59 protein-coding genes, 7 tRNA genes and 1 pseudogene (2 of these 67 cut by a window edge) are annotated in these 56,174 nt (G+C 41.6%); 37 read left to right on the top strand and 30 right to left on the bottom strand.

What is annotated here, in order from left to right:
- Positions 1-15, top strand: partial view of a hypothetical protein gene (locus OFN98_RS06130; protein ID WP_270874403.1) — the 3' portion only. It extends 273 nt beyond the left edge of the window; 15 of the gene's 288 nt are visible here — the last part of the coding sequence; the start codon falls outside the window, past its left edge; it ends in the stop codon at positions 13-15.
- Positions 16-202: 187 nt separating this feature from the next.
- On the opposite strand, the gene OFN98_RS06125 is transcribed toward OFN98_RS06130, so the two are convergent.
- Together OFN98_RS06125 and OFN98_RS06120 are read right to left on the bottom strand one after the other, a co-directional pair.
- The gene (locus OFN98_RS06125) at positions 203-700 is read right to left on the bottom strand and encodes a DUF805 domain-containing protein (protein WP_270874402.1); all 498 of its coding nucleotides are present in this window, start codon (positions 698-700) and stop codon (positions 203-205) included.
- A gap of 9 nt (positions 701-709) precedes the next feature.
- Positions 710-1,756, bottom strand: coding sequence for a TM2 domain-containing protein (locus tag OFN98_RS06120; RefSeq protein WP_270874401.1), 1,047 nt, complete (start codon positions 1,754-1,756; stop codon positions 710-712).
- 117 nt (positions 1,757-1,873) lie between these two features.
- On the opposite strand from OFN98_RS06120, the gene tpx reads away from it, so the two are divergent.
- A complete protein-coding gene (gene tpx / locus OFN98_RS06115; RefSeq protein ID WP_270862651.1) occupies positions 1,874-2,371 on the top strand; it encodes a thiol peroxidase in 498 nt (165 codons plus the stop codon).
- Positions 2,372-2,426: 55 nt separating this feature from the next.
- Here tpx and OFN98_RS06110 read toward each other — a convergent pair whose 3' ends face one another.
- From OFN98_RS06110 to OFN98_RS06075, 8 genes are read right to left on the bottom strand one after another with little or no spacing between them, the layout of a single operon-like run.
- On the bottom strand, positions 2,427-3,950 hold the full coding sequence (locus tag OFN98_RS06110; RefSeq protein WP_270874400.1) for a hypothetical protein: 1,524 nt from the start codon (positions 3,948-3,950) through the stop codon (positions 2,427-2,429).
- Positions 3,938-5,752, bottom strand: coding sequence for a hypothetical protein (locus tag OFN98_RS06105; RefSeq protein WP_270874399.1), 1,815 nt, complete (start codon positions 5,750-5,752; stop codon positions 3,938-3,940). Before OFN98_RS06105 ends, OFN98_RS06110 begins: the two co-directional genes overlap by 13 nt.
- Positions 5,752-6,084 carry a hypothetical protein gene (locus tag OFN98_RS06100; protein WP_270874398.1) on the bottom strand — a complete coding sequence of 111 codons (333 nt, stop codon included), beginning with the start codon at positions 6,082-6,084 and terminating at the stop codon, positions 5,752-5,754. The genes OFN98_RS06105 and OFN98_RS06100 overlap by 1 nt, the downstream gene beginning before the upstream one ends.
- 9 nt (positions 6,085-6,093) lie before the next feature.
- Positions 6,094-6,690: a 4Fe-4S dicluster domain-containing protein gene (locus OFN98_RS06095; protein ID WP_270871322.1), complete on the bottom strand. Its 597-nt coding sequence runs from the start codon at positions 6,688-6,690 to the stop codon at positions 6,094-6,096.
- A gap of 1 nt (position 6,691) precedes the next feature.
- Positions 6,692-8,950, bottom strand: a complete 2,259-nt coding sequence (locus OFN98_RS06090; protein ID WP_270876638.1) for a molybdopterin-containing oxidoreductase family protein — start codon at positions 8,948-8,950, stop codon at positions 6,692-6,694.
- Complete coding sequence (nrfD, locus tag OFN98_RS06085) at positions 8,947-10,077, bottom strand: NrfD/PsrC family molybdoenzyme membrane anchor subunit (protein ID WP_270876637.1); 1,131 nt, start codon at positions 10,075-10,077, stop codon at positions 8,947-8,949. Before nrfD ends, OFN98_RS06090 begins: the two co-directional genes overlap by 4 nt.
- A complete protein-coding gene (locus OFN98_RS06080) occupies positions 10,074-10,619 on the bottom strand; it encodes a molecular chaperone TorD family protein (protein ID WP_270876636.1) in 546 nt (181 codons plus the stop codon). The genes nrfD and OFN98_RS06080 overlap by 4 nt, the downstream gene beginning before the upstream one ends.
- Complete coding sequence (locus tag OFN98_RS06075; protein ID WP_270862659.1) at positions 10,609-11,523, bottom strand: sulfurtransferase; 915 nt, start codon at positions 11,521-11,523, stop codon at positions 10,609-10,611. Before OFN98_RS06075 ends, OFN98_RS06080 begins: the two co-directional genes overlap by 11 nt.
- 247 nt (positions 11,524-11,770) lie before the next feature.
- On the opposite strand from OFN98_RS06075, the gene OFN98_RS06070 reads away from it, so the two are divergent.
- The 9 genes from OFN98_RS06070 to OFN98_RS06030 all read left to right on the top strand — a co-directional run bounded on the left by OFN98_RS06070 (position 11,771) and on the right by OFN98_RS06030 (position 21,076).
- Positions 11,771-12,871 carry an efflux RND transporter periplasmic adaptor subunit gene (locus tag OFN98_RS06070; RefSeq protein WP_270874395.1) on the top strand — a complete coding sequence of 367 codons (1,101 nt, stop codon included), beginning with the start codon at positions 11,771-11,773 and terminating at the stop codon, positions 12,869-12,871.
- A 6-nt stretch (positions 12,872-12,877) separates the two neighbouring features.
- Positions 12,878-16,024 carry an efflux RND transporter permease subunit gene (locus OFN98_RS06065; RefSeq protein ID WP_270858617.1) on the top strand — a complete coding sequence of 1,049 codons (3,147 nt, stop codon included), beginning with the start codon at positions 12,878-12,880 and terminating at the stop codon, positions 16,022-16,024.
- Positions 16,014-17,465 carry an efflux transporter outer membrane subunit gene (locus OFN98_RS06060; protein WP_270874394.1) on the top strand — a complete coding sequence of 484 codons (1,452 nt, stop codon included), beginning with the start codon at positions 16,014-16,016 and terminating at the stop codon, positions 17,463-17,465. The genes OFN98_RS06065 and OFN98_RS06060 overlap by 11 nt, the downstream gene beginning before the upstream one ends.
- 81 nt (positions 17,466-17,546) lie before the next feature.
- Positions 17,547-17,634, top strand: a tRNA-Ser gene (locus OFN98_RS06055).
- An 81-nt stretch (positions 17,635-17,715) separates the two neighbouring features.
- Positions 17,716-19,137, top strand: a complete 1,422-nt coding sequence (locus tag OFN98_RS06050; RefSeq protein ID WP_270874393.1) for an SPFH domain-containing protein — start codon at positions 17,716-17,718, stop codon at positions 19,135-19,137.
- A gap of 95 nt (positions 19,138-19,232) precedes the next feature.
- A complete protein-coding gene (locus tag OFN98_RS06045) occupies positions 19,233-19,670 on the top strand; it encodes a MarR family winged helix-turn-helix transcriptional regulator (protein WP_270874392.1) in 438 nt (145 codons plus the stop codon).
- A 21-nt stretch (positions 19,671-19,691) separates the two neighbouring features.
- Entirely contained in the window at positions 19,692-20,213 is a 522-nt protein-coding gene (locus OFN98_RS06040) for an ester cyclase (protein ID WP_270874391.1), read from the top strand.
- A 20-nt stretch (positions 20,214-20,233) separates the two neighbouring features.
- Complete coding sequence (locus tag OFN98_RS06035; RefSeq protein WP_270864667.1) at positions 20,234-20,620, top strand: cupin domain-containing protein; 387 nt, start codon at positions 20,234-20,236, stop codon at positions 20,618-20,620.
- Between the two features lie 111 nt (positions 20,621-20,731).
- Positions 20,732-21,076 (top strand): phenylpyruvate tautomerase MIF-related protein, encoded by a 345-nt coding sequence (locus tag OFN98_RS06030; protein WP_270874390.1) that lies wholly within the window; start codon positions 20,732-20,734, stop codon positions 21,074-21,076.
- A gap of 80 nt (positions 21,077-21,156) precedes the next feature.
- Here OFN98_RS06030 and OFN98_RS06025 read toward each other — a convergent pair whose 3' ends face one another.
- The 6 genes from OFN98_RS06025 to OFN98_RS06000 form a co-directional block, all read right to left on the bottom strand.
- On the bottom strand, positions 21,157-21,696 hold the full coding sequence (locus OFN98_RS06025; RefSeq protein WP_270874389.1) for a hypothetical protein: 540 nt from the start codon (positions 21,694-21,696) through the stop codon (positions 21,157-21,159).
- Positions 21,697-21,816: 120 nt separating this feature from the next.
- Positions 21,817-21,904, bottom strand: a tRNA-Ser gene (locus OFN98_RS06020).
- A 6-nt stretch (positions 21,905-21,910) separates the two neighbouring features.
- Complete coding sequence (locus OFN98_RS06015) at positions 21,911-22,063, bottom strand: hypothetical protein (protein ID WP_270858610.1); 153 nt, start codon at positions 22,061-22,063, stop codon at positions 21,911-21,913.
- Positions 22,064-22,081: 18 nt separating this feature from the next.
- A tRNA-Cys gene (locus tag OFN98_RS06010) sits at positions 22,082-22,155 on the bottom strand.
- Between the two features lie 18 nt (positions 22,156-22,173).
- Positions 22,174-22,263: transfer RNA gene (locus tag OFN98_RS06005), tRNA-Leu, on the bottom strand.
- A gap of 24 nt (positions 22,264-22,287) precedes the next feature.
- A tRNA-Gly gene (locus OFN98_RS06000) sits at positions 22,288-22,362 on the bottom strand.
- A gap of 115 nt (positions 22,363-22,477) precedes the next feature.
- Between OFN98_RS06000 and OFN98_RS05995 the strand changes: the two genes are divergently transcribed.
- Together OFN98_RS05995 and OFN98_RS05990 are read left to right on the top strand one after the other, a co-directional pair.
- Positions 22,478-22,553, top strand: a tRNA-Ala gene (locus tag OFN98_RS05995).
- 236 nt (positions 22,554-22,789) lie between these two features.
- Positions 22,790-23,242: a type II secretion system protein gene (locus OFN98_RS05990; RefSeq protein ID WP_270874388.1), complete on the top strand. Its 453-nt coding sequence runs from the start codon at positions 22,790-22,792 to the stop codon at positions 23,240-23,242.
- Positions 23,243-23,300: 58 nt separating this feature from the next.
- Here OFN98_RS05990 and OFN98_RS05985 read toward each other — a convergent pair whose 3' ends face one another.
- Positions 23,301-24,107 (bottom strand): transporter substrate-binding domain-containing protein, encoded by an 807-nt coding sequence (locus OFN98_RS05985; protein WP_270874387.1) that lies wholly within the window; start codon positions 24,105-24,107, stop codon positions 23,301-23,303.
- Positions 24,108-24,333: 226 nt separating this feature from the next.
- Between OFN98_RS05985 and OFN98_RS05980 the strand changes: the two genes are divergently transcribed.
- Both OFN98_RS05980 and OFN98_RS05975 read left to right on the top strand, forming a co-directional pair.
- Positions 24,334-25,332: a putative transporter gene (locus OFN98_RS05980; RefSeq protein WP_270874386.1), complete on the top strand. Its 999-nt coding sequence runs from the start codon at positions 24,334-24,336 to the stop codon at positions 25,330-25,332.
- 1 nt (position 25,333) lies between these two features.
- Complete coding sequence (locus tag OFN98_RS05975; protein ID WP_270874385.1) at positions 25,334-26,470, top strand: Mbeg1-like protein; 1,137 nt, start codon at positions 25,334-25,336, stop codon at positions 26,468-26,470.
- A 53-nt stretch (positions 26,471-26,523) separates the two neighbouring features.
- On the opposite strand, the gene OFN98_RS05970 is transcribed toward OFN98_RS05975, so the two are convergent.
- A complete protein-coding gene (locus tag OFN98_RS05970) occupies positions 26,524-28,899 on the bottom strand; it encodes a ribonucleoside-diphosphate reductase subunit alpha (RefSeq protein WP_270874384.1) in 2,376 nt (791 codons plus the stop codon).
- Between the two features lie 423 nt (positions 28,900-29,322).
- Positions 29,323-30,651 carry an adenylosuccinate lyase gene (gene purB, locus OFN98_RS05965; protein ID WP_270874383.1) on the bottom strand — a complete coding sequence of 443 codons (1,329 nt, stop codon included), beginning with the start codon at positions 30,649-30,651 and terminating at the stop codon, positions 29,323-29,325.
- 148 nt (positions 30,652-30,799) lie between these two features.
- Here purB and OFN98_RS05960 point away from each other — a divergent pair, with 148 nt between their 5' ends.
- Complete coding sequence (locus OFN98_RS05960) at positions 30,800-31,627, top strand: RluA family pseudouridine synthase (RefSeq protein ID WP_270874382.1); 828 nt, start codon at positions 30,800-30,802, stop codon at positions 31,625-31,627.
- A 49-nt stretch (positions 31,628-31,676) separates the two neighbouring features.
- On the opposite strand, the gene OFN98_RS05955 is transcribed toward OFN98_RS05960, so the two are convergent.
- The 4 genes from OFN98_RS05955 to hisF form a co-directional block, all read right to left on the bottom strand.
- Positions 31,677-32,183, bottom strand: a complete 507-nt coding sequence (locus tag OFN98_RS05955) for a hypothetical protein (protein WP_270874381.1) — start codon at positions 32,181-32,183, stop codon at positions 31,677-31,679.
- Positions 32,184-32,440: 257 nt separating this feature from the next.
- Complete coding sequence (gene rlmN, locus OFN98_RS05950; protein ID WP_270874380.1) at positions 32,441-33,508, bottom strand: 23S rRNA (adenine(2503)-C(2))-methyltransferase RlmN; 1,068 nt, start codon at positions 33,506-33,508, stop codon at positions 32,441-32,443.
- Complete coding sequence (locus tag OFN98_RS05945; RefSeq protein WP_333720406.1) at positions 33,505-34,014, bottom strand: purine-nucleoside phosphorylase; 510 nt, start codon at positions 34,012-34,014, stop codon at positions 33,505-33,507. Before OFN98_RS05945 ends, rlmN begins: the two co-directional genes overlap by 4 nt.
- Before the next feature lie 2 nt (positions 34,015-34,016).
- Positions 34,017-34,775 (bottom strand): imidazole glycerol phosphate synthase subunit HisF, encoded by a 759-nt coding sequence (gene hisF, locus OFN98_RS05940; protein ID WP_270874378.1) that lies wholly within the window; start codon positions 34,773-34,775, stop codon positions 34,017-34,019.
- A gap of 87 nt (positions 34,776-34,862) precedes the next feature.
- Here hisF and rsmA point away from each other — a divergent pair, with 87 nt between their 5' ends.
- The 6 genes from rsmA (at position 34,863) to ybaK (ending at position 41,076) form a co-directional block, all read left to right on the top strand.
- Positions 34,863-35,666 carry a 16S rRNA (adenine(1518)-N(6)/adenine(1519)-N(6))-dimethyltransferase RsmA gene (gene rsmA / locus OFN98_RS05935; protein ID WP_270874377.1) on the top strand — a complete coding sequence of 268 codons (804 nt, stop codon included), beginning with the start codon at positions 34,863-34,865 and terminating at the stop codon, positions 35,664-35,666.
- Positions 35,647-37,701 (top strand): ribonuclease J, encoded by a 2,055-nt coding sequence (locus OFN98_RS05930; RefSeq protein ID WP_270874376.1) that lies wholly within the window; start codon positions 35,647-35,649, stop codon positions 37,699-37,701. Before rsmA ends, OFN98_RS05930 begins: the two co-directional genes overlap by 20 nt.
- Positions 37,702-37,711: 10 nt before the next feature.
- Positions 37,712-38,671: a KpsF/GutQ family sugar-phosphate isomerase gene (locus tag OFN98_RS05925; RefSeq protein WP_270874375.1), complete on the top strand. Its 960-nt coding sequence runs from the start codon at positions 37,712-37,714 to the stop codon at positions 38,669-38,671.
- 1 nt (position 38,672) lies between these two features.
- Positions 38,673-39,443, top strand: coding sequence for a pseudouridine synthase (locus OFN98_RS05920; RefSeq protein ID WP_270874374.1), 771 nt, complete (start codon positions 38,673-38,675; stop codon positions 39,441-39,443).
- Between the two features lie 211 nt (positions 39,444-39,654).
- Positions 39,655-40,569, top strand: coding sequence for a restriction endonuclease (locus OFN98_RS05915; RefSeq protein ID WP_270874373.1), 915 nt, complete (start codon positions 39,655-39,657; stop codon positions 40,567-40,569).
- A 15-nt stretch (positions 40,570-40,584) separates the two neighbouring features.
- The gene (gene ybaK / locus OFN98_RS05910; protein ID WP_270874372.1) at positions 40,585-41,076 is read left to right on the top strand and encodes a Cys-tRNA(Pro) deacylase; all 492 of its coding nucleotides are present in this window, start codon (positions 40,585-40,587) and stop codon (positions 41,074-41,076) included.
- Between the two features lie 44 nt (positions 41,077-41,120).
- On the opposite strand, the gene OFN98_RS05905 is transcribed toward ybaK, so the two are convergent.
- Genes OFN98_RS05905 through OFN98_RS05895 form a run of 3 tightly spaced genes read right to left on the bottom strand, consistent with a single transcriptional unit; the run spans position 41,121 to position 43,554 of the window.
- Entirely contained in the window at positions 41,121-42,074 is a 954-nt protein-coding gene (locus OFN98_RS05905) for a hypothetical protein (RefSeq protein WP_270874371.1), read from the bottom strand.
- Entirely contained in the window at positions 42,071-42,994 is a 924-nt protein-coding gene (locus OFN98_RS05900) for a DUF3137 domain-containing protein (protein WP_270874370.1), read from the bottom strand. The genes OFN98_RS05905 and OFN98_RS05900 overlap by 4 nt, the downstream gene beginning before the upstream one ends.
- Positions 42,994-43,554: a LemA family protein gene (locus OFN98_RS05895; RefSeq protein ID WP_270871349.1), complete on the bottom strand. Its 561-nt coding sequence runs from the start codon at positions 43,552-43,554 to the stop codon at positions 42,994-42,996. The genes OFN98_RS05900 and OFN98_RS05895 overlap by 1 nt, the downstream gene beginning before the upstream one ends.
- A gap of 115 nt (positions 43,555-43,669) precedes the next feature.
- Here OFN98_RS05895 and OFN98_RS05890 point away from each other — a divergent pair.
- A tRNA-Met gene (locus tag OFN98_RS05890) sits at positions 43,670-43,746 on the top strand.
- A gap of 31 nt (positions 43,747-43,777) precedes the next feature.
- On the opposite strand, the gene OFN98_RS05885 is transcribed toward OFN98_RS05890, so the two are convergent.
- Complete coding sequence (locus OFN98_RS05885; RefSeq protein WP_270874369.1) at positions 43,778-44,674, bottom strand: AraC family transcriptional regulator; 897 nt, start codon at positions 44,672-44,674, stop codon at positions 43,778-43,780.
- A 138-nt stretch (positions 44,675-44,812) separates the two neighbouring features.
- Between OFN98_RS05885 and OFN98_RS05880 the strand changes: the two genes are divergently transcribed.
- On the top strand, positions 44,813-45,955 hold the full coding sequence (locus OFN98_RS05880; protein WP_270874368.1) for an iron-containing alcohol dehydrogenase: 1,143 nt from the start codon (positions 44,813-44,815) through the stop codon (positions 45,953-45,955).
- Between the two features lie 42 nt (positions 45,956-45,997).
- Here the strand turns inward: OFN98_RS05880 and OFN98_RS05875 are convergent, their stop codons facing one another.
- Positions 45,998-46,423, bottom strand: coding sequence for a hypothetical protein (locus OFN98_RS05875; RefSeq protein WP_270874367.1), 426 nt, complete (start codon positions 46,421-46,423; stop codon positions 45,998-46,000).
- Positions 46,424-46,469: 46 nt separating this feature from the next.
- Positions 46,470-47,453, bottom strand: a complete 984-nt coding sequence (gene purM / locus OFN98_RS05870; protein WP_270874366.1) for a phosphoribosylformylglycinamidine cyclo-ligase — start codon at positions 47,451-47,453, stop codon at positions 46,470-46,472.
- 81 nt (positions 47,454-47,534) lie between these two features.
- Between purM and coaE the strand changes: the two genes are divergently transcribed.
- The 5 genes from coaE (at position 47,535) to OFN98_RS05845 (ending at position 50,918) form a co-directional block, all read left to right on the top strand.
- A complete protein-coding gene (gene coaE / locus OFN98_RS05865; RefSeq protein ID WP_270874365.1) occupies positions 47,535-48,131 on the top strand; it encodes a dephospho-CoA kinase in 597 nt (198 codons plus the stop codon).
- A complete protein-coding gene (locus OFN98_RS05860) occupies positions 48,128-48,979 on the top strand; it encodes a diaminopimelate epimerase (RefSeq protein WP_270874364.1) in 852 nt (283 codons plus the stop codon). The genes coaE and OFN98_RS05860 overlap by 4 nt, the downstream gene beginning before the upstream one ends.
- 9 nt (positions 48,980-48,988) lie before the next feature.
- Positions 48,989-49,363 carry a VOC family protein gene (locus tag OFN98_RS05855; RefSeq protein ID WP_270874363.1) on the top strand — a complete coding sequence of 125 codons (375 nt, stop codon included), beginning with the start codon at positions 48,989-48,991 and terminating at the stop codon, positions 49,361-49,363.
- A gap of 91 nt (positions 49,364-49,454) precedes the next feature.
- Positions 49,455-49,976: a hypothetical protein gene (locus tag OFN98_RS05850; protein WP_270874362.1), complete on the top strand. Its 522-nt coding sequence runs from the start codon at positions 49,455-49,457 to the stop codon at positions 49,974-49,976.
- A 606-nt stretch (positions 49,977-50,582) separates the two neighbouring features.
- Positions 50,583-50,918, top strand: coding sequence for a hypothetical protein (locus tag OFN98_RS05845; protein ID WP_270864699.1), 336 nt, complete (start codon positions 50,583-50,585; stop codon positions 50,916-50,918).
- Here the strand turns inward: OFN98_RS05845 and OFN98_RS05840 are convergent, their stop codons facing one another.
- Entirely contained in the window at positions 50,919-52,043 is a 1,125-nt protein-coding gene (locus OFN98_RS05840) for an AAA family ATPase (RefSeq protein ID WP_270874361.1), read from the bottom strand.
- A 237-nt stretch (positions 52,044-52,280) separates the two neighbouring features.
- Here OFN98_RS05840 and rpsJ point away from each other — a divergent pair, with 237 nt between their 5' ends.
- From rpsJ to rpsC, 8 genes and pseudogenes are all read left to right on the top strand, one after another.
- Positions 52,281-52,592, top strand: a complete 312-nt coding sequence (rpsJ, locus tag OFN98_RS05835) for a 30S ribosomal protein S10 (RefSeq protein WP_270858578.1) — start codon at positions 52,281-52,283, stop codon at positions 52,590-52,592.
- Between the two features lie 11 nt (positions 52,593-52,603).
- Positions 52,604-53,182 (top strand): 50S ribosomal protein L3, encoded by a 579-nt coding sequence (gene rplC, locus OFN98_RS05830; protein WP_270858577.1) that lies wholly within the window; start codon positions 52,604-52,606, stop codon positions 53,180-53,182.
- On the top strand, positions 53,179-53,793 hold the full coding sequence (rplD, locus tag OFN98_RS05825) for a 50S ribosomal protein L4 (RefSeq protein WP_270858576.1): 615 nt from the start codon (positions 53,179-53,181) through the stop codon (positions 53,791-53,793). Before rplC ends, rplD begins: the two co-directional genes overlap by 4 nt.
- Before the next feature lies 1 nt (position 53,794).
- Complete coding sequence (locus OFN98_RS05820) at positions 53,795-54,076, top strand: 50S ribosomal protein L23 (RefSeq protein ID WP_270858575.1); 282 nt, start codon at positions 53,795-53,797, stop codon at positions 54,074-54,076.
- A gap of 1 nt (position 54,077) precedes the next feature.
- Positions 54,078-54,908 carry a 50S ribosomal protein L2 gene (rplB, locus tag OFN98_RS05815; RefSeq protein WP_270858574.1) on the top strand — a complete coding sequence of 277 codons (831 nt, stop codon included), beginning with the start codon at positions 54,078-54,080 and terminating at the stop codon, positions 54,906-54,908.
- Between the two features lie 2 nt (positions 54,909-54,910).
- The gene (gene rpsS, locus OFN98_RS05810) at positions 54,911-55,192 is read left to right on the top strand and encodes a 30S ribosomal protein S19 (RefSeq protein WP_270858573.1); all 282 of its coding nucleotides are present in this window, start codon (positions 54,911-54,913) and stop codon (positions 55,190-55,192) included.
- A gap of 10 nt (positions 55,193-55,202) precedes the next feature.
- Positions 55,203-55,514, top strand: a pseudogene (gene rplV, locus OFN98_RS05805) (50S ribosomal protein L22); the annotation flags it as partial.
- Between the two features lie 19 nt (positions 55,515-55,533).
- Positions 55,534-56,174 carry the 5' portion of a 30S ribosomal protein S3 gene (gene rpsC, locus OFN98_RS05800; RefSeq protein WP_270858572.1) on the top strand. It continues 55 nt past the right edge of the window, so the window shows 641 of its 696 coding nt (coding positions 1-641); the start codon lies at positions 55,534-55,536; its stop codon lies beyond the right edge, outside the window.

Raw genomic sequence — 56,174 nt, 5'->3', positions numbered from 1 at the left:
CGAGAATTTCGTTAATTCTATTGTTTATTTGTAGGTATCCAAACCTACAAATAATCGTTGCCCACCCTAAATTAAAATTTTGCCCATATCTTAAAATTTGAAATTTCAGACGCAGTATCTACAAAGTAAAATTTAACGAGAGTAAAATTTAAAGAAAAGCAAAATTTGGAAAAATCCAAATTTTGCTAGGAATTTAAAAGGATTACGGAACGAAAATATTCCCGCCGGCGCGTGGATTTAGCGGATCGTCGCCGTATTTGTTAGCTCCGTCGGTGCCCTTTAAAATCGTAGAGATAAAAATATAAATTATAAGCCCCACAGCAACAAATAAAAACAGCATAGCTAAAATTTTAATTCCATCAGCAAACATTATCCCAAGCACGCAAAAAAGAAAAATTGCGCCAAAATACCACCCGCTGATATCTCTATCGTGCAGTCTTCTCCACAAAACCGCAAATGATGGCACAAGCAAGCCCAGAGCAACCACGCTAGCTACGATACCGATGACTTGTGGGGTGCCGTTTTTGTCAAAGCCCAAAACGATATTTGTGCCAAGCACGGCGTCGATTACGGCAGTGGCGATATTGACCAAAACGCTAAAAAGGTAAAACCACCAATATTCGCTTCTGCTAGCCCTGCCAGAAAATGTGGCGTATTTTTGTTTGAGGCAAACGCTAATCGCCTCGCCAAAACTCATCATTTTTTCTCCTTATGATTCGATTTTGTTAAATTCGCTAATGTGAAATTTAAAATTCGAAAAATAATAGTTGTTTTTCGAAATTTCGAAATTTCGGCTATCTTTGGCACAAGCAATGATAAAAAGCGAATTTATAATCGAGCAAATTTGCACCGCGATTATCGCTAAAATCGGATTAAAATAGACTAAAACTAGCCCAATCACGCACGAGAGCGCATATACAAAAAACGCCTTAACGAAAATTTCGCACCCGCTTGTCTGGAAAAGCTCTTTGTAAATCAGAAGCGCAAAGCATGCGCCAAGCCCCGTAAATACTGCGCCGAAAACAAATACAACCATGCTTTTATCCCCAAACATCATCATCAAAAACGGGATTAGCGCAAGGCCGTCAAATACGACAAAAAGGGTTAAATTTCGCAAAAGCGTCTTTGAGCAAATTGTGCTAGCGATGAAATACGCGCTCATTGCTAAGCACACTTGCCCCGCTGTTGAGGCGAGTTCGGCGCCGTTAATCTTGGTGCCAAAAATGTTTAAAACTGCCATTAAAATCAAAAGTCCGCACCCAATGTAAGCTAGCTGTCTAGCCGAGGCTAAATTTGCGCTTTTTTCTTCGAAATTTAGGCTTTGGCTCGGATTTTCGCTGATACTTTCGCCATGATTTTCGATTTCGCACCCTGCGCTTAAATTTGCGCCATTAACCATTTTTTCTAAATTAAAAAAATCATAAATAATCCACGCCAAATAGGCTAAATTTGGCAGCGCAAAGACCATAATCGGTTTTATTAAATTTTCCCTAGCCCTAAGTGTATCTTGGTCGTCAAATTCGAGGCTCGGCCTTATTGAGCGCAAAATTTCGAGCGCGCTATCGTTTGATATCAAAGCATACGCCACCAAAAAGCAGACAAAGATGATAAACCCAAATCCGCCAAGAAGCTGGAAAATCGCGCTTACATTTCTTTTCAGATAAAATCTGTGCGCGCTAAAAACCCCTAGCGTCAAATATAGCGTGTATGCGGTGTTGAGGTGAAATTTAGGCGCGTTTTGCGGGAGGGTTTGCATGGATTTCCTTTTTTTAAATTTGGGCGAAATTATAGCCAAATTTTAAAATTTTGCGCCAAAAAATAATCTGTTAAATTTTATGAGATAAAATGTGTTTTATTTTTACAAGGAGAAAAAATGCAAGTAAAATTTTTAGGAAACCCCGTAAATTTGGGCGGAAATGAAGTAAAAGTCGGCGAGGCTGCGCCAGAAGTCGTAGTCGCTGGGAAAGATTTAGAAGATATCGTAATCGGCAAAAGCGAGAAAAAGCAAATCATTGTAGCCGTTCCGTCGTTAGATACGCCAGTTTGCGCTAGCGAGGCTCGCAAATTCAACGAAAAAGCAGCAAGCTTGCCAAACACCGAAGTAATCGTGGTTTCAATGGATTTGCCGTTTGCGATGGGCAGATTTTGCACGACAGAGGGTATCGAAAACTTGCGCACAGCAAGCGATTTTAGAGCGAAAAAATTCGCCAAAAGCTATGGAATTTTAATCGAAGATAGCGCGCTAGCTGGGCTAAATGCAAGAGCGGTTTTCGTCATCAGCGGTGGCGTAATCGCATACAAAGACATCATGGCTGAAATCACCGAAGAGCCGAACTACGAAGCAGTTTTAGAGGCTGCAAAAAACGCATAAATTTTTAGCTTCCCCCTTAAAAATACAGCGAAATTCCGCAAATTTTGCGGAATTTCTAATTTAGATTTAAAATTTCCTTCGCTCTTGTTTTTTTGTATAAAATTGACTTCAAATTCTGCATTTCACGCTCGTTTAAAGGGCTAGCGTCAAGCAGTTTGGCGCAGTTTTTTTGACTAGGATTTTCGCAAAATTTAGGCGCGAAAAGCTCGCTAATACCGCCGTGAGTTTCTCCGCTTTGGAGCGGATTTTCGTGGCAGGCTTCGCAGGATTTGCCGATTTTTTGCACGCTATGAGGCGAAAACGGCTTCCAAACCTCGAATTTCTCGCCACTCTCGCCAAATTTAGCCACGCTAGCATTTTCATCTTTTATGCCAAGATTATAGCCAAACACAGGACGCGCAAGGGCGATTTTGCCGTTATTTTTGCGCACTAAAAGGACATTTTCGAAGCGTTCTAAACTAAACGCGCTATGCCAAATTCCGGGTTTTTTCTCGCCCCCAAGCGTGCGCGAAAACGGCGTAGGGCGCGTATTTTGGCGCAGGGCGCGTGCGTTAAATCGCTTGGTGCTCGCATCAAATTCGATTAAATTTTGCCAGTTTTCGTAATCTTTGCTAAAATCAAGCATAGCATTTAGCTCGTAAAAACTCCCGCCCCATGCGCTGTGGCAGGTGGCGCACTCCAAATTTTGGTGGAATTTGTGCGATGAGTTTTGCGCCGTTTGCAAGGCGGTTTCGTGGCAGGCTTCACAGCTTTTGGTTTCGCTCATTTTGTGGCAATCCGCGCACACTAGCCCCGCGCTAAAATGTGCGTCAGGGCGCAAATTTGCGTATGTCACGCCGTGTCTTAGCCCTGGGAAATTTCCATTTTTTTGCAACGGCGTGCGGTAGTCTTTGTGCGTATTTTGTGGGAAAAGCCCCATAAAATCGGCGCCGATGAAGTATTTGTTGTGGCAAGAGGCGCAAACTTCATTGTCCGCGCGCGAGAGCGTGTGAGTGCGCGAGTGTGGGCGCGCACTAGTATTTGTGTCGCTGCCGCTGTATTGCGCGCTGGGTGCGTAGCTAGCGTGGCATGCCATGCAACCCTTTCCGTGAGCCGAAAATAGGGAACTCTCACCATTATCATAGGCGTGGCATTTTAGGCATTTGCGCTCCACGAAGTCCGCCACGACGCGCTCTTTCTCGTTTAAATTTGGCAAATTTTGGCTTAAAAAATCTTGCAAACTAAGATTTAAATCCATGTTAAATGCGCTAAAAATCGTTTTTATCTCGTTTTTGTGTGTGAAGTGGTTGCTTTTTTCAAATTCGCTGATTTGCTTCGCGTGACAGATGCCGCAAAACTCGCCATAATGCGCGGGGCTTGCTGGGTGAGCGATGATATTTTCGTGCGAAAATCCGCCAAATTTGGCTAAGCTTTGCGGGAAATCTGAGGGTGAAATTTTGCTTTTATGACAACTTTCGCATGAAAAATTGTGATTTTGCGCGTCAAATTTTTCGATTTTATGGCAGTTTTCGCAGGATAAATTTTGGGCAAAAGCGAAATTTAAAAACGCAAAAAATATCAAATTTATCACTCTAAACATTTCGTCCCCCCTGCCCTAAATTTCGCTTTTGAGGCGTTAAAATCGGCATAAATTTTATCATCGTAGCGATCGTGGCAGATAGCGCAGGCATAGGCGTCAAGGACTTTTTTCATTTGAGCTAAGCTTAGCGTGGAATCGTTTTTAGAAATGATTTGATTTTGCGCTCCTTTTGGGCTAGCAAAGGCGTCAAGGGCGAAATTTAACTCGCCAAAATTTGCCAAATTTGGGCTAAACGAAATCTCGCCGTTTTTATAGCCCAAAACACCGCGTCCAAGACCAAGCGAAGATGGCGAGAAGTGGCAAGCGGCGCAGGTTTTGGCTTCCCCAACGCTGTGTTGCGCCCAGCTAGCTAGGCTAAGGGCGTCAAAATGCTTCGTGGCGCCATTTTCGTAGATACTAGCCACGACCTGACAGCCTGGGGCTAGGTTTGCGATTTTGCCGTCATTTCTCACGCCCAAAGCGGGGTCTTCGAAGCGCAAAAAACTGCGCATTTCGCTCCACGCACCCTCGCTGTATTCGCCCTTTTGCCACTCAAACTGCTTTGCGCCCGCAAATCTTTGTTCGTGGCAACCAAAACAGCTTGCCACACTTTTTTCGTGGCAGGCTTGGCAGGATAAATTTGCGTGCAAAGGTTCGTGTGCTGGGTGTTTTAGCGCTGAAATTTCAAATTTTGCTCCGTCTTTTTTGCGCGTAAGGACTGCTTTTTCGCCCACTTTGGCGACATTGTAAAGTGGGAAATTTCCCTTTTTTGTGTAGGCGATGAGCGCGCTATCTGGGATATTTGGGTTAGTTTTGGCTAAATTTCGCGCCGTCTCGTTTGGCGTGGCAAAATTTGGCGCGTGGCAGTCCTCGCATGCGATAATCACGGCTCCCCTCATATTTGCGTGGTTTTTCTTATCGCCCATTACCCCAAGACTAGTGTGGCAATCCACGCACTCTAACCCTGCTCTTTCGTAGTGAATATCGGCGCGCAAATCGTGGAAATGGCGCCCGTCAGAGAGTGTATGGCTCTGCTCGAAAGGCGCTTTGCTTCCCTCACTTTCGAATTTTCCATAATACGCAAAACCAATGCGAGCCGAGCGGTTGTGGCAGGCTAGGCAGTTTTGGCTAGGGATTGCGGTGGAAAATCGCGTGTGGGTTTTGGGTGCAAATTTGGGCGCAGTATTTGGGGAAGTTGCGTGCGCGCTGGAATTTACGCTGGAATTTGCGCTTAAATTTGGCGCAGATTTTGCATTTTTGCTAGCAAAAAACGGCGAGAGCAAGAAATTTTCATCTAAATTCGAAGCCTTATGACACGCCCCACACCCGCCACCTTTGGCGATATTTTGATTTATAAAAACCTCTTTTTCTTGCGAGATATGGCAACTAGCGCAGGCTTTGGCGTAATGGTCCTTGGCGAATTTTTCGATTTGCTCTGCGCTAAAATCAGAGCTCGCGCCCTGCTTCGCCCACTCACCTAGCAAATTTTGCTTGATTGGATTTTGGGTTTGCATTGGCGTGGTTGCAACGCGAGCGATTTGATCCTTGTGACAGCGCACACAACGGCTTTTGGCGTTTTCTAGTGTGGCTGGATTGGGGATTAGGGCGATGTGAGCGAGCGATTTTTCGCTAGCAATCTCGTTGCCCCCATGGCAGCTCTGACAGGCAACCTCATCGTGTGAGGGGCTTAGTGAGCCGTAATTTTCGTGGCAAGCGGTGCATGAGTTTATCTGCGAAAATGCGCTTACGCAAAAAAACAAAATAGCAAAATTTGCGAAAATTTTAAAATTTAGCCCTTTTAAAATTTCGCAAATTCTTCTCACTAGCAACCCTCAAACTGCGCTGGTGCGCCACCGGCTTTTGGTGCGGCGGCTTCGCTTTCATCGGCTTTGGCGCCAAATTCATCAATCATGCCTTCATCGGCTAGGCGTTGGATGACATCATCATAGCTTTCCCACGCTTTTTTGTTGTAAGCGTCTGCTTGAATCGCCTTTTTTGCGTATGCCCTAGCAAGTGTGAGATTGTTTTTTGCCACAGCTTCGCGTGAGAGATTTACAAAATGTTCCGCCTGCGCTTTTGAAGTATTGTAGCTTTGCAAATTCTCCGCAAAGCCAAAACTGCAAAGTAAAACCATGCTTAAAATTATCTTTTTCATCATTTTCTCCTATGAATTTATCGTTACATAATAAACATTTGGTTCAAGTCCGTCGCTCTCTTTTAGGCGAGTAATGGAGGTCGCGCGCGCCAAAATTTGCGAAACATCGCTATTTGGGTCATTTAAATCGCCAAAATTTCGCGATTTTCCCACGCAGGTAGTTACGCAAGCCGGAAGCAAACCTTTATCCACTCTTGGGGCGCAAAATGTGCATTTATCGACGCTTTGTTTGTGTTCGTCGTAATATCTGGCATTATACGGACAGGCTACCATACAGGCTTTGCAACCTATACAAAGGGAGGGATCGACGATGACGATGCCATCTTTTTCACGCTTGAAACTAGCTTCTGTCGGGCAAACAGCCACGCACGGGGAATTTTCGCAGTGGTTACAAAGCACAGGCAAGAAATTTAAAATCGGATTTCCTGCGTTGTCTTCGTTTTCGACTTCAAAAACCCTTGTGCGATACGCTTCTTTGAAAAGCGGCACTTCCCACTCGGTTTTACACGCTACATAACACGCATCACACCCGATACAGCGATCACCGATAATCACCATAGCTAGGTTTTTTTCTTTTTTGTGATTTTTATTTATTAGTGAGTTCATCTTACGCCCTTTCAAGTCTAACAAAGCCGTTGTTTAAGCCGCTACAACCACTTACTGGGTCAATGTCATTACTACAAAAATAAACATCGCTAATGCCTTTATCAAAGCCGCTCTTCCACTCTTTGCTAACATGCCCAAAGCCGTGGTGGATAAAGACATTTCCAGCCGTTATTCGCTTTGTGATTTTTATATTTTGTGGTTTTGACTTTAAGCCTGTTTTGGAATTTATCATTACCACTTTATCGCCTGTTTTTAAACCTAAATTTGCCGCGTCATCAGGATTTATCCAAATCGGGCTATCATCTTCAAGTTCGAGTAAGAGCTTGTTATTTTGGCTTCTTGCATGTGAGTGAGCAGGACCCCTGCCAAATAAAAGTCTAAATTCGCCTTCTTTTGGCTGTGGCGGTGCTACCCAAGTAGGCAGTGGCGCACAGACATCGCCGTATTCTTCATACATTTTTTCCATATCAGGGTTGTAGAGATGAATTTTGCCCGTGCTAGTAGGAAAGCTTAGTGGCTTACTGCTACTTTGCGGATACGCATCGGCTAAATAATCGCACAAAATGCCGTCTTTTTCAAATTTTTCTTTATCTTCGGGGCTGAGTGAATTTACGAAATTATTTATCGCATCGCTTGGCGAAATGGTAAAATACTCGTCCATATCAAAGCGTTTGCAAATCCCACGCACTATGTCAAAAACATGCTTGGTATCGTGTAATGGCTTAATCGCTGCCTTTCTTACAGCCACAAACGGCACATCGTATTTTTGGATATATGGTCCGTCGTCTTTTTCTAAATATGTGCTTTCAGGCAAAACTATATCACAATACGCGCAAAAATCGTTCATCTGCGTATCAATTGCCATTAAAAAATCTAGCTTTTCGATCGATTTCATGACGCCGTTTGCTTCGACTGCCGTATGTCCTAGCGGATTTGTATCGTAGGTCAGCCACGCTTTTATCGGATATGGCTGTTCGCTTAAAGTCGCACGATAAATTTCACCGCTTAATCCTAAATTTGGCGGATTAAACGGCCACCTTGTGCCAACTCCATCAGCTCTTGGCTCTTTTACGGCTGGGGCTTCATCATCTTTTGGGAGCTTAGCTAAATTTATACTTTGATTTACCCAAGTTCCGCCCTTTACGCCGTAATTTCCCATAATCGCATTTAAAATCGCAATCGCTCTTGCTGTTTGCGTGTCGTTTGCGTATCTTGAAAATCTACGCGGTGCAATAGCTAGGACATGCGGAGCAAATTTGGCAAATTCCCACGCTACTTCTTCAATAGTTTCAGCCTTTATACCGCAAACTTCTTCTGCCCATTTTGGGGTGTATTGTTTGACATGACGGGCTAGTTTGTCAAAGCCGTAGCAGTATTTATTGATAAATTCCATATTTGCTAGATTATCTCTAATTATGACATGGATTAGCGCTAGTGCGAGTGCCATATCACACCCCGGTTTTATGCGAAGCCATTTGTGCGCTCTAATCGCACTTTCGCTCTGGCGTGGATCTACATAGACGAGTTTTGCGCCGTTTGCCAAGCCCTCCATAAAATCTCTTGCTTCTCTAACCTGAATCGCTCCTGCCATATTTCTGCCAAATAAAATCATATATTTGGTGTTTGCCATGTCGTAGTTTTCATGTCCGCCGATACCGCCACCGCCAAATGTCAAAGACCAGCCAATCGCTCTACTGCCACGACACTCTGAAAATGAAGCGTAGCTTACATTTGGAGTGCCAAGTAGGCTAGCAAATTTGTGAAAATAAGAAGAACAGCTTCCGTGAGCGAAAGCTGCAATGCTTTTTGCACCGTATTTGTCGATGATTTTTTCTAAATTTTCATGCACGAAGTCAAATGCTTCGTCCCAGCTGACCTTTTTCCATTTGCCTTCGCCCCGTTTGCCGACTCTAATCATCGGGTATTTTAAGCGATCTGGATCGTAAGTAGAATAAACCCCCGCATTTCCCTTAGCGCAAATCGTGCCGTAATTGTATGGATTTAGCTTGTTTCCTTCGATTTTGTGAATTTTGCCGTCCCTTGTAAAAACATTTACGCCACAATTCCAAAAACACATTTCGCAGTAATTTGGAGTTTTTACGCCCTCGTCGTATTCTAATAAATTTGAAAGCTCGGGCGAATTTTTATGAGTTTTGGCTAGAAGTGGATTTGGAAGCCCTGTGATACCTGCCGTGCTGGCAACTGCGACACTAGAAGCCATTTTTAGGAAATTTCGTCTTGTTATTTTAAGCTCTCTCATTTTTCACTCTCCAAATTTAAAAATGTTTTTCCAAGTGCGTAAATAAAGAGCATTACGCCAATGCTCGAGATAAAAATCGTGATTTCTGCCACGCTTGGGCAGTATGAGCCAAACTCTATCTTGCCTAAAAATTCGCTCTCGACTTTTACAAGCTGACCGCCCACAATGCCGTCAAACCTAGCAAAAAATACGCCGATAATGGCTAAAATTCCAGCCAAAAATGAAATTTTTAAATTTTGAAATTTAGATAAAATAAGCAAAATCATCGGAAGCAAAATTCCAACTAAAATTTCGAAAAAATAGAAATTAAACGACAAATTTCCGTTTGTAAAAACTTCGAAATTTTTGGCTAGATAGCTTCCGCTTCCATACGATGAAATCACAATGCCCCAAAAATTTATAAATAAAACAGCCAAAAGTAGCAAAAACATAAAAATATTCAAATTTCGCAAAATTCGCTCATTTAGGGCTTTTTTGCTTAAATTTACAAAGGCAAAAATCACGCTTATGCCACAAATCAAAGCTCCTAAAATAAATGAAATGGTAAAGCTTGGCGTATGCCAGATTGGTCTAGCTGAATTTACGGCAAAGACCATTGAAAGTGTGCTAAATGCTACAATTCCCATTATAAATGCGACAATTCCTGCGTAAAACGAAGCTTTTTCGCTGTTTTTTAGCATTAAAATTAGCTCGATTATTAAAAGCGGAGTTTCGATTAAATAAAAAGTGCTCATCCACCAAATCGGGCTTTCTACCGCGAAATTAAAGTAATAACGCACGAAGCGCAAAACTTGCAGTTTAAACGGGCTTCCAAGCTCCCAAAAAATCAGCCAAAATGCCGCTAAAAGCGCAGAAATAGCTAAAAGCTGTAAATGGCGTGAAATTTTAGAAAATGCGTGAAATCCAAAGAGATGATCAGCCGTAGCAATCGTGGCAACTCCTACGCTAATGCCCACAAAAAAGGCATATCCCATAAGCAAAAGCCCAAGCGGAACCTCGCGACTGACATTGTAGCTGGCCTCTTGGCCATTTAAAAACACGCTACAAATCCCCACGAGCCCCACTGCGCACAGCGCAAGCGATAGAAAAAGAAGCCCAAATTTCGGGGTTTTGGCGACTTTTGTCATCTTTGCTCCTTTAAATTTGATATTAAAAATTTGGCAAAATTTAAAATAAACTCAAATTCTTTTAAATTTTCAAAATTTGCTAAATTTTTACTCAAAGGTTCTAAAAAGTCCAAAAATTTAGTAAATTTCAAAAATTTCTCCCACTCGCCCTGCTCTGCTAAAATCGCGCAAAATGCGAGTAAATTTGAGGCGTGGTCGCAGTTTTTTTCCACCACAAAACCACAAAATTCGTAAAATTTGCAAATTTCATTGTAACTCTCGCCAAACATTTTTTTATCTAACCAAACCCCAGCTAGAAGCGAAGTGCCGAATTTGGCTGAGTTTAAATCAAAATAAAAAATGTAATTGCTGATAATTTCGTCTAAATTTGGCGTTTTTAAATCGTTAAATTTGAAATTTGAAAATTTATTGAAGCGTTCGGCGAATTCGCCGTTTGCAAATTCGCCAAGCGCGCAGTATTTCTCGCGCCAACCCTCCGCTGGAAAGGCGAGCAGATCGGCGCATAAGTCTAGGCAATCAATCGAAATTTGATTATTTTTCATCGCCTTTTAGCACTTTTCTTTTTGGCAAGTTCGAATACTCGACCATGCTTGCTTCGTAGTTTTTGACTTTGTCATTTCCCATGATGTATTTTGTCGCAAACCAGCCACCACTTGCGTGCCAGCCTGTGTTGCAATACCAAATTTGTGGTGCGTTTGGATCTAGACCAGCTGTTTTAAATAGCTCGCCAACAGCTTCTTTGTCAGTGTTGATATAAAAAACGCCGTCGTTTTCTTTGGCAAGTTTGCCGATAAAGATATTTCCATCAACGCCCTCTAAGTGTCCTGCTTTGGCTGCTTTTGGGTGAGCTTTTTCGCCAGAGTATTGAGCTTCGATTCTGCCGTCAATTAGCGCTACGCTGTTTGTAACCACAGCCTCGTCGATATCGTAAGCAGTCGCAACGATATCTTTGTTAAATTTAGTGATTTTAAAATCGCTTTTTTCTGGTGTGGCGGCCTCTGTGCTTAGCTCGCCACCAGCTTTTTTCCAAGCGTCAATTCCGCCGTTTAAAATCGCTGTGTTTGTAAGGCCGTAGTATTCAGATACGAATAGAGCCAAAGTTGAAAGCGTATAATCAGGAGCAGCTTTTGCGTCGTTGTAGAAAACTACTGCGCTAGTATCTTTGATACCGCTTTTTTGAAATAATCTCTCAACTGTTGTCGGAGAAGCGATAAATCCTGGCATTTCGCCTCTTGCCTCTCTGAAATCAGCCTCTTTCCAAGCAACTGCACCTTTGATATGGCCTGCGCCATATCCTTCGCCTTCTTGAAGGTCGATTAAAACTAGGTCTTTATCAGCCAAATTTGCTTTTAGCCACTCGACATCTACGACCTTGTTTTGTGGTAAATCTAGGGCAAATGCGCATGTGCAAGCAGCCGCTAGTAATGATGAAGTAAGTAATTTCATGATATCTCCTTAAAAATGAAATTGTTGCAAAAAAAAATTGTAACAAAATTTAGTAATATTAAATTAAAAATTTATCGAAATTTTATAAGTTAGATTAAATTTTTCCGTGATTTTGTCACAAAAAATGTGAAAAATTTAGAAGTATTAAATTTTTATTTACTTTTGTGTTAATAATTTATTTTGCAGAATTTGGATAAAATCGACAGCTTTTTACTTTAATTATTAAAATTTAATAACCGAGGTTTGTATGAAGAAAATTTTCTCACTAATTGCGACGCTAGCACTGCTTAGCGGATGTTCGTATTTCGAAAAAAAAGAAGAGGGCGCAGGAGAGGGTGCCAAGGGCGCTGGCGGTATGCCACCGCTTCAAGTAGCTGTTTTTAAGGCCCAAAAATCCGATGTTCCAATCGCACTGAAATTTAACGGCGAAACCGCGAGCGATTTAGATGTAACGCTAAAATCGCAGGTTTCTGGCACGATAGAAAAACAGCTTTTCACCCCTGGTGTGCGCGTAGAAAAGGGTGAGGGGCTCTATGAAATCGACAAATCTCGCTACCAAGCGATTTTTAATAGCGCGAAAGCTAGCTTAAACAACGCCAGCGCAGATTACGAGCGCGCTAGGAAATTAAAGGCAAGCAATACCATTTCAGCGCGCGAATTTGACGGCGCAAAATCAGCTTACGAAGTGGCTAAGGCAAATTTCGAAAGTGCGAAAATCGACCTTGATAATGCCCTTGTCAAAGCTCCGTTTGACGGCATTGTAGGCGATACGCAAAAAGATACTGGCTCGTTTGTAGGCGTAGGCGAAAATCTAGTCAGGCTTACAAAACTAAATCCAATTTATGTGAAATTTGGAATTTCTGATACCGATAAGATGAAAATTGATAGAAATTTAGCCAGCAGCGATTGGTATATGAAAAATACAAAGGCTACAATTTCCTTTAATGACAAAATTTATGAAGGAAATGTGGTTTTCATCGATAGCGTCGTAGATAGCGCGACTGCAAGCGTGAGTGCCAAAGCGCAATTTAACAACCTAAATTATGAAATTCAACCAGGAATTTACACTAGAATTTCAGTCGATGGTTTCGTGCAAAAAGATGGCTTCCAAATCCCACAAATCGCAGTTTTGCAAGATTTAAGCAACTCTATCGTTTATGTTGTAGATGCAAACAACACCGTGGCTAAAAAAATCGTAAAAGTTATAGCCCAGGATTCTACGACGATGACCATTTCAGGGGGTTTGAGCGAGGGCGATTTGATTGTTTTGGATAATTTTTCAAAAATTCAAGTCGGCGCCAAGGTGACCCCGCTTCCGCCAGAAACAGACGCGACAAAGGCTAGGTAGGCAAGTATGTTTTCTAAATTTTTTATCAATCGCCCAGTTTTCGCAAGCGTTATTTCGATTATTATCGTTATTGCTGGAACGATTTGTCTATTTATCGCCCCTGTGGAGGAATACCCGCAACTAACCCCGCCTCAAATTTCAGTTACAGCCACATATAGTGGCGCAGACGCGCAGACTATCTCAGATACCGTCGCTTCGCCACTAGAAAACGCAATCAACGGCGTCGATGATATGATTTATATGAGTTCATCATCTAGCTCGTCAGGTAGGGCAAATATCAGCGTGTTTTTTAAAGTCGGCACCGATCCGCAAGAAGCACTCGTAAATGTAAATAATAGAGTAAATCCGGCCCTAACAACGCTTCCAGCCGAAGTGCAAAGAATGGGCGTTAGCGTTACAGAGCGTTCATCATCTATACTTTCTGCGTTTTTCTTTTATGACCCAACAGGTCAAATGAGCCCGCTTGAAATCCAAAACTATGTCAGCATTAATGTCGTCGATGAGCTAAAACGCGTTAGCGGTGTGGGCGACGCACAGGCTCTTGGCACGAAGGATTACTCAATGAGAATTTGGGTAAATCCAGGACTTATGGCCAAACACAATGTCGTATCATCTGACATAATCGCAGCCATTAGAGAGCAAAACAGCCAATACCCAGCCGGAAAGCTAGGCGAGCAACCAAACGATTTGGGTAACCCTTATGTCTATGCAATCCAGCCAGAGGGGCGTTTGAAAACGGTCGAAGAGTTTGAAAATGTAATTATTAGAGCCAGTGATGATGGTAAATTTTTGCGGGTAAAAGATGTCGCTAGGGTCGAGCTTGGGGCTGAGAGCCTTATCATCAATGGTAAATACCAAGGATACGATGCAACGCCAGTTTTCATCTATCAACAAAACGGCGCAAACGCCATTGCTACGCTTGATGCCGTAACTGCGCGTTTGGAGCAGTTAAAGCAAAATTTCCCAGGCGCGCTGACTTATAGCAACGGATACGACACGACAGAATTCGTAAAAGTCTCTATCGAAGAGGTTATTCATACCTTCGTAGAAGCGATGATTTTGGTCGTTTTGGTTATTTATATGTTCTTAGGAAATTTCCGCGCGACGATTATTCCAATGCTAGCGGTGCCAGTATCTATTTGTGGCGCGTTTATCGGAATTTACGCTTTTGGATTTTCGATAAATTTAATTACACTTTTCGCCCTAGTTTTGGCTATCGGTATCGTCGTCGATGACGCTATTATCGTTATCGAAAATGTGGAGAGAATTTTGCATGAAGAGCGAAATTTAAGCGTCAAAGAGGCCACGATTAAGGCAATGGACGAGATTGTAAGTCCGGTAATTTCAATCGTGCTTGTTTTGGCGGCAGTTTTCGTGCCGGTTGCTTTTATGGAGGGCTTTGTCGGCGTTATCCAAAGACAATTCGCACTCACACTCGTTTCATCTGTGGTTTTCTCTGGATTTGTCGCCCTTACCCTAACCCCTGCGTTGTGTGCGCTTTTACTTCGCAAAAAAGAGGCCGAGCCGTTTTGGTTAGTGCGCAAATTTAACGAATTTTTCGATTTTTCAACCCGCCTTTTCTCAGCAGGTGTTGCAAAAATTTTGCGCCATGTGATTTTATCTTTGTGCCTTGTGGGAATTATTATTTTTGTGATGTTAGAGTTATTTAAAATCACTCCTGGCGGACTTGTGCCAGCAGAGGATAAAGGCTATGTAATGGGCTTTTCGACACTTCCGTCGGCCAGACCTTTGGTAGCTACTGAAAAGCACATGGATTTCTTGCGTGGCACACTTTCACAAAATCCAAATGTCGAAGCAATCACCACAATCGCGGGATTTGATATGATGGCAGGTGGTGCTAGGGAAAATTCAGGCGTATTTTTCTCTAAACTCAAACCTTGGGAAGTCCGTCCTGAGGCAAACCAATCAGCCCAATCAATCGCAAACGCGCTAACTGGACAGCTTTTTGTCATGGATAGAAGCGCGATGACCTTTGCCCTAACCCCACCGCCAATCAATGGTCTATCAATGACTGGCGGATTTGAAGTGTATGCAGAAAATACTACGGGCAAAAACTATCAACAAATCGCCGATGATATGGCGCGAATCGTCGCCAAAGCTTCGCAAAATCCAGCTTTGCAAAATGTCCGTTCTACGCTAGATGTAAATTTCCCGCAATACAATCTAAGCCTAGATAAGGAAAAAATCAAAATGCTTGGAATTTCAATCCCTGATATTTTTACGACGATAAATTCGACTATCGGACAATACTACATAAACGATTTTAACCTTTTAGGTAAAACTTACCGCGTCTATATGAGAGCAGAACAGCTCTTCCGCGATACGCCAAATGATTTAAGGACGCTTTATGTGCGCTCAGCTAGTGGAAATTTGGTTTCGCTTGATTCGGTTGTAAATTTAGAACGCGCCAAAGGCCCTGATATCGTCGATCGTTTCAATGGCTTCCCAGCAGCTAGACTTATGGGTGATCCTGCCCCGGGATATACTTCTGGTCAGGCGATTGATGCTATTAGAGATACGATTCTGGGCGAATTCCCTACTGGATACACACTTGGCTGGTCAGGCACGGCTTATCAAGAGGTAAATGCAGCAGGAACTGGCGCAAAGGCCTTTGCGTTTGGACTTTTGTTTGTATTTTTGATTTTGGCGGCGCAGTATGAGAGGTGGCTAATGCCAATGGCGGTTCTTACAGCCGTGCCATTTAGCGTGTTTGGTGCGCTTTTATTCACATGGGCTAGGGGATTAAATAACGATATATATTTTCAAATCGGACTTATTTTGCTTATCGGACTTGCGGCAAAAAATGCGATTTTAATCGTCGAATTTGCTATGCAAGAGTATCAACACGGCGGAAAAAGTATCGCAGAAGCAGCGATTAGTGCTGCAAAAATGCGTTTTAGACCGATTGTTATGACATCTTTGGCTTTTGGTCTTGGTGTTTTGCCTATGGTACTTGCCACAGGAGCAGGTTCTGCTAGCCGTCACGCGCTAGGAACTGGCGTGCTTGGTGGAATTTTGGCTGCTTCGACGATAGCGATTTTCTTCGTGCCACTATTTTTCTACCTTTTGGAGAGCTTTAATGCGTGGCTAGATAAGCGAAAAATAAAATCAGAGGAAAAAGATGAAAACTAAAATTTTACTAGGAATTTTAACTGGCGCGCTGATTAGTGGTTGTAACTTTAAGCCTGATATGCCTACTCGCCATATCGAGTATAGATCTGGATACGAGGCGACAAATGTGAGCCAAATGTGGTGGAAAAGCTACAACGACACCCAGCTAAATGCGCTAATTGATAGTGCTTTGGCGAATAATTCTGATTTAATGCTGGCTTTAAATAATATCGAGCGCGCAAGGCTAAATTTAGGTCTTAGCAAGCTTGAATATTTGCCAAATATCGGAATTTCAGGCTCTGCAATGCGCCAGAATAATTATGCTAATATGCCTGATTCAAATTCTCACGCTTCTTACGCGATTTCAGCGCCACTTAGCTATGAGATTGATTTTTGGGGTAGGGTGAGAAATAGTGTCGGCGCTAGCGCGGCGCAGTATATGGGGACTAAGTATGATTATGAAACAGCCAAAAACACAATCACTAGCGCGGTTGCAAGCTCGTATTTCGCGCTTTTATCCCTAAAAGAGCAAGAAAGAATTCTAACTAAATCGCTTAAAAGCTACGAGCAGACGCAAAATTACCGCAAAAAAGAGCTAGAAGCTGGCGCGATAAATCAAATCACGCTTAGCCAAGCAAGTGCCGCTGTGCAAAACGCCAAAGCGAGCCTAATCGCCGTGCAAAACCAAATTTCTCAGGTGCAAACCTCGCTTGCGATTTTAGCCGGCAAAAGCTATGACGGGGTCGTAAATCCGCAAATCCTCACAGCCGCAAAACTGCCTAATGCCCCACAAATCCCAAGTGGCGTGCCAAGCGATGTTTTGCTTCATCGCCCAGATGTGGCAAAGGCCTTGGAGGATTTACGCGCTAGCAATTTCCTAGTCGGCGTTGCCAAGGCAGGGTATTTCCCGACTATCTCGCTAACTGGGGCGTTTGGCTATGCAAGTAGCGATTTTGATAGGTTGATTAGCTCGACTACTAGCTCATGGAGTATCGGTGGCTCACTCGTGGGACCTTTGCTTGATTTTGGGCGAACTAAAAAGAGGGTTGATATCGCAAATGTCGATCAAAACTCATCTTTTATCGCTTATGATAAGGCGCTAAAAACGGCTCTTGGCGATGTCAAAGACGCCCTAACTACGCTTAAAAATGCAAAAGAACGCAAAAAAGCGATGAGCGATTTGCTAAGCTCTCAACGCAAAATTTACAAAGACGCGACCGAGCTTTACAACGCTGGATATTCTAGTCATTTAGAATTCCTAGACGCGCAACGCAATCTTTTAAACACAGAACTTGCCAAAGTGGGCGCTGATTTAGAAGAGCTAGAAGCTAGCGTAAATGCTTACAAGGCGCTTGGCGGGGGATTTAGCATAAGCGATGAGGAGCTAAAAGAGATTTTAGGAGCTGATGCCGATACTGCGCCTGATATGTCTGCTGTGCCGATAGATAGGATATTTAGGTGAAATTTGCGGAATTTTAAAATTCCGCAAATTTTCAAATTTCAGCTTCAAATTTAAAATTTTAGTTATAATCCAAACCTTTTTAGACAGGTGTCCGAGTGGTCGAAGGAGCACGCCTGGAACGCGTGTGAGGTGCAAGCCTCCGAGGGTTCGAATCCCTTCCTGTCTGCCAGAATGCAAATTACAGAATAAATTTTATTTAAATCAAATTTTGCTTATAATTGCGCCTTAAATTTTATTACAAGGAGGGGTGATGTTTTCGCCTGTTTTGATTGGATTTGGTGGCGGTTTGGTTGCTATTGTAGTCATTTGTGTGCTTGCGGCGATGTATTTTAGAACGGTAGTCGAGACAAATGAAGTCCATATCGTCCAAAGTGCGCGCAAAACGCAAAGTTTTGGCAAAGACACTGGAAATGGAAATGTGTATTATAATTTCCCGGGCTGGGTGCCGATTTTAGGCGTTAGCAAGATAATTTTGCCAGTTTCAGTATTTAGTATCAAAATCGAGGCTTACGAGGCTTACGATGTGGGCAGGTTGCCATTTGTCGTGGATATCACGGCGTTTTTCCGCATTGCTGATTCAAATTTAGCCGCCCAAAGGGTCAAAGACTTCGACGATCTCAAAAAGCAACTCACAGATATTATCCAAGGCTCAATTCGCTCGATTTTAGCCAAACGAGAGCTCGAAGAAATTCTTACAATCCGCTCAGCCTTAGGCGAGGATTTCACCGTTTCGGTTCAATCTCAGCTCGAAAACTGGGGTATTGCGCCTGTGAAAAATATCGAATTAATGGATATTAAAGACAAAGAGGGCGAAAAGGTCATTTTCAACATAATGGAAAAGAAAAAATCCGCTATCGAAAAAGACAGCCGTGTCGAGGTCGCCGAAAACCGCAAACGCGCCCAAATCGCTGAAATCGAAGCCAAAAGAGAAACCGAGATCAAAGAGCAAGAAGCCCTAAAACTCGTAGGTCTTAAAACCGTCGAGCAAGAGCGCGAGGTCGCAATCAGCAAAGAACAAGCCAAACAAGTGGTAAAAGAGCAGGAAAAAATCACCCAAGAAAAGGCAATGGAGGTCGTGCGCGTCCAAGATGTCAAAAAAGCAGAGATTAAAAAGCAAGTAGAAATCGTCCAAGCTGAGCAAGAACAGCGCAAAATCGAAATCGACGCAGAGGCTAAGAAAACAGCCAAAATCAAGGAAGCCGAAGCCCAAAAAGAAAACCAAATCCTAATCGCGCAAGGCGATAAAGAAAAGCAGTTTTTGGAGGCGGCTGCGCTTTTAGAAATCAAAGACAAAGAGAGCCAAGGTATCGCAAAAATCGGAACCGCTGAGGCTGAGGCTTTGAGATTAAAAGAGCTAGCCCCTGTCAATGCGCAAATCGAGCTAGCGCGCGAAATCGGCGAAAACGAGGGCTATCAAACATATCTAATCTCAATCGAGCAAATCAAGGCTAACCGCGACATCGGCTTAGAGCAGGCCAAAGCCCTAACTAGCGCAGATCTAAAAATCATCGCAAACAACGGCAATGTAAGCGAGGGGCTAAATTCGCTTGGTAGCGTGCTAAGCACGAGTGGTGGCACAAAAATCGCCTCCATGCTAGAAGGACTAGCCCAAAGCGAGCTAGGAAAACAGCTTGTCGATAAAATCACCAAGCCAAAAGAGGGCGAGAAATAAAATTTAACCCCAAATTTGGGGTTAAATTTTATAATACTAGACTTGACATTAATTCGAAATCTAACTATAATACGCCCTAAATTTTAGGGGCAAAAATGAAAAAAGAACGCAAAAGCATATTTTTAAGCGCACAGCTTGTAAGAGAGGCGAACGATTACATTATAAACGAATTTAAAAGGCTTGAAATTTTAGGGATTTCGCCCAGCCACGGGGATATTTTTCACTATCTTTTTGGGGGTAAAATTTTAAGTCCAGCCCAAATCGCCACTAAAATCAACCGCACAAAAGCAACTGTTACAACCCTGCTTGATAGGCTTGAAATGGACGGCTATTTGGTGCGAGAAAAGGACAAAAACGACGCAAGAAGCGTAAATGTAAAACTCACGCCAAAAGGCGAGAGTTTAAAGCCGAAATTTGATGAAATTTCAAAGAATTTAAATGAAATTTTAGCAAATGATTTTAGTGAGTTTGAATTAAATGCGCTAGATACGCTTTTAGAGCGAGCTATAAAAAATTTTAAAAATGAAATTTAGTTAGATAACAAAGGAAAATTTATGAAAAATTTATTAGTTTTTACTGTTTTGTTGTTGGCGCAAATTTTGTCTGCCAACGAAACATTGGCTGAAAATTTTAACCAAATTTGCTACCAAAATACAAGCAAATCAGAGTGTAATAAAAAGGCAATGCACTATTTTCAAATCGCCATAAACACCGCTGATACCGCCTTGGCAGAGAAGCTAATAAACCAAAACGCTACATTTTTTACCCCAGTTTCCAAAGACCCGCTTTATGGCGGCGCAGGGTATATCTCGGTGGTAAATTTCATGAGGCAAAGTTTCCCTGATATCAAATGGGAGATCAAAGATATCGTCGCAAACGACGCTGTGGTGGCTGTTTTATGGGAGTGTAGCGGCACACACGAGAGGGGCGAATTTTACGGCAAAAAGGCGGACGGAGCGAAATTTTCGTTTAGCACGATGAATTTTTACTATTTTGACGAAAATGGCAAAATCACAAACGATGTCGCAGGCGAGGGGCTTGCGGGGCTTTTAATCGATCTTGAAATTTTAAAATAATCTTATTTAAGGAGAAAAAAATGAAAAACTACACTTTTGCAAGGCTCGATAGCAACGAGCGCGTCGAGTTCAAAGAGCTTTTGGGTCTAAGCGGTTGCGAGATTTCGCTAAATACTTTGCCAGCGGGCATTAGCGTGCCTTTCGTGCATGCGCATGTCCAAAACGAAGAGGTCTATATCGTGCTGGAAGGTAGCGGCAAGCTTTTCATCGACGGCGAAGAAATCGCAATCAAAAAGGGCGATATTTTCAAAATCGACCCAAGCGGCGAACGCTGTATCAGCGCAGGCGATGAGGCGATTAGATTCCTTTGTATCCAGGTCAAGGCTGGCTCTTTGGAGCAATACACCGACACCGACGGCGTTTTGCGCGAGGGGATTAAGCCAAGCTGGCTATTTAATGTAAAATAGTGGAATTTAAAATTTCGCTTCGCAACTCCGTAATACTGCGCCCGAATTTTAAAATTCGGCGCAAAATTTGAAATTTGCGAGGCGGGAAAATTTAAAATTTAAGGGGGTTTCATGCCGTATATCGATGCGAAATTTAGCTCGAAATTTGACGAGAAAACACGCGCAAATCTGGCGGGTGCGCTTTGTAATGCCGTAAGCGAGGCGTTTGGCAAAAAAAGCGAGAGCATAATGAGCGCGGTAGAGTGCGACAAGGCGCTTTTTATCGCACAAAATGCGCTAGATAGCGGCGCATATATCGCAATCTCGTTGCTAGGAACTAGCGTAGAAAAGCAAAAATGCGAGGTTTGCGTTAGGCTTGTGAGCGAGGCGTTGCGTGGCTTTGGCATAAACCCCGATGAGGTGTATGTGACATTTCACCCGATCCCGCTGTGGGGCAGAGGCGAGAAGATGTTTTAGGGCGAAATGAGCTCTAAAATTTGGAGTTAAATTTAGGTAAAAAAATTAGCCAAATTTCAAAATTTGGCTAATTTTTAAATTTACTTGATTTTTTCTATCTGTTCGACTAACTCTTTTGCGATTGCGACAATGGCACCATTTTCGAAATCATCGCTTCTGTTTGCGCCAGCAATCGTTTTTAGGTTGCCAAAAAATCCAGGGTTATATCGCATTTTGTTGTTTTGGGTTACGGCTCTTACGATTTCATTGTTTTTTATGATTTTGATTTCGTAAGTAAAGAAGATATTGCCGATAGAATCGGTTTTTGCAAAGGTTGCCTCCCCTACAAATTCTCTTTGATAATCTAAATCTATATGAATTTGCTCACTAGAATTTGCGCTTAAAAGATTTTTTTGCGCTAGTTGATTTTTGATTTCATTGTTTAACTTGGTTTCTACGACGCTTTTGTCTTGATAAACAACTTTTTCTGGCTGATGATTTTGTATGAAATTTAGATTTATAGCGTCGAATTTATACACGCCACTTATCGGCTGGGAGGGCGTTTGTGCGCTATTTCCCACGCAACCTGTCAAAAATAGGCTAAAAATTATAGCCAAAGCAAAAGAAAATAATTTTTTCATAAGGTCTCCTTAAAATTTTCATTGGCAAGGCACACGCCAAGCTCTGTTTGATTTTTAAATTCGAAAAATGATTTTATCGGTAAAATTTTAAAAGAAAGTAAAAATTTTGATTTAAAAAAGTGGCCGGGAGATAGGGATTCGAACCCCAGGAGGTGTTACCCTCAACGGTTTTCAAGACCGCCGCTTTCGACCGCTCAGCCATCTCCCGATAGAATTATTCTGTTTTTTCGCTGACCCACTCTGCGCCGTTATGAACCTTTTCTTTGGTCCATTGACCAGCGTTTTTTGAGTCTTGTTTCACGCCTTGCCATGTGTTTGAACACCCGCTAAACGCCAAAACCAAAAGTATCGTAACTATATATTTCATAGACTCTCCTTGTTGTTTTGGAAGCGACACCCGGATTCGAACCGGGGATCAAGGCTTTGCAGGCCCATGCCTTACCGCTTGGCTATGTCGCCACACTAAGCCGTTTTTGGTGGTGCCCGGAGCCGGACTTGAACCGGCACGGAAGAAAAAATTCCGAGGGATTTTAAGTCCCTTGCGTCTACCAATTCCGCCATCCGGGCACATTTTCAACACATACAAAATCATGGAGCGGGAAACGAGAGTCGAACTCGCGACATCAACCATGGCAAGGTTGCGCTCTACCACTGAGCTATTCCCGCGTCAAAAACGAAAGCTGATTTTAGCAAATTAAAACTTAAAATTTTATTTTATTTGCAAAATTTCTGTTTTTTAAATTCATTATAAGCTAAAAAGTGTAAAATTACAGAGCTTTTTGGGGTTATAGCTCAGCTGGGAGAGCGCTTGAATGGCATTCAAGAGGTCGGCGGTTCGATCCCGCTTAACTCCACCATTTTGTTTTAAATCCACACTTATTTAACACTGCGCCGAATTTCAAATTTCGTAAATTTTATCATTGTTGGCGAAGCGAAATGAGCGTGCTAATCTAGTAAAATTTAGAGAATTTTAAAAATTTGAGAATTGAAATTTGTTTGAATTTCGCTATATTGTTTGCCCGTGATGACAAACCAGCCAAATTTACAAAATTCATCATTAAATGCTATACTCGAAAAAACAAAAGGAAATCCTATGAAAAAAGCATTTAGTATGGTTGAGCTTGTTTTTGTGATTGTGATTGTTGGGATTTTGGTTGGCGTTGCGCTTCCACGCTTACAAGCTTCGAGAGATGATGCCTTGGTCGTGGCGGCCAAAAACGACCTAAAAACCGCACTTAGCGATGTTATCGCCTATAATCTCACGCAGGGGCGGTATTCGACCAATATCAAGGAGATGACGAGCGTGGATTTTAAAAACAGCGTTTTTCGCGTGAAAAAGCGGGATTGTTTGAAGTTTATTTTCCACAGCATGAGTGTTATGGAGGTGCGGATTGATAGAGCTGGGCTGTGCGGGAGAGTGCTAGAAGGCTCTGCGGTCGAACCATACCTCAAAATGGACGCAGGCGAGCTCAAACACAGCGATAGCGTCTCATATATACCGCTTGATAGTTCGACGATTTCGGCGATAAATGGAGCGAAATTTTAGTGGGATTTGCAAATTTTAAAATTTAATGTAGAATTTTGGGCAAATTTTGCCCAAAATTTTAGAAAAACGATTTATAAACATTGTCGAGTAGGAAGTATTTTTTATCAATCGTGCCCTTGTAAAACGGCTCGAAGGTCTCGTTATAGGCTTTTGTGAAAAATCCCTCTTTGCTTAGAGCAATGATTTGGTCGTTTAAAAATTCAAGCAAACTTGTGTTTCCTTTTTGGATTGCGATTGATAGAAAAACGGTGTTGCCAAGGTTTGAGAGTTTGACCTCCATTGTGGGGTCAAAAATCGGATAAGCATAGACAAAAAGGTTGTTATTGACATAGCCGTCAAGTTCGCCATTTTTGACTTTTTTATAGCAATCGACGCTGTCGTTGCAGTAAGTGATAGGAATCCCCTCTTTATTCAAAAATGCTTCGCCTGTGGTTTTAAGCAATGCGCCGATTTTTTTGCCTTTTAAATCCAAGACAGATTTGATGTCGCTACCTTTTCTGGTGAGAAGACCCAAATTTACAGTAAAATACGGAGCCGTGAAGTCGGCTAAATGGGCGCGCTCTGGCGTTACAGACACAGCGGCAACTATCATATCGGCTTTATTTTCTTGTAAAAGCGGAAAACGCACATCGTTGGTAACGCCCATGAGGCTTATGTGACCTTGTTTCTCGCCAAAAATCCTTTTTGCCAAAATTTCGGCAAGCTCAACCTCGAATCCCTCGAATTTACCATTGACAAGCTCGCCAAATGGCGGTTCAGCGTCATACACGCCGATACGGATTTCACCTCGCGCTCTAATCTCATCGAGTGAATATGAAAACGCGCTTGTCGCAAGGACAGCCAATGCCAAAAGAAACTTTTTCATGGTATTTCCTTTTTGTAGTTTTGCGCAAATTTGCGCCCGGCAAACCGAAATTTGCAACTTTTGCGGGGGGGGGATTTACTCCTTTTTGATATTTTATCGCAAAGAGTAGCGAAAATTTAATTAAAATTTAATAATGTAGATTACAAATTTAATTTAAATTTTACAAAAATTCCAAAATTTAATAAATTTCAGTAAAATCACGGATTAAATTTCACAAAGGCAGGTAATGTTTTCATCGTTTTTTAAAAGCAAAAAATGGCGAATTTTAGCTTGGTGTGGGCTATTTTTCATACTTGGGATAAATCTATTTCAAACAATCCTAAATGTCAAATTTAACGAGTGGTATAGAGCGTTTTACGATATGGGTGGCGAGATCGACAAGCACACGATTGATGAGTTTTACGACGCTATGGCGTTGTTTTTATGGCTTGCTATGTGGTTTATATTTGCGGCTGTTTCTGAGCGCTATATCACGCGCGTATGGGTGCTAAAATGGCGAGAGGCGATGACATTTTCATATATAAAATTTTGGCGCAAGGTCGAGCATGATATCGAGGGTAGTTCGCAACGTATCCAAGAGGATATTTATCGCTTTACCAAGACATTAGAGGACGTCGGCATGCGAATTGTCTATGCCTTTATGACGCTATTTGCGTTTATTCCGATTTTATGGGGGCTAAGTAGCGGGATAAATTTGCCCTTTATCAAGGATATTCCGGGCTCTCTTGTTTGGATTGCGCTAGCTGTGAGCGTGGGCGGGCTTGGCGTGTCGTGGTTCGTGGGGCGCTACCTGCCACGCCTAGAATACAACAACCAAAAAGTCGAAGCAGCCTTTCGAAAAGAGCTAGTTTTTGCCGAGGAGGACAAGGCGAATTACGGAAGCGAGGAGAAGCTCATTTCGCTTTTTGACAAGCTTAAATTTAATTACCACAAGCTCTTTTTGCACTATTTGTATTTCGATACTTGGCTTCACACTTACTCGCAAATCCTTATCATCGTGCCATATCTCATCATGGGGCCAGGGCTTTTTACCAAGGTAATCACGCTTGGCGTGCTAATCCAAACGGCAAACGCCTTTAACAAAGTGCGCCAAAGTTTTAGCGTATTTACGGAGAACTGGACGACGATAACCGAACTTCGCTCGATCCACATGAGGCTTAGCGAGTTTGAGAAAAACATAGGCTATGACCCAAAACTAGCCTTGCAGGCCGAATTTAGGGCGTAAAATGGCGAATATCAACGACTATCTTTTTTGGCGCGGAGATTTGAAATTTAGCGAGCGCAAATTTAACGAGCTAGACGCACTTGTTTTGGCACGATTTTCGTATTTGCCGTTTCATAAAATTTCACTTTGTAGTGGCGGAAATTTGGGTGAAATTTGCGAAAATTTGGCGAATTTAAGCGATGATGAGTTTTTGTGGGAGGGTGATAAAACACTCGCGCTAAATTTAGCCCAAAGCGCGCGTTTTGGGGATTTGCGCGTAAGCGATATAGAGCGAGATAACGACAAAGAGGCAATCAGGCAGTTTGGCGCGCTGTGTATTCATTTGGACGTGGAAGAAATTTTTGTCTCGTTTATCGGCACGGATAATTCGATTTTGGGCTGGCAAGAGGACTTTAATATGGCGTTTTTAAAAGAGCTTCCTTGCCAAATCTCGGGGCTTAAATATCTAGAAAAAATCGCGCAAAAATATCCGCATGCGCGCCTTAAAATCGGCGGACACTCAAAGGGTGGAAATGTGGCGATTTACTCGGCGCTTCTGGCAAATCCTAGCGTGCATGGTCGCATAATAAAGGTCTATAACTACGACGGACCGGGGTTTTTGCCGGAATTTTACGAGCAAAATTTAAGTGGCGAAATTTTATCAAAAATCCAAACCTATATCCCAAATGAGAGCATTATCGGAAATCTGCTAAGCCACAAAGAGAGCATAAAAATCGTGCAATCAAGCGCCAAACTTGTCTTTGCGCACGATATTTTTAGCTGGGAGGTAGGCGGGGAGGATTTTATCTACGCCGAGAATCTTAGCAATTCGAGCAAGATTATTGATAAGACTTTGAGCGATTTTATGCAAAACACCACCACCACTCAGCGCAAAATCGCAATCGAGGCGGTTTTTGAGCTATTTAATGCCACCAGCCTCGATACCTTCGCGCAAATCCCGCATAACCTGCCACTCGCGGTGCCTCAAATTTTGCAAAAATACAAAACGGTTGCAAAAGATGATAAAAAAATGATAGCAAATATGCTTTTGCAAATCGCCTCTGCTTACCTCGAAAATCTCGCCAAGCACACGAACGATAAAATCAAGGATAAAAGGCAGTCTTATAAAGATAAATTCAAGGAAAAATGGCAAATTTAGGCTAAATTTGGCGAAATTTTAAAATTCCGCCAAAAGTAAAATTTAATTGTGTATTATTGGCACCCTTCGCACTCGATACTTCTGTCTGCGACATCGGAGTTGAAATCATCTGTTGATGGGCTTTCGCTCCTTAGATAATATGTCGATTTAATGCCAAGCTCCCACGCAAGGGTGTAAATATCATTTAGCACCTTACCGCTAGCCTTATCAAGCGTGATAAAAATATTTAGGCTCTGCCCTTGATCTATCCATTTTTGGCGGATTGCACCTGCTTTTATAAGCAGTCGCTGGTCTAGCTCGTATGCCGGAACATAGGCTTGCCAAGTATCGGGGCTTAGATTTGGCACGACCACAGGAATCATACCGCTTAGGTTGTGTTCAAACCATTTTCGTTTATACACAGGCTCGATAGTCTGCGTCGTGCCTACTAAAATCGAAATGCTTGAAGTCGGCGCAATCGCCATTAAATAGCCATTTCTCATGCCGTCTTTTTTGACTTTTGTTCTAAGTGCGTCCCAGTCGCAAGAGTTATCTTCAAAAAGTCCCCCGCGACCGACTAATTTTTTAGCGTTTTCGTTTGCTAAGTCGATTGGGAAAATTCCTTGCGACCATTTTGAGCCCTCAAATTCAGGGTATTTGCCTTTTTCAAGAGCTAAATTTGATGAAGCGTAAATGGCGTTGTAGCTTATGTTTTCCATGATTTTATCGATTGTCTCAAAATGCTCGTAACTGCCCCAAATAATGCCTTTTTCGGCAAGCATTTGCGCTTCGCCCATTACGCCTAAGCCTATGGCGCGAGAGCGTAAATTCGTGCGTTTTACCTTTGCGTGTGGGTAAAAATTTAGCTCGATTACATTATCTAGCATTCGCACGGCGATTGGCACGACGCGTTTTATGTCTTCTTGGGTGTGAATTTTGCTTAAATTTACACTTGCGAGATTGCAAACCGCCGTTGCGCCCTCATCTACGCCCTTTTCGACGATGAAAATGTCTTTGCCATTTATCGTATCAAGTGCCGTGATTTTTTTGGCTTTTTTGGTGATTTTACCATTTACGACGACTTCTTCGTTTTCTTCAAAAAGCTCTTCGCTTCCGTCAGCGTAAATCACTTTTGTTTTGTAGTGATTTGGCTGTGTATTTTGGAAAATTTCGGTGCATAAATTTGAACTTCTAATAATGCCTTTGTGCGAATTTGGATTTACCCTGTTTGCGTTATCTTTAAAGCACAAAAACGGCATTCCCGTCTCAAAATAGCTAGTTAGGATTTTTTTCCAAAGCTCTTTTGCTAAAACGGTTGATTTGCTGATATTTGGGTCGTTTTCGTAGGCGATATATTTTGCTTCAAATTCTTCGCCCCATACATCGCACAAATCAGCCACATCGACAGGGTCAAAAAGCGTCCATTTTTCGTTATTTGCTAAGCGTTTCATAAATAAATCGTTTATCCACAAAGCCGGGAAAATTTCATGCGCTCTGCGGCGTTCTTCGCCTGAGTTTTTACGCAAATCCAAAAAGTCGTTTATATCCATGTGCCACGGCTCGATATACACGGCGATTGCGCCTTTTCTGGTGCCTAGTTGATCCACAGCTACGGCTATGTCGTTTGTGATTTTTAGGAAAGGTATTATGCCACCTGCGGCGTTTTTGTGTCCGTCGATACTACCGCCCATTGCGCGGACTTTGCACCAGTCCCAGCCGATACCGCCGCCGAATTTTGATAAAAGCGCCATTTCTTTGTAGCTATCAAAAATTCCTTCGATATTATCAGGCACGCTTCCGACATAGCAAGAGCTTAGCTGGTGGCGTGTAGTTCTTGCATTTGAGAGTGTCGGAGTGGCAAGCATGACTTCAAATTTGCTTATTAAATCGTAGAATTTTTTCGCCCAGCCTTGGCTGTCTAGCTCGTTTTGCGCCAAAAACATTGCAATCGCCATAAACATGTGCTGTGGAAGCTCAATCGGCTTTGCTTGTCTGTCTTTTATAAGATAGCGATCATAAAGCGTTTTAATGCCAAGATAGGTAAATTGCAAATCGCGCTCTGGCTTAATGTAGGCGTCTAGGTCGTCTAGGTCGTATTTTTCTTTTAGCCCTAGCATGATGCGACCCTCGCTCTCACCGCGCTCAAAGTAGGTTTGAAGCGATTGATAGCCGGTGAAGCCAGATACTTTGTGATACAAATCATAAAGGAAAAGTCGCGCTGCCACAAATGTCCAGTTTGGGCGGTCTATGTCGATTTTATCGACGGCGGTTTTGATAAGGGTTTGCTGGATTTCCTCCGTGGTAATCATATCGCGAAATTGGATTTTCGCATCGACTTCTAGCTCGCTAAGGCTGACATTTTCAAGCCCCGCTACCGCGTCCCCAGTGAATTTTTTGATTTTTGAAATATCGAGTTCTTCGGTTCTACCGTTGCGTTTAATTACTTTCATTTTTGCGTCCGTTTCTAAGAAAAAATAATTGTGCGATTGTATCTTTTTAAAGCTTATGATTTAAGAAAATTTATCCAAATTTTGCTTTGGAGTTTTGCTAAATTTTAAGGTAAATTATTATGGGAAAATTTGGGTGTTTTTTTGATTTTATGACAGAAAATTTAGCCCAAAATGGGCTAAATTTTTAAAATTTTAATCCAAAAATACAACGAGCTAAAATGCAGAGCCCAAAAAATTCCAAAAGAGTTAGTTTGGGGGCGTGAAAATGCTTCATAGCAATCGCCTCCCACAACGGAAAGCAGATAGCAACTATAATGAACAAAAAAACAAAGATAAAGCGCCTTCTACAAGTGCGCGTGCGCCAAAAAAACTCTCTTGTTTGCTCTCTCTCATACTGACTCCTTTAAATTTTACTCTTGTAGCTTACCCAAACACCCTAGCGAAAATTTTATCCACATTTTTGGTGTAATATCCATAATCAAAACACGCTTTAATCTCGTCTTCGCTCAAAGCTTTTCTTAGGTCGTCGTCGGCTAGTAAATTTTGCAGATACAAACTAGCTCCGTTTTCATCGATAGCTTTTTTGCCTTCTTGCAAGTCAGCCCAAACTTTCATCGCATTTCTTTGGACGATTTTGTAGGCTTCTTCGCGTGATAGCCCTTTTTTAGGAAGTTCTAGCAAAACTCTTTGCGAAAATACCAAGCCGCCCGTTAAATTTAGATTTTTCATCATATTTTCAGGATAAACGACCAAATTTTCTATCAAATTTGCAAGGCGATTTAGCATAAAATCAGCCGTCACAAAGCCATCGGGCAGTATAAATCTCTCAACCGAACTATGACTAATATCTCTTTCGTGCCACAAAGCGACATTTTCCATAGCTGGGATTGCATAGCTTCGCAAAACTCTGCAAAGCCCGGTTACATTTTCGCTAAGAACTGGATTTCGTTTGTGTGGCATTGCAGAACTTCCTTTTTGTCCGGGAGCGAAATACTCTTCACACTCATAAACTTCTGTTCTTTGGTAGTGGCGGATCGCAACGGCGATTTTTTCGCAGCTTGAAGCTAAAATCGCTAGTGCGTTCATCACTTGCGCGTAGCGATCTCTTTGTATGACTTGGTTTGATGCCGGGGCTGGTTTTAAGCCTAGATTTTGGCAAACTAGCTCTTCAAGCTCTAATGGAGCGTGAGCGAAATTTCCCATTGCGCCGCTGATTTGACCGACACTTATGACGCCATAAGCGTGTTTTATCAGCTCTAATGCGCGGTTAATTTCATCGTGCCAAATCGCCAAAACTAAGCCAAAAGTTATCGGTTCGCCGTGAATTCCGTGGCTTCTGCCGACCATAAGCGTATTTTTATGCTTCATCGCTTGGTTTTTTATAGCTGATTTCAACGCTTCAATGTCGGCGATAATCAAATCCAAGCTATCTTTTATCTGCAATGCCACAGCCGTATCGATACAATCGCTACTTGTCATACCATAATGCACAAATCTGCTCTCTTCGCCCAAGCTCTCGCTCACGCTGGTTAAAAACGCGATCACATCGTGCTTTGTCGTTTTTTCGATTTCGTCTATGCGTTCGACGCTAAATTTAGCGTTTTTGCAGATTTTTTCGCAATCGCTATCCGGGATAAAACCAAGCTTGTTCCACGCCTTGACTGCGGCTAGCTCGACCCTAAGCCAAGCGTCGTATTTGGCAAATTGCGTCCATTTGTCTTTCATAATTTTTCGTGCGTATCGCTCTACCATTTTTGTGCCTTTATTTGAAATTTGATATAATCCAAAATTATATTAAAAAAGGGCTGAAAACTTAGTTAATATGGCGTATGAGAAATTTAGTTTAGGCAAATTTACAAATCGGCGAATTTTTGAGATTTTGCTGTGCTTGGGTTATGATATGAAAGGCGCTCAAAGGCTGTGCGACAAGGGCAGGGTGCTGAACGGCTCAGGCGTGGTAATGGCAAAAAACAGCGTGGCAAATGGCGAAATATTTTTGATAGATTATAAATGTGAGCCGAAGGGAGCGCACGCGATTTTTGAGACTGGCGAATTTGGGGTTTTTGACAAACCTAGCGGAGTGCTTTCTCACCCAAACGGCAGAGGTTGCAAATATTCGCTTTATGATGAAATTTGGTCGCTTTTTGGTCGCTCTGCGGCGGTTGTGCATAGGCTCGATAAAGAGACAAGCGGCGTGATACTGGTCGCAAAAAATTTGGCTAGTTTAAATGCGCTAAAAACGCTTTTTGAAAATAGGGCGGTGAAAAAATCATATTTTGCTTTGGTGAGTGGGCGAGTGGAGCGAGAATTTGTAATCGATGAGCCAATAGGTGAGAGTTTAGAAACTGACGAAGTGGCTATAAAAATGCGAATTTGCGAAAACGGCAAAAAGGCGATAACCGAAATTTATCCGATAGAGTATTTTAGCGAATTTAATGCGACTTTGGTTCGAGCCGTGCCGCTTACCGGAAGACAGCATCAAATTCGTTTGCATTTGTTTCATGTGAAACACAAAATTTTAGGCGACCCACTTTACGGGACTGATACGGCGACTTTCGAAGCGATTTTGGACGAGAAATTAAGCGCGAATGAGCGGATAAATTTAACAGGCGCTTCTAGGCTTTGCTTGCATGCGGCGAATTTGAGTTTTGAATTTAACGGGCAAATTTATGATATTCAAACAAAGGCTGATTTTAAAAGCGAGTTTTTGAAAGCGTTAAATTTTTGAGATTTCTAAATTTTTCAAACAATATTGTTTAGAAAAGGGAACTTTAATCTTAAAGTTCCCTTTGTGCTCGTATTAGTTCGTCAATTTCATCAGATTGATGTTTTTTGGCTATTTTTTCCACTGTTGCAATTATTTCTTGTTCTTTTCTACCTTTTTTAAATGCAATTATGAAGCCAAAAACCGCTAATATCAATCCTATTATACTTCCTATGATAATCGCGAGATTCTCTTTATTGGTTATGCAATATATGCCTATAAAACTAGGAGCAAAGCCCATAAAAGCTTGTCTAAGTGTCCCAATAATTCCATCATAGAAACAATCGATTATATTTTTGCACATTTTACCAGTATCTTTCCATGATTTTGTAACGTTTATTATGCAGCTAGCGCGCCAAAATCCATCGCTATATGGTGCAGCATACATGACGATAAAATCACCCGCCTCTATGTAACCGCCTCTATCTCGTCTGAAAGTTACCCCATCTATTTTGAAATAGTATAGCATCCCATCCATACTCATTTGAACATCTTCTGCGTAGCCATTTATGATTTGCATATAGGATTCCCTTTTTTAATAAATTTAAAATGGGATTTTAATCAAAAAAAAAAAAAACAAATGGTAAATATCTGGCATTATACTTTTAAAATTTACTTAAAAAATAAATTTTAAATTTCGGCGCAGTGTTTCGGAGTTGCGCTAGCGAAATTTTAAAATTTGGTAAATTTTACTCTTTTTTTTCATTTAAAACTACATAAAAAATTCCACAAATGCCGATTACAGCGACAATGGCGATGAAAACAATTTCAATTATATCAAGTGTGCTCATTTTTGCTTCTTTCTTTGAGCTGTCCGCACGCAGCACTTATGTCAAGTCCCTTGCTTTGGCGAATCGTGCAGGTTACGCCATGCGCGCTGAGATAGTCTTGGAATTTCACCATATTTTCGGTGCTTGGGCGCAGATACGGGCTTCCTTCGTGCGGGTTAAAGTATATCAAATTTACCTTTGCTTTTATGCCGTGAAGTAGCTTCACAAGGGTTTTTGCGTCATTTGTGCTATCATTTACGCCACCCATGACAAGGTATTCAAACATAACTCGCTTTCGCATGTCAATGGGGAAATTTCGCACGGCGTCCATAACCGAAGCTATGTTGTAGGCTTTGTTTATCGGCATTAGCTTGGCACGAAGCTCGTCGGTTACGGCGTGAAGCGAAATGGCTAGTAAAACGCCCAAATCCATTTCACCCAGCTTTTTTATCTGCGTGGCAAGACCGCTCGTGCTTATGGTTTGACGGCGTGGGGCGATAGCTAAGCCGTCATTTTCTTTTAAAATTTGCACGGCTTTTGAGACATTTGCTAGGTTATCTAGCGGTTCGCCCATACCCATATATACGACATTTACGCGTCTTTCGTAAGGGATTTGATTTGCGATTTTTATCCATAAAATTTGCCCGACGATTTCACCTGCTGTGAGATTTCTCACAAATCCGCCTTTGGCAGTTAGGCAAAATGCACAGCCCATTTTGCAACCTACTTGCGAACTGACACAAATCGTGTATCTTGCATGGCGTGAAATTTTGCCGTTTTCATCGGCGACTTCATCTTTCATAGGAAGCAAAACGCTTTCTATGGTTTTGCCGTCTTTTAGCTCGAAAAGATATTTTTTGCTTCCGTCGATACTCTCTTCGCATTTCACGCATTTTACGGGGTCTAAATAGAAATTTTCGCTTAAATTTGCTCTTAATTCCTTTGGTAAATTTAGCATTTCATCAAAGCTTTTTACGCCTTTTTTGTAAATCCACTCGTAAATTTGCTTGGCTCTAAATTTTGGAGTTATAAGCTGGGATAGTTCATCAAGTGTGAAATCTAGGATATTTTTCAAATTATTCCTTTTTGTTTTAAGTAATTTTCTAAAATTTCTTTGGCTTTTGCGTGATTTTTCAAAAAATCTGCGTGTGCGTTTTGGTTGCAAAAATTCGTCGCGACGAAAATTCCGCGAGCTGGGATTTTGAAACTTTCGGCGACTTTGACGACAGAGTAAAATTCCATATTTTCGATTTTGTAGCCGAGTGTGGCGAATTTTTGTGCGCAAATTTCATCTGTGGTAATGAAATTTGATGAGTTGCAAAATGTTTCATATGAAACATTTGGGTCAAAAATCGGGCTGTATGAATAGCCTAAAAGCTCGGAAATTTCGTGGTTTGTAGCTGTTTTGCACTCGAAAATATCAAAAATTTTACCTTCATTATACAGACCGCAACTGCCTACAAACAAAATTTCGCTATGTTTTTCGCTCGCTAAAATTTTGGTTAAATTGATAGCGCAATCCACTAGCCCTACGCCGACAGCGCGAGCGAAGCCGAATTCTTCGCCGTTTCCTGCGCACACTATCAACTTCGAACCCTTATGCTGTTTTGCAAAAGATAGGCTTTTAAATCTTTGATTTTTATCTCGCCGAAGTGAAAAATGCTTGCTGCGAGTGCCGCGTCTGCCCCACACTCAAAGGCTTCTTTGATATGCTCCATATTTCCTGCACCGCCACTTGCGATGACGGGGATTTTTAGCATTTTGCTAATTTTGCCCGTAACTTCCAAATCAAAGCCGTTTTTGGTGCCGTCGCAGTCCATAGAAGTGAGCAAAATCTCCCCTGCACCGCGGTTTTGTACTTCCTCTGCCCACGCATAAGCGTCCAGTCCGGTGTCTTCTCTGCCGCCTTTGACAAAGACATTGTAGTCCTCGCCAGTTCGTTTGACATCGATTGCTACGACGACGCATTGAGAGCCGAATTTTTTCGCCGCTTCGTCGATTAAACCTGGGTTTGCGATAGCCGATGAGTTTAGGCTGACCTTGTCGCAACCCACATCCAAAAGTCGCGAAATATCGTCGATTTTGCGGATTCCGCCACCCACGGTTAGTGGGATAAAAAGCTGTTTTGCCACGCTTTCGACCACATGCACGATAGTGTCGCGATTCTCAAAACTAGCCGTAATGTCTAAAAAACAAAGCTCGTCTGCGCCCTCGTCGTTATAGCGTTTTGCGATTTCGACAGGATCGCCTGCGTCGCGTAAATTTACGAAATTTACGCCCTTTACCACGCGCCCATTTTGCACATCTAGGCATGGAATTATTCGTTTTGCAAATGTTTTCAAAATTTTGCCCTTTAAAATTTTTGTAAATTTTAGCCAAATTTCGCTTATATAACCATTTTATAAGTAAAAATTGGATAAAATCTCTCGATGATAGTTGCAAAGAAAAAATTCGGACAAAATTTTTTAAAAGATAGTTTGATTTTAGACAAAATTATCCAATCGATTCCCAAAAATGCTGAAAATATCGTAGAAATTGGGCCTGGCTTGGGTGATTTAACTCGTAATCTTTTAAAGAGTTATAAAGTAAAAAGTTTCGAAATTGATAATGATTTATATCAGATTTTGTGCCAAAGCTTCGCCACAGAGATAAAAAACCGCGATTTGGAGCTGGTTTTGGGCGATGTTTTGGAAATTTGGGAAAATTCTCTTAGCGAAAAACCATATTTTTTGGTTGCGAATTTGCCGTATTATATCGCGACAAATATAATCCTGCGAGCCATCGAAGACCCGCTGTGTGAGGGTTTGGTCGTAATGGTGCAAAAAGAGGTCGCGCAGAAATTTTGCGCAGTTTCTGGGAAGCGGGAATTCGGCGCGATTTCGGTTTTGGCTAGCCTTTGTGGCGGGGCGCAGTATCTTTTCGAGGTGCCTCCACACGCTTTCGAGCCAGCTCCGAAGGTCATTTCAGCCGTGATGAGGATAGAAAAGACGCGCAATCCTTTCCAAAGCGTGGAGCAAAAGCGTGAATTTGAGGCGTTTTTGAGAGCGTGTTTCGCCTCTCCTAGAAAAACACTAGCCAAAAATCTAAGCGCAATCGCGTCCAAATCAGATATAACCCAAATTTTCGAAGAACTAGAAATTTTTGAAAACACAAGACCGCACGAGTTAAATTTCGCCTTATTTTTAGATATTTTTAAAAAATTAAAGGTGAAAAATGGAAGAGAAAAAAACTAACAACCAAGCGCAAAACTCTGATTTTACAGGCCCTGAGCGCTTAAAAAAGGTAAATAGACGCCGCAGACACAGGGAAAATTTAAAAAAATCGTTTGATGAGAGCAAAAATCAAAAAGACGAGCAAAAAACCCCAGCAAACGAAAACAAAAAAAATAAAAAACCAAAAAGTGAAAAAGCGCAAAATCTATCCAGCGAAACAGTCGCGCAAAGCCCAAATTCAGAGGAGGGCGCCAAAAAGAAAAAACGCTCTAAACGCAAGACAAATATGCCAAAAAGCCTAACCGGTACCGAGCCGTGGCATGTGGCTATGGACGAGGCAATCGCAGCGAATAAGGCTATGCACGAAGCAAGGCTCTATCCACTAAAAAATGCAAATTCTAGTGAAACTATCCGCATAACTCCGCTTGGCGGACTTGGCGAGATCGGCGCGAATATGACGATTTTCGAGACCGCTACGAGCGCGATTATCGTCGATGTGGGTATGAGTTTTCCGGACGATAATATGCCCGGCGTGGATATTTTGATCCCTGATTTTAGCTATGTTCGCAAGATCGCTGATAAAGTCAAAGGTATCATCATCACGCACGCGCACGAGGATCACATCGGCGCAATGCCGTATTTTTTCAAGGAATTTCAATTCCCAATCTACGCTACGCCGCTACCTTTGGGTATGATTTCAAACAAATTTGAAGAGCATGGCTTAAAGGCTGAGCGAAGCTATTTCCGCCCGGTGCAAAAGCGCAAAATTTACAAAATCGGCGATTTTGAGGTCGAATTTATCCACATAACGCACTCGATTATCGACGCTAGCGCGCTTGCGATTACCACAAAGGCCGGCACGATTATCCACACGGGCGATTTCAAAATCGACCACACCCCAATCGACGGCTATCCGACCGATTTGAACCGCTTGGCACATTATGGCGATCGCGGCGTAATGCTACTGATGAGCGATAGCACGAATTCGCACAGAGACGGCATTACCAAATCCGAAAATTCGGTAGGCAGGACATTTGACGGCATTTTTGCTAGCTCGAAAGGGCGCGTGATTATGAGCACATTTAGCTCGAATATTCACCGTGTCTATCAGGCGATCGAGCGTGGTGTGAAATACGGCCGCAAGGTCTGCGTGATAGGGCGAAGTATGGAGCGAAACCTATTTACGGCAATGGAGCTAGGCTATGTTGAGCTTGATCGTAAAATTTTCATCGATCCAGATGAGGTCAGCAAATACCCTGACAATGAGGTTTTAATCGTAACCACAGGCTCTCAGGGCGAGACTATGAGCGCGCTGTATCGCATGGCCACAGACGAGCATAAATACATAAAAATCAAACCCACAGATCAAGTTATCATTTCGGCAAAGGCGATTCCAGGTAACGAAAACAGCGTCTCAACCGTGCTAAATTTCTTGCTAAAAAGTGGCGCAAAGGTGGCGTATCAGGATTTCAGCGAAATCCATGTCAGCGGACACGCTGCCCAAGAGGAGCAAAAACTAATGCTTCGCCTAATCAAGCCGAAATTTTTCCTACCAGTCCATGGCGAGTATAACCACATAGTCAAACACCGTGAAACTGCGATAGAATGCGGGATTGATGAGAAAAATATCTATCTGATGAACGACGGCGATCAAATGGAGATTTGTGAAAAATATCTAAAACGGGTCAAAACCGTCAAAACTGGCAAGGTTTTCATTGACAATCAAATCAATAAGCAAATTTCCGATGAAATCGTAAAACACAGGCAAAATTTAGCCGACGCTGGCGTGGCTGTAATCATCGCTCAAATCGACAAAACAGCCAAAAAGCTTATCAAATCTCGCGTCATTACCTACGGGCTTGTCGCAGAGTCGCAGACATCTGCCTTTACCAAGGATATGGAGGGCTTAATCGAGCAGTTTTTGGCGAATATGAAAACCGAAATTTTGCTTGATAACCGCATGTTGGAGTCGCAAATCCGCCAAGCCGTGCGAAAGCATATTTTTAGAAAAACGAAAAAATATCCGACAATCGTGCCGGTTATTTACCTAATGTAAGGGGCATTTTATGGGCATTTTAGAAAACGCAAAAGAGGTTTTAAGGCTCGAAGGTAGCGAGCTTTTACGCCACGCCGAGCTTATCGGTGATGAAATCGAAAGAGCAGTAAATTTGATTTTAGAGTGCAAAGGCAAGCTAATCGTAACAGGCGTGGGCAAAAGCGGTCATATCGGCGCGAAAATCGCTGCCACTTTGGCAAGCACAGGCACACCTAGCTTTTTCATGCACCCCACAGAAGCCCTGCACGGCGATCTTGGCATGGTAGGCAAAGATGATTTGGTTTTGGCGATTAGTTTTAGTGGCGAGAGCGAAGAGCTGGTGCGAATTTTGCCCCACATTAAGCGATTTGGCGTGAAAATCATCGCAATGGCAAGTAATAAAAATAGCTCTTTGGGGCGAATAAGCGACGAATTTATCAGCCTTAAAATCGAAAAAGAAGCTTGTCCGTTAGGGGCTGCGCCTACGGTTTCTACCACGCTAACATTAGCGTTAGGCGATGCGTTAGCGGTTTGTTTGATGAGTGAGCGAAAATTTCAAAAAGAAGATTTCGCAAACTTCCACCCGGGCGGCAGTCTTGGCAAACGGCTATATTTAAAAGTCGCCGATGTCATGCGAACTAACGATTTGCCGATTGTTAGTGAGAGTGTTAGTCTAAAAGAAGCCATAAATGCGATGACGCACGGCAAACTAGGCACCGTTTTGCTAACTAACACTAACGGCAAACTAACGGCGATTTTAAGCGACGGAGATTTGCGTAGGGCTTTGATGAGTGAGAATTTTAGCCTTGAAGAACGCGCGATTAAATTTGCCACAAAAGAGCCAAAAACCATTGAAAATTCGCAAATTTTAGCTTCCAAGGCGTTAGAGATGATAGAAAATTTCAAAATTCAGCTTCTTGCCGTTACGGACGAAAACGGCGTTCCGATAGGCACCGTGCATATCCACGACCTTAAAAACATAGGGCTATAAAATGGAAAAAATGCGTTTAAATAAATTTATCTCGCACAACACAGGCTATTCACGCCGTGAAGCCGACGAGCTAATCAAAAACGGCAAAGTTAGCATAAACGGGCGAGTTGTTAGTGAGTTTGTCGAAGTCAGCGGCGAAGAAAAAATCCGTATAAACGGGCGAATAATCAAGAAAAAAACCGAATTTAGCGTGATTGTCTATCACAAACCAAAGGGCGAGTTAGTCACCAAAAAAGACGACCGCGGTCGCAAGACGATTTATGACAGCTTGCCAAACGGATTTTCTAAATTTGTTAGCATTGGACGGCTAGACTTTGCCAGTGAAGGGCTTTTGCTTCTCACTGACGCCCCCGCTATCGCCACGGCTCTGATGAAAAGCGACATCGAGCGCGAATACTACCTAAAAGTCAAAGGCGAAGTAACTGACGAAGTCGTAACGGCGATAAAAGAGGGCTTTTACGCGGACGACGCCACCAAGGGCGCTCACGCCAAAAGCAAAATCAAATCAATGGAATTTAAGCCATTTTTGGCGTATCGCATAATGCCAAGTTCTGGCGGATACACCAAAATCAAAGCTATCATAAACGAAGGACAAAACAGGGAGTTAAGGCGGTTTTTTGGGTATTTTGACCTAGAAGTTGTAGATCTCAAACGCACGGCATTTGGGCGAGTTACGCTAGGGACTTTGAAGCCGGGCAAATGGAGATATTTGGATAGTAGCGAATACGACGATCTGCGCGATTTTTTGAAACAAGAAAATATTCGTTATTGAAAATTCCCCATACTTGAACGGATTAAATTAAAAAATTTCACGCTTCCTGCGGTCACGGACAACCTAGTCCGCTCCCTTGAAAGCCTGAAATTTTTTAAATTACTACGCCTATTCTGTCTTGAATATTTTTTGCGTAAAAATACAAGCAAATTCATTTTTAATACAAATTCTGTTAAAATTTTCTGTTTGAATTTTTAACAAAGGCGACAAAATGGCAATTCCACATTTTAGAGAAATGATGTTTCCGATATTACAATTTATGAACGATGGTGGAGAATATCATAAAAAAGAGTTAGAACAGCATATTGCTATACATTTTAAGTTAGATGATAGTGATAAAAATGAAATTTATGAGAAAACAAAAGTTTTTATATACAAAGACAGAGTGCATTGGGCTTTGTCATATATGGTTGCTTTGGGAAAAAATAAAAGTGATGAAATTAGAAAATTAAATTTACTTAACAGAATTGGTCGTGGAAAGTATCAAATAAATAAATTGGGTGCCGAATTGTCAAAAAATGAAGCAGAATTTATAAAATGGTGCAATAAAGTTTATGGTAAAAAATTTATGTCAAATTTACAAAAATCAGATGAAAATTCGCAAAATACGCCTGACGAAAATTTAAATTTAAATTTGGATGAAATTAACGAAAAAGTAAAATCTGAGCTTTTGGATAGAATTTTACAAAACGAGCCGAGATTTTTTGAAAATTTAGCACTTAGATTGCTCGAAAAAATCGGCTATGGCGTGAGTATGGGCGAACTTACACAAAATGGCGCTGACGGCGGGATTGACGGCATTGTAAATGAAGACATTTTGGGATTTTCAAAAATTTATATCCAAGCAAAACGCTTTGATAAAGGTGTCGTCGGTCGCCCTGAAATCCAAAAATTTGTCGGTGTTTTGGCAACAAAACCTACTAAAAAAGGACTTTTTATCACAACTTCAAAATTCTCTAACGAAGCGGTCGAATTTGCTTCAAATTTGCAGGGTTATTCGGTAGTTTTAATCGACGGCGACAGGCTTTTGGACTTAATGCTAAAATATAAACTAGGTGTCCAAGTAAAAGAAATCAAAGAAATTTTTGCCGTAGATAATGATTTTTTCGATGACGAAAATTATTAAAATTGGGGCTTAAAAATGTCCAAAAAAATAGAAAAAACTAACGCTTGTCGCATACTTGATGGGCTTAAAATTCAGTATGAAATTTTAGAATATGAAGTTGATGAAAACAACCTTGACGCCGTGCATGTGGCAAATTCGTGCAAAAAGCCTATCGAGCAGGTCTATAAAACGATAGTTTGCGAGTGCGGAAATGAATATATCACGGCGTGTTTGCAAGGCGATTTAAGCCTTGATTTAAAGGCGTTAGCTAGAATTGCAAAAGTCAAACGCGCAGAACTAATGAGCTTAAAAGAATTAACAAAAATCACAGGCTATGTTAGGGGCGGTTGCTCGCCACTTGGCATGAAAAAGCACTTTCGCACATTTATCGACTCACGCGCGCTAACACAAACGCAAATTTGCGTTAGCGCAGGTGTTAGGGGCAAACAAATTTGGCTAACTCCAAACGATTTAGCGACTGCGACAAAAGCTGAATTTGGCGAATTTGCCGTGAAATTAGAAGGCTAAATTTCAGCGCTCGAATTTACCCTAAAAATAAAAGCTAAATTTTGCTACGAGCGCATTTCGTTTAGCAAAGCCGTAATCCTTGGCTCTTCGCTTGCTTTGATTTCGCTAGTGGCGAAGGGTGCTAGATTTCGCGCGATTTCTATCATCATATTTATGCTTAAAATCACATTTGCGTTTTGGTTCGTGTCTATGCGAGTAAAGAGCGTGTCGTTCGAAACCGCGATAAATACGGAGTTGCTCACAGCGTGCATTTGCACTGGGGAGTTTAGGCTAATGCTGATGAGTTCAAGCGTGGTTAGGATTTTGCCGTCTTTTAAAACCTCACTGTCAAAATTCTCACCAGCGTAAATGTCGAAAATATCGGACTTGGCGATATTTGCCTTTTGGAGTTTGAGGTGCGGGGTTTGGAGCATAAACTCACCCTTGCCAATCGCCGAAAAATCGCTAGCAAAGGCGAGCGGATAGTCAAATTTCGCTATAAATCCAGTGTAAATTTTGCCGTCATTTATGCGCCCCCACTCGAATTTATCAAGTCCGAGCAAACTTTTTTTTCGTTTGTTAGTGCGTGTTAGCGCAGCGTCGCCAAATTTTGCCTCGATTTCACCCACTTTGCCTACTAGTGAGCGTTTGCAAACGCATGTGTTAGCGTCTTTTTTGATCGGAAGCGAGCTTAAATCCTCTAAAAAAAATGCGCCAAATGGCTTAAAAGTAAGCCCAGTTTCCTTGGCGATCCAGAGCAAAATTTCATTATCAAACGCCTTGTCGAGCAGGGCCGAGAAGTGCTGTTTTTGGTTTTTGTCAAAATACGAGTGCGCCAAAATCCCGCAAATCCCAATCAAACAGCCCAAAATGATTTTAAATTTTAGCGAATATCCGCCACTTAAAATCAAAAACGCCAGCGCACAAACCACGCAAACGACGATAATTAGCCGTTTTTTCGCGCTCGCTTCACTTTCTAAAATCGTCTTTTTTTTCAGCTCAAACGATACTATACTCATATTTTCTCCACAAATGCTTTTTGATTATTTTTCAAAATTTTAGCCAAAATTTTAAATTTTTCCAACTCCTTTTTTAGCGTGACGGCTGGGGAGTTTTCGCCAAGGAGCGGGTATGAAATATTTGGCTCGAAGCTGTTTTTACCAAGCGCGATATATAGCCAAATTTTACCTCCCTCACACGCTAGGCTAAGTGGAGCTTTGAAATAATCCCTAAGTGCGATTAGCTGCTCCATAAATTTGGGCGTTAGTATGTAGTGCGCGCTGATAGGATCTTTTGAATATGTGCGGAAATACTGCTCAAACTCAGCGTTATCCATACTAACGCGTTTTAGGTGCGAGTTAGCTCTGGCGTTAGTGTCGATGACATGGAGCGTGGAGGCGAAATTTTGGTTAAATTCGGCTATGAGCGTTATGCCGTAAAACAGGGTTGTTAGTTTGGGCGTTTGTTTTTGGTTAGTGTGTGTTTGTGTTTGTTTGGCGAGGTAAATATCGCAAAACTGCACTCTCACGCCCTCGATTTCGCCAGTGAAAAAATCATCGCCCCTATACACGCTAAAACCGCTTTCGTAAAACCCGGGCGCGTTAAATTCGCCGAATTCGAAAAATCTCTTGCGCTCGTAGCTTAAATTTTCATCTTTGGCGATTAGGCTTAGGATTTCGTCCTTAAAGCGTGCGTTAAAGGGCGTTATAAGCCTAGCGTGTGAAATGCTAAAAAACATAAGCGAGGCAAAAACGCAAATTATGCTAGAAATGAGCAAATCAGGCACAAATCGTAGCAAAACGGGGAGCAGGACGAAAATCAGAGCAAAGGAAGCGACTTTTAAAATGCGTAAATTTTTGGCGATTTTTGCGCGCTTTTTTTCTAAAAATTCCAAATTTTGAATAATTTCTTCGTTTTTAAATTTTAAAATTTTTTCCATTATTTTAGCATTTCTGATAAATTTGGTGCCTGTTTTTCGCTCTCATCGGCGGCGAAAAATTCGCTTTTTTTGAAGTGAAAAAAGCTAGCGATGAGGTTTGTGGGAAACATTTCGCATGCGTTGTTATACACCATAACTGCGCCGTTGTAAGCGCGTCTGGCTGCGCTGATTTGCTCTTCGACTTCGCTTAGCGTGGCTTGGAGATGAAGGACATTTTCGTTGGCTTTTAGCTCTGGGTAGTTTTCCACGGCGATTTTTAGCGAGCCAAGAGTGCGCGAGAGTTCGGCGTTTAGGGCGAATTTTTGCGCGTCGTTTGTGGCGCTCATCGCTTCGCTTCGCAAAGCTGTGATTTTGCTCAATACTTCGCGCTCGTGCGTTAGGTAGGCTTTGACAGAGGCGAGTAAATTTGGGATCAAATCGTAGCGTTTTTTAAGCTGTGTATCGACGCTAGAAGCGATATTTGCGACCTGATTTCGCTTGGCAATCAAAGAGTTATAAATCCCAATAATACTAAAAATCAAAACCAAGGTTATGATTAAAAAAATAGTAAAACCGCCCATATTTTCCCTTTGAAAATGAAATTTTGCTATTTTAGCATAAATTATATATAAAATTTTGTGCTTTTTAAATTTTATATAAGTAAAATTTGGATAAACTCCATTTTTCCTACAATGTGTCAAGGTAGCTCAGCTGGTTAGAGCGCTGGTCTCATAAGCCGGAGGTCGAGAGTTCAAGTCTCTCTCTTGACACCATTTTTTTATACGATTTTAAATTACACCGATTTTAGCTCAGCGTCAATTCTTTTAGCGTTTGGATATGCGCTTTTGGGGGCAGTCCATACATGCGCGCGTATTCTCTGCTAAACTGGCTCGTGCTCTCATAGCCCACATCAAATGCCACTTGCGAGACCGAAGTCGTGGTATTTAGTAGCATAAATTTCGCCTCTTCTAGCCTAATTCGCTTTTGAAATTCTAGCGGCGAAAGGGCGGTAAATTTTTTGAAATTGTGGTAAAAAGACGAAACGCTAATGCCGATTTTTTCAGCCAAATCGCTCATATTTATCGCTTCGTTAAAATGCGCTGAAATCTCGCTGATAGCGTGTGCGATTTGGTTTTGCATGGTGCCGTTTAGGATAAATTTGTATAAGAAATTCGCAGCCCCCTCATCGCCACTCATCAGCGAATACAAAACCTCTTTTATAGATAGATTTACCAAATACTCGCTGTGCGCGCCGCCTCGTTCTAGCAAATGCACCAGCCTAGCGATAGAATCAGCCAAATCGAAGCTGATTTTGCTCACATACAGGCTTTCTTTTAGCTTTTTTTTCGACGGGGTGAAATTTATGTTTTTGATCGCCTCTGCCAAATCATCGACTTTAAATTCGACAATAATTGACAAAAGTGGGCATTGCGTAACCCTGCCCGAAATCGGTATGTGAGTAGGGGTGAGCATGAATTGGTCTTTGTTATAAAAATACTCTTTGCCATTAAATTTCACTAGCTTGTTTCCGCGTAGAGCGATACAGATACTAGGCTTGTAAATTCCGCTGCGAAACTCGGTAATTTCGTCCGCGCGGTAAAATTTAATCTGCTCGATTTGTGTATCTATAATGCCGTAATTTGGATAATTTTTATCAATAAAATTTGCAATTTCATCTAAAATTTTGTTTTTATCCCTCATTTTTACCCCTTTTGAAATTTTGATTTATTTTAGCAAAGAATTTTAAATTTTGCAGAATTAGGCAATAAATTTGTAAAATTTGTCTATAAGAATTTTGTAAATTCGGTTATAATGTGCGAAATTTTTTAAAGGAGAATTATGGAAAATTTCAGTTTTAAAAACCCTGTGCAGGTCGAATTTGGCAAGGGTAAAGAGAAAAATATCGGCGAGTATATGGCGAAATACAGCGCGAAAAAGGCGCTTGTCGTCTATGGAAGCGATAGAGTGAAAAAATCTGGGCTTTTCGATACAGCCGTAAATTCGCTCAAAGCTCACGGCATAGAATACGCCGAGCTTGGCGGGGTCAAAAGCAATCCAGTGCTTAGCAAAGTCCATGAGGGCGTGAAAATCGCGAAAGATTTCGGCGCAGATAGCGTGCTAGCAATCGGTGGCGGAAGCGTGCTAGATAGCTGTAAGGCAATCGCAGCAGGAGCGTGCTATGAGGGCGATGTGTGGGACTTTTTCTTCGCAAAAGAGGTTCAAAAAGCACTTATGATTTTTGACATTATCACGCTTGCCGCGACTGGTTCTGAGATGAATAGAGGCGGCGTAGTTACAAACGAAGCGACAAAGCAAAAATTTGGCATAGATGGTCCAGCTTTGTTCCCAAAAGTCTCAATCATCAACCCAGAGCTTCAAGCTACCGTAACGCCTGAGTATTTGGTGTATTCGGCTAGCGATATCATCGCACACTCAATCGAGGGCTATTTCACAGCCACAAAACACCCTGAAATCATCGATATGTATATCGAAGCAAACATCAAAACCGTTATGAAAACAACCGAAATTTTGCTTAAAAACCCTGATGATTACGAGGCTAGGGGCGATTTCGCGTGGGCTGCGACAATGGCGCTAAATGGGCTAACTTATGTGGGCGTGAGTGGTTATAGCTACCCAAATCACATGTTAGAACATGCAATGAGCGCGGTGGTCGATTGTGCGCACGGAGCAGGGCTAAGCGTGATAATGCCAGCGTGGATGAAATGGTATAAGAAAAATAATGAAGCCAAATTTGCGCGCTTTGCCAAAGAAATTTTTGGGCTTGATAGCGCAGAGGCTGGAATTGACGCACTTAAAGCGTGGTTTGATAAAATCGGCACCCCAACGACGCTTGGCGGGGTAAAAATTGGTGAAGCTAATGTGGGCGAAGTCATGGAAATCATCGTGCGAGACGCGCCAAAATGGGGCTTACCACAATACGACGCAAAAGCTGTGAAAGAGATTTTTGATCTAGCAAAATAGTCTGAAATTTGGCGGAATTTTAAAATTTCGCCAAATTTTAATTTAATATCCCTGTGATTTTAGCCACTCACAGGCACTTTGTTCGCCGTTTTTACACTTGCTTCTGAAATGTTCGACTGATGCCAAACTTCTTTGATAAACACTGCAAGCATTATCGGCATGCTCTTTGTCGCAACATAGTTTTAGATATTTTAGTGCTTTTGCTGAATTTTTCTGTGTGCAATTGCCTCTTATGTAAATACCCGCTAACCTCAGGCAAGCGCCATAAAAAAAGGTTTCATCCGAATTACATATTTTTTCATAGTATTTTATGGCTTTTGCGCCAACTTCAAAATTTTTGGTTTTTTCGCAACTATTTTCTAAATTTGTCGCCAACTCAAAGCATTTATCTAAATTCCCAGCCTCGCACTCTTTTTCGAGCCCTGAAATTTGTGTGTTAGCAAACGCGCTAACACACAAACCAAACAAAAAACGAAATTTTTCATAAATTCGTTAGTCTTTGTTAGCGCGTGATTTACGCCATTATTACGCCATTTCCTTCGCATACTTCGCCGATAACATATCCGTCAGTGTTAGCTAACACAAAATCAGCGTTAGCCTTCGGTGCGACTAACACCAAACCTACGCCGTTATTAAATGTGCGCTCCATTTCGGCTGCTTCGACCTTTTTGGCTAAAATTTTAAAAATCTCAGGCGTTTTGATTGCATTTTTCTCGATTTTTGCGCCAAGCCCAGCAGGGAATACACGAGGCAGATTTTCTACCAAACCACCACCCGTGATATGCGCGCAGGCGTGAATTTTATCTTTTAGTGCCAAAAACTCTTTTACATAAATTCTAGTCGGTTCTAAAAGCGTGTCTATTAGGGTTTTTTCGCCGATTTTCTCGTCAAATTTCAGCCCTAGCTCAGAAACTACTCTGCGTGCTAGCGAAAAGCCGTTTGAGTGCAGTCCGCTACTAGGAAGTGCAATCAAAACATCGCCACGCTCTACAAATTTCGTGCGATCTATCTCGTCTTGCTCGGCTATTCCTACGGCAAAACCAGCTAAATCGAAATCTTTGCCCTCATACATCGACGGCATTTCGGCTGTCTCACCGCCGATTAGCGCACACTGCGCCATTTTGCAGCCTTCGGCTATACCTGCTACTACGCGTTTTGCGCTTGCAATTTCAAGTTTTGCCGTAGCGTAATAATCTAGGAAAAATAGCGGTGTAGCGAAGTTGCAGATGAGGTCATTTACGCACATTGCGACTAGATCGATACCCACGCCGTCAAGCTTGTCTGTGTCGATTGCTAGGCGAAGTTTGGTGCCTACGCCATCTGTCGCGCCCAAAATCGCTGGTTTTTTATACCCGCTTGGTAGCGCGAACGCACCGCTAAATGAGCCAATTCCGCCAATCACGCCTGGGGTCATTGTGGATTTGACTAGGGGTTTTATACTTTGCACAAACTCATTTCCTGCGTCGATATCGACACCTGCTTCTTTGTAGCTAATCACGGTTTTTCCTTTTTTTGGATTTATTAGAAAATTAAATTATTTTAGCTAAAATTGCATAAAAACGCTATAAAGGGGTGTGAAATGGCATATAAAAATGGTTATGTAATCACAGGCTCGATAGGATCTGGCAAATCTAGCGTTAGTAAAATTTTGCGTGATTTGGGCTATCAAATCATCGACGCAGACGAAATCTCGCACCAGCTACTGGACAAATCCCGGATAGATATTTCAAAAATTTTTGGCAACGAATACATCATAAAAGACGGCAAATCCGTGCGAATTTGCAGGAAAAAGCTAGGCGATTTGGTCTTTAACGACAAGGCAGAACTTGCCAAGCTAGAAGCAATCTTGCACCCAAAAATCAAAGATGAAATTCTAAGACAATCTGAAATTTTAGAACACCTAAATAAGCCATTTTTCGCCGATATTCCGCTGTATTTCGAGCGCCAAAAATACGATGAATTCGACAAAATCGTAGTCGTATATGCCCCACACGACTTGCTTATAGAGCGCATTATGGAGCGAAACGCACTAACGCGTGAGCAAGCCGAGCTTCGCGTTAGTTTGCAAGCAGATATCGAATTTAAGCGTGCAAACGCAAATTTTGTTATAGAAAATGTTAGCGATAAAATAACACTTGAAAAAAATGTGAAAAAATTTTTAAAGGAGATAAATTGAATTTTTCAAAGTATAACGCATGCGGAAATGATTTTGTAGTAGTCGAGTTTTCACAAAGTGCCGAGCGTGGCAGTTTAGCTAGGGTGCTTTGCAACCGCGCAGAGGGTATCGGAGCCAACGGATTTATTTCGCTAAGCAACCAAACAACCCCTGGAAGCAACGACAATAATATTATTGTGGAGTTTTACAACCCAGACGGCACTAGAAGCCCGATAAGCGCAAACGCCGCAATGGTCGTGTGTATGTATGCTTACGAGCGATTTTTATCTGGCAAAAATGTGAAATTCAAAAACGACGCCAATGTAATAAACGGCGAAATTCGCGGATTTGACACAGGCAGAAGCGTGAGTTTTGGCACAAAAAAACGAGATTCAAATTTTGGTCAAATTTATGGCATGGGCTCAAACCGCGCAATCACAGCAAATGTCGAGGTCGAGTTTGATAATGTCAATCGCCTTGGCGAGGGATTTATGAGCAATGGCCACATGTGGTATTTATACGAGGTCGGTATGCCAAATGTCGTAACCTTTGTCAAAGATTTGAGCGCATACAACCACACCCTAGCTACCGAGTTTAGCGAGAAATTTAATGCCAATGTAAGTTATGCTGAGATGAGTAATACAGGGGTTAGAGTGCGCACATATGCACACGGCGCGAAAAAAGAGGTGCTATCATGCGGAACTGGCATAGCTAGCGCATATATCGCAGGCAGAGCGCACTATAATCTGAGCGAAAACGCAAATATGGCGTGCGTGAGTGGCGAAAAAATCGGCGTAAAAATGCGTGGCGAGACTGCGTGCATATCAGGCGATGTCAGACACCTTTTCGACGGCGATTTTATCGCATAAAGGGCTAGCGTGAAAATCAAAAATATCGATCACTTTGTGATTTTAAGCGCAAATTTAGAGGCGACGCTGAAATTTTACGGCGAAATTTTAGGCCTTGAAATCGTGCAAAACGGCGCCAAAATGGCTGTGAAATTCGGAGATTCTAAAATCAATATCCACCAAAAACTAGCCGAATTTCTACCCGTAGCGAAAAATCAAACCTACGGCTCGGCTGATTTTTGCCTAATCGCGCAAGGTGATATCGATGAAATCGCGCGCGAAATCACCTCTCGTGGCGCTAAAATCGAGCTAGGACCTGTGGAGCGAACCGGCGCGCTTGGCAAGATGAAAAGCGTGTATCTATACGATCCAGACGGAAATTTGGTCGAAATTTCTGTTTATTAAATTTGATTTGGCGTGAATTTTGCGAAATTTGCGCCAAATTTGCCTTAAAATTTCAAAATTTCAAAATTTCATAAATTTATCAAGGATTAAAATGAAAAAATTTCTTAAATTTGGCTTTGCAGTTTGCGTGGCTATGGGGCTTGCGGGCTGTGGCGGCGATAACGAGTGCGCGGTTTTTATCATGAACGAAAACGGACTAAACGAACCACCATATATAAAAGAAGGTAGTGGAGCGGGCGTGTATGCGTGCAAAAGCGCCATGAGGATACGCACTATGGATATTTTGCGCCAAAGATCTTTTAAAGATAGTGGCAGAGGGAGTGCTAGTATGTTTAGCGTGTATGCTAGCATAGAAAAAGAGGAGCTAAGAATCCGGGCGAAGCGGGGCGAGATATTTTCTGATATCAACAAAATCACTAATGGCGTGCAAATCACGCCGGAGATAAAAGCTAAATTTGAGCAGGCAGATAAGGCGTTTGCGCTGCTAGAAAGCAAATCTAGCGAGAGTGAGTTTCACGATAATTTCGTGGAAGCCTTAGGGAAACTAGGCGAGTGCGATAAAGAAATAAGGCGTCAAAAAAAGGCAGATGAGGCCAAAACAGGGGCTAAATAGCGGAATTTGGCGCGAAGCGAAGTAATCTAGGGAAATTTTATTTCGCTTCTAAGTGTCATTGCGAGGGATTTTGCGCCAGCAAAATTCCGTGGCAATCTACAAAGCCTAAATTACCAGCCGCAAAAATGGCAAAATTTGAAATTCTAAAATTCTATAAATTCTAAAATTTCATGAAAATTAAAATTCTGCTATTTGTCATACTATTTATTTTAGCTTTGTAGATTGCTTCGTCGCTACCGCTCCTCGCAATGACAATAGCGAGCAATTTTGCATAATCTGTCATTGCGAGCGAGTGAAACGAGCGTGGCAATCTACAAAGCATAAATTATCAACCGCAAAAATGGCAGAATTTTGAAATTACAAAAACCCATGAAATTCAAAAATTTTGCCATTTGCCTTATCATTAATTTTGACTTTGTAGATTGCTTCGTCGCAAAAAAGCGTCTTGACGCTTTTTTATCCTCCTCACAATGACATTTAAATGCAAAATTTTGCATTTAAAATAAAAAGTAAAATTTCGGCGCAGTATTCAAAATTTGCGTAAGCGAAATTTCAAAATAAAATTTAAAAGTTGTATAATCACGGACTTTATTTTAAGGATTAAAAATGAAAAAATTTTTGATTTTGTGCTTTGTTTTTATTGTAATGCAAGCTTCGCAAATAGGTGATGCGAAAAATGATTTTGTGTCAGCGATTAACCATTTTTACAAGTATTTTTTAGAAAACGGACAATTCGATGAGATGGCGCAAAATATGACAAAAATCGTGTTGCCGATTAAGGTAGATGGCGTAGTTTGCGTTGATTTTGATGTAAAAAACAAAAGCGAACTTGAAATAAAAATGAATAAAACTGATGAAAAATGTAGGGATTTTGCACGAAATAGCGGCAAAGTTATCGATATTAAGGGCGCACAAACTAAGGGTAAAATTATTACTCGATAATCACAACCCAAGTGCGAATTGCGGGAAGGGCGTAACTTCGCACTTTATCCCCTCGATTTCAAGCGCGCCTGTATTTGCCATGGAGATCACGGCAAGGCGCGTGATTTTGAGCCGTTTTAGCTCCAAAATCAGCTTTTTAAATCTCAAAAACACAATCTCACTCGCGCTAAATGGCACGACCAAAACCCCTAAATTTCGGCTCGGCAGGTAAAAATCCAAATCCTTGGTATAATAAATGGGTGCGCCCAAATTTGCCAGCTCGCAATACACGGCGTTTAAAAATTTTTTCACAAAATCCTTTTTGAAGCCGAGAATTTCTTTGAGATTGAAATTCGAAAAAAACATCTTTTTCGCCGCTTTTTCATCGCCAAATTTTGGGATAAAATTTATAAAATTTTCATCGTCAAATTTCGCTATGGCGGCATAGACGCTGTCCTTTGAAATGCGGATTTTTTCTTTTAAATTTGTATAAATTTTATTTGCGCTAAATGACGCTGCGACGAAAGCCGCGCACTCTTTTAAAATTTTAATCTCATTTGCGCTTAGAGCCGATTTTAGCGCGTTTTGCTCGGAATTTATGCTCCCTGCTGAGTGCAAAAGCGAGCCACCCACACTCCCGCCTTGCGAGAAAAATGCCGAAATAATGGCGTTTATCTCGCTGTGTCGTTTATCGAAAGCGATAAATTCCTCAAAACAAAGTGGCGTAATTTTTAGCTTTGCAAAATTTGCTAGCTCAAAGCTACTTTTGCGCGTGGAGATGATAATGCTTTGCAAATTTTGCGAGGCACCAGAGTTTAGCAAATTTTGCAAATGCGAAATTTCACACGGCAAAATTTCATCTAAATTATCCAAAAAAAGCGCGATAATCTGCGAATTTTGCTCTAAAAATTTAAAAATTTTATCAAATTCATCGCTTAGATTTAAAAATTCATAGCGCAAATCCGCGAAATTTATATACAAAAATTCGCCTTTTTTGAAATTTGAAATATAATCAAACAAAATCAAACTTTTCCCAGCCCCAAGTGCGCCATAAAGTATAGTTTTGGGCGTATCAATGGAGGTTTTTCTGGCTATAAATTTCGCCTCTTCTGGCGGATTGTCATAAAAATATTCTAAATTTTGCATAAAATGCATTTTAAAATTTTCCTTATTAAAAGGAAATAAATTCACCAAAAATTTACAAAATTTTAAAATTTAAAAAATTTTGATCTAAATTTTAGAATATTTCCTTATAAAAAGGAAAAAATTCTATAAAATTTAGTGAATTTCTTGACAAAATTTTGCCTTTTTCATATAATCCCAGTCTTTTGTTTTTAAGGCAAAAGGTCACGCGTTGTGACAAGTTCTTTTTAAGGAAAGCAGATGCAAAAAATCAGGTTAAAGTTAAAAGCTTATGACCATAGGGTTTTAGATCGCACAGTTGCGGCAATTGTAGAAGCCGTCAAGAGAACAGGCGCCGATGTGAGAGGTCCAGTTCCAATGCCTACGAAGATCAAACGCTACACAGTCTTGAAATCTCCACACATTAACAAAGATTCGAGAGAGCAGTTTGAGATGAGAATTCACGCTCGTATGCTAGATATCGTAGCGGCAACCCCTGATACAGTTGATTCGCTAACTAAACTTGACTTAGCCCCAGAAGTTAATGTCGAAGTTCATGCGATGGGCAAATAAGGAGTTAAAGTATGGAATATATCGTAGAAAAAATAGGCATGAGTAGAACAGTCGGCATCAAAAGCACGCCTGTAACGCTTTTAAAGCTTATTAATACTAAAATTTGCGAAGTATGCAACGACAAGCAAGCTATCGTAGCTTACGCTAACGGCAAAGCATACAACAAATCTATCGCAGGAATTCAGAAAAAATATAGCCTAAGCAAAGAATTTAACAAATTCGCGACACTAAATGTCGAAAATGCTGAGGTTGGCGATCAAAGCACAGAAGTATTAAGCTCAGCTAAAATCGTAAAAGTTACTTTTACTTCAAAAGGTAAAGGTTTCCAAGGTGTTATCAAACGCCACGGTTTCTCTGGTGGTCCGGCAGCTCATGGCTCACGCTTCCACAGAAGACCAGGTTCTATCGGAAACTGCGAGTGGCCAGGTCGCGTCCAACCAGGTATGAGAATGGCAGGTCACACAGGCAATGAGACAATCACTGCTAAAAACGAGATAGTAAGCTTCGATGCTGAGAATAAAATTTTGGTAGTAAAAGGTTCTATCCCAGGATTTAATGGTGCAATGGGCAGAATAAGGATAGTAAAATGAGTAAAGTAAGCGTTCTTAATGAAAAATTAGAAAAAGCTAGCGAAATCGAGCTTCCTGCAAAATATGCAGAGGTAAATTCGCACAATTTATATTTATATGTAAAATCTTACCTTGCTTCACTTCGTGCAAATACGGCACAAACAAAAGGTCGTTCAGAAGTTAGCGGTGGTGGCAAAAAACCATGGCGTCAAAAAGGTCGTGGCGGTGCAAGAGCTGGTTCGACTAGAACAAATGTTTGGGTTGGCGGTGCGGTTGCATTTGGTCCGACAAACAACAGAAACTATGAGCAAAAAGTCAATAAAAAACAAAAACGCCTTGCGCTTGAATTTGCTATGAACGAAAAAGCAAACGAGGGCAAATTTTATGTTTTCGATAACCTAAGCGTAGAAAGCGGCAAAACAAAAGACGCTGCTAAATTTATCGAAAAACTAGGTGTAAGAGATGCTTTAATCGTTAAAAACGAGCTAGATGCACAAACACTTTTAGCATACAGAAATTTGAAAAATTGCTATGTAGTTGATGCTAGCGAAGTAAATGCTTATTTGGTTGCAGTATATAGCTCAATCGTATGCGAAAAAGCTGCATTTGAAACATTGGTGAAAGAGGACTAAAATGGCAGATATAACAGATATCAAAACTATACTTTATACAGAAAAGTCTCTTGGCCTACAAGAAAGTGGCGTAGTTGTTATCCAAACAAGTCCGTCAATGACTAAAAATGGACTAAAAAGCGTTTTGAAAGAATACTTTGGCATCGTGCCTGTAAAAGTAAATTCATTGCGCCAAGATGGTAAAGTTAAAAGATTTAGAGGAAGATTAGGCGTAAGAGATGATGTAAAGAAATTTTATGTCAAACTTCCAGAGGGTGCAACCCTAGAAAATGCGGAGGCGTAAGATGGCGATTAAAACATACAAACCATATACTCCAAGTAGAAGATTTATGACAGGCCTTAGCAGCGATGATATCACTGCAAAAGCAAGCGTTAGAAGCCTACTTGTAAAAATCCCAGCCGCTGCTGGTAGAAACAATAATGGTCGCATTACAAGCCGCCATAAAGAAGCTGGTGCTAGCAAACTTTACAGAATTATCGATTTCAAAAGAAGAAAATTTGGAATCCCAGGTAAAGTAGAGGCTATCGAATACGATCCAAATAGAAATTGCCGAATTGCTTTGATCTCTTATGCTGATGGCGAGAAACGCTATATCATTAGACCAAATGAATTAAATGTAGGCGATGTCGTTGCTTCTGCTGAGGCAGGACTAGATATCAAACCAGGCAACGCAATGAAAATGAAAAGTATCCCAGTGGGAACTATCTTGCACAATATCGAGCTAAAACCTGGCAAAGGCGCTCAAATGGCAAGATCTGCTGGTGGATATGCTCAACTAATGGGTAAAGAGGAAAAATATGTAATCCTACGCTTACCATCAGGCGAGATGAGAAGAGTTTTGGCTGAGTGTATGGCTACTATCGGCGTTGTTGGTAACGAAGACTGGGCCAATGTCGTTCTAGGAAAAGCTGGTCGCAATCGCCACAGAGGAATTCGCCCACAAACCAGAGGTTCTGCTATGAACCCAGTAGATCACCCACACGGTGGTGGTGAAGGCAAGAAAAACTCAGGTCGTCACCCTGTAACTCCATGGGGCAAACCTACAAAAGGTGCGAAAACTCGTCGTAAAAAAGCTAGTGATAAGCTTATAATTTCTAGAAAGAAAGGAAAATAAAAATGGCTAGATCGCTTAAAAAAGGTCCTTTCGTAGATGATCATGTAATGAAAAAAGTAGTAGCTGCAAAGGCTGCTAACGATAACAAACCAATTAAAACTTGGTCAAGACGCAGCACAATCGTTCCTGATATGATTGGACTAACATTTAATGTGCATAATGGCAAAAATTTTATCCCAGTGTATGTTACAGAACACCACATTGGTTATAAATTAGGTGAGTTTGCTCCTACTAGAACTTTCAAAGGCCACAAAGGCTCAGTTCAAAAGAAAATCGGTAAATAAGGGGAAATAAATGAGTAAATCAACTATCAAATTTGTTCGCCTTTCACCGACTAAGGCAAGACTTATCGCAAAACAAGTTCAAGGCATGAACGCTGAATTTGCACTTGCTACATTGGAATTCACTCCAAATCGTGGTGCAAAATATATTGCTACTGCTATTTCAAGCGCAGTTGCTAATGGCGGTTTTGAACCAGAGGAAGTTATAGTAAAAAGTTGTCGCGTAGATGCTGGTCCAGTTCTAAAAAGATTTAGACCACGCGCTCGTGGAACAGCAAGCAGAATCAGAAAGCCAACTTCACACATTAGCGTTGAAGTAGCAAAACCAAGTAAGGAAGCGTAGTATGGGACAAAAAGTTAATCCGATTGGTTTAAGACTAGGTATCAATAGAAACTGGGAATCAAGATGGTTTCCTGCTAAATCAACACTATCAGAAAACATCGGCGAGGATTACAAAATCCGTAAATTCCTAAAAGCTAAACTTTATTACGCAGGAATTAGCCAAATTCTTGTTGAAAGAACAGCTAAAAAAGTTCGCGTAACTATCGTTGCAGCTCGCCCAGGTGTTATCATCGGTAAAAAAGGTGGCGAAGTAGAGAATTTAAGAGCCGAAGTTGTTAAACTAGTAAATAAAGATGTAAATTTAAACATTAAAGAAGAGCGCAAAGTCGGCGCTAATGCACTTTTGGCAGCTGAAAATGTAGCTATGCAATTAGAGCGCAGGGTTGCATTTAGACGCGCTATGAAAAAAGTAATTCAAGGTGCGCAAAAAGCAGGCGCAAAAGGTATTAAAATTTCAGTTTCTGGCCGTCTAGGTGGCGCTGAAATGGCTCGCACAGAGTGGTATTTAGAGGGACGCGTTCCACTTCACACTCTAAGAGCAAAAATCGATTATGGTTTTGCTGAGGCTCACACTACATACGGAAATATCGGTATTAAAGTTTGGATTTTCAAAGGCGAAATTTTGCAAAAAGGAATTCAAGC

The organism is Campylobacter sp. JMF_15 NE4 (assembly GCF_027737645.1).
Lineage (GTDB): Bacteria > Campylobacterota > Campylobacteria > Campylobacterales > Campylobacteraceae > Campylobacter_B.
The sequence above is the reverse complement of the archived record's forward strand: the minus strand, read 5'-3'. Positions and strand labels throughout refer to the sequence as shown.

Bases quoted from the DNA above. Each gene is read 5' to 3' on its own strand.
- OFN98_RS06030 (WP_270874390.1), top strand. From the start codon at position 20,732: ATGCCGTATATCGATGCGAAATTTAGCTCGAAATTTGACGAGAAAACA.
- OFN98_RS05840 (WP_270874361.1), bottom strand. From the start codon at position 52,043: ATGCAAAATTTAGAATATTTTTATGACAATCCGCCAGAAGAGGCGAAA.
- OFN98_RS05845 (WP_270864699.1), top strand. From the start codon at position 50,583: ATGAAAAAATTTTTGATTTTGTGCTTTGTTTTTATTGTAATGCAAGCT.
- OFN98_RS05880 (WP_270874368.1), top strand. From the start codon at position 44,813: ATGGAAAATTTCAGTTTTAAAAACCCTGTGCAGGTCGAATTTGGCAAG.
- OFN98_RS06075 (WP_270862659.1), bottom strand. From the start codon at position 11,523: ATGAAATTACTTACTTCATCATTACTAGCGGCTGCTTGCACATGCGCA.
- OFN98_RS06065 (WP_270858617.1), top strand. From the start codon at position 12,878: ATGTTTTCTAAATTTTTTATCAATCGCCCAGTTTTCGCAAGCGTTATT.
- OFN98_RS05920 (WP_270874374.1), top strand. From the start codon at position 38,673: ATGGAAAAAATGCGTTTAAATAAATTTATCTCGCACAACACAGGCTAT.
- rplB (WP_270858574.1), top strand. From the start codon at position 54,078: ATGGCGATTAAAACATACAAACCATATACTCCAAGTAGAAGATTTATG.
- OFN98_RS06040 (WP_270874391.1), top strand. From the start codon at position 19,692: ATGAAAAATTTATTAGTTTTTACTGTTTTGTTGTTGGCGCAAATTTTG.
- OFN98_RS05915 (WP_270874373.1), top strand. From the start codon at position 39,655: ATGGCAATTCCACATTTTAGAGAAATGATGTTTCCGATATTACAATTT.
- tpx (WP_270862651.1), top strand. From the start codon at position 1,874: ATGCAAGTAAAATTTTTAGGAAACCCCGTAAATTTGGGCGGAAATGAA.
- OFN98_RS05970 (WP_270874384.1), bottom strand. From the start codon at position 28,899: ATGAAAGTAATTAAACGCAACGGTAGAACCGAAGAACTCGATATTTCA.
- OFN98_RS06100 (WP_270874398.1), bottom strand. From the start codon at position 6,084: ATGAAAAAGATAATTTTAAGCATGGTTTTACTTTGCAGTTTTGGCTTT.
- OFN98_RS06120 (WP_270874401.1), bottom strand. From the start codon at position 1,756: ATGCAAACCCTCCCGCAAAACGCGCCTAAATTTCACCTCAACACCGCA.
- OFN98_RS05990 (WP_270874388.1), top strand. From the start codon at position 22,790: ATGAAAAAAGCATTTAGTATGGTTGAGCTTGTTTTTGTGATTGTGATT.
- OFN98_RS06095 (WP_270871322.1), bottom strand. From the start codon at position 6,690: ATGAACTCACTAATAAATAAAAATCACAAAAAAGAAAAAAACCTAGCT.
- OFN98_RS05930 (WP_270874376.1), top strand. From the start codon at position 35,647: ATGGAAGAGAAAAAAACTAACAACCAAGCGCAAAACTCTGATTTTACA.
- OFN98_RS05925 (WP_270874375.1), top strand. From the start codon at position 37,712: ATGGGCATTTTAGAAAACGCAAAAGAGGTTTTAAGGCTCGAAGGTAGC.
- nrfD (WP_270876637.1), bottom strand. From the start codon at position 10,077: ATGACAAAAGTCGCCAAAACCCCGAAATTTGGGCTTCTTTTTCTATCG.
- coaE (WP_270874365.1), top strand. From the start codon at position 47,535: ATGGCATATAAAAATGGTTATGTAATCACAGGCTCGATAGGATCTGGC.
- OFN98_RS06110 (WP_270874400.1), bottom strand. From the start codon at position 3,950: ATGTTTAGAGTGATAAATTTGATATTTTTTGCGTTTTTAAATTTCGCT.
- OFN98_RS05960 (WP_270874382.1), top strand. From the start codon at position 30,800: ATGAAAGGCGCTCAAAGGCTGTGCGACAAGGGCAGGGTGCTGAACGGC.
- purB (WP_270874383.1), bottom strand. From the start codon at position 30,651: ATGGTAGAGCGATACGCACGAAAAATTATGAAAGACAAATGGACGCAA.
- OFN98_RS06025 (WP_270874389.1), bottom strand. From the start codon at position 21,696: ATGAAAAAATTATTTTCTTTTGCTTTGGCTATAATTTTTAGCCTATTT.
- OFN98_RS05900 (WP_270874370.1), bottom strand. From the start codon at position 42,994: ATGGAAAAAATTTTAAAATTTAAAAACGAAGAAATTATTCAAAATTTG.
- OFN98_RS05975 (WP_270874385.1), top strand. From the start codon at position 25,334: ATGGCGAATATCAACGACTATCTTTTTTGGCGCGGAGATTTGAAATTT.
- rpsS (WP_270858573.1), top strand. From the start codon at position 54,911: ATGGCTAGATCGCTTAAAAAAGGTCCTTTCGTAGATGATCATGTAATG.
- OFN98_RS05895 (WP_270871349.1), bottom strand. From the start codon at position 43,554: ATGGGCGGTTTTACTATTTTTTTAATCATAACCTTGGTTTTGATTTTT.
- OFN98_RS06035 (WP_270864667.1), top strand. From the start codon at position 20,234: ATGAAAAACTACACTTTTGCAAGGCTCGATAGCAACGAGCGCGTCGAG.
- rplD (WP_270858576.1), top strand. From the start codon at position 53,179: ATGAGTAAAGTAAGCGTTCTTAATGAAAAATTAGAAAAAGCTAGCGAA.
- OFN98_RS05905 (WP_270874371.1), bottom strand. From the start codon at position 42,074: ATGAGTATAGTATCGTTTGAGCTGAAAAAAAAGACGATTTTAGAAAGT.
- OFN98_RS05885 (WP_270874369.1), bottom strand. From the start codon at position 44,674: ATGAGGGATAAAAACAAAATTTTAGATGAAATTGCAAATTTTATTGAT.
- rplC (WP_270858577.1), top strand. From the start codon at position 52,604: ATGGAATATATCGTAGAAAAAATAGGCATGAGTAGAACAGTCGGCATC.
- ybaK (WP_270874372.1), top strand. From the start codon at position 40,585: ATGTCCAAAAAAATAGAAAAAACTAACGCTTGTCGCATACTTGATGGG.
- OFN98_RS05980 (WP_270874386.1), top strand. From the start codon at position 24,334: ATGTTTTCATCGTTTTTTAAAAGCAAAAAATGGCGAATTTTAGCTTGG.
- OFN98_RS06060 (WP_270874394.1), top strand. From the start codon at position 16,014: ATGAAAACTAAAATTTTACTAGGAATTTTAACTGGCGCGCTGATTAGT.
- rsmA (WP_270874377.1), top strand. From the start codon at position 34,863: ATGATAGTTGCAAAGAAAAAATTCGGACAAAATTTTTTAAAAGATAGT.
- rpsJ (WP_270858578.1), top strand. From the start codon at position 52,281: ATGCAAAAAATCAGGTTAAAGTTAAAAGCTTATGACCATAGGGTTTTA.
- OFN98_RS05985 (WP_270874387.1), bottom strand. From the start codon at position 24,107: ATGAAAAAGTTTCTTTTGGCATTGGCTGTCCTTGCGACAAGCGCGTTT.
- OFN98_RS06050 (WP_270874393.1), top strand. From the start codon at position 17,716: ATGTTTTCGCCTGTTTTGATTGGATTTGGTGGCGGTTTGGTTGCTATT.
- OFN98_RS05955 (WP_270874381.1), bottom strand. From the start codon at position 32,183: ATGCAAATCATAAATGGCTACGCAGAAGATGTTCAAATGAGTATGGAT.
- OFN98_RS06015 (WP_270858610.1), bottom strand. From the start codon at position 22,063: ATGAAATATATAGTTACGATACTTTTGGTTTTGGCGTTTAGCGGGTGT.
- OFN98_RS06070 (WP_270874395.1), top strand. From the start codon at position 11,771: ATGAAGAAAATTTTCTCACTAATTGCGACGCTAGCACTGCTTAGCGGA.
- OFN98_RS06125 (WP_270874402.1), bottom strand. From the start codon at position 700: ATGATGAGTTTTGGCGAGGCGATTAGCGTTTGCCTCAAACAAAAATAC.
- OFN98_RS06080 (WP_270876636.1), bottom strand. From the start codon at position 10,619: ATGAAAAATAATCAAATTTCGATTGATTGCCTAGACTTATGCGCCGAT.
- OFN98_RS05850 (WP_270874362.1), top strand. From the start codon at position 49,455: ATGAAAAAATTTCTTAAATTTGGCTTTGCAGTTTGCGTGGCTATGGGG.
- OFN98_RS05820 (WP_270858575.1), top strand. From the start codon at position 53,795: ATGGCAGATATAACAGATATCAAAACTATACTTTATACAGAAAAGTCT.
- OFN98_RS06090 (WP_270876638.1), bottom strand. From the start codon at position 8,950: ATGAGAGAGCTTAAAATAACAAGACGAAATTTCCTAAAAATGGCTTCT.
- OFN98_RS06045 (WP_270874392.1), top strand. From the start codon at position 19,233: ATGAAAAAAGAACGCAAAAGCATATTTTTAAGCGCACAGCTTGTAAGA.